Below are 57,671 nucleotides of genomic sequence, written 5' to 3'. Positions count from 1 at the left end.
TGTCGCCCGGCGTGTATCCGGAATCCTCCGGTGGCGAGACCGGCGCGAACATCGAAGTGGCCGGCTTCCCGTCGGACAGCGGCGCGCCCTTCGTGACGCTGCAGATGAACGGCTCGCCGCTGTTCCCGAAATGGGACTACTTCACCGACGCGATGTTCCGCCTCGACGACACCATCGACCGCGTGGAAGCGGTGCAGGGCGGCACCTCGGTGCTGTACGGCAACGGCCAGCCCGGCCTGATCGCCAACTTCATCCTGAAGGAAGGCTCCTCCACGCCCGGCGGCGACATCGGCATCACCTACGGCTCGGAAGGCATGGAGCGGCTGGACGGCTTCTACGGTTTCCCGCTCGGCGCGAACAGCGGCTGGTACGCCAGCGTGGGCGGCTTCTGGCGCAAGTCCGACGGCGTGCGCAATCCGCAGTTCCCCTCGGACAAGGGCGGCCAGCTCACCGCCACGCTCAGCCACGACCTGGAGCACGGCTCGCTGATGTTCTACGCGCGTGACCTCAAGGACAAGAACCAGTGGGTCACCGACACGCCGATCTACAACCCGTCGGCGGGCAAGTTCACGGCCTATCCGGGCTTCAATCCGCTTACCGGCACCTTCGGCAGCAACGTCGACCGCTACCAGTTCCTGCAGACCACGCCCTGCTTCACCAACGGCTGCACGCCCACCGGCCAGAACATCGACATGGCCAACGGCCAGGGCGGTGACATGCACGTGATCGGCGCCAACCTCGACCTGGATTTCGACAACGGCTGGTCGCTGTCCGACAAGGCCATCCTCGTCGGCGGCAACATGGACACCACGGCGTTCTACAGCACCGGCGCCAACCCGAGCTCGCTGGGCGATTTCATCACCGGCTCGGTCGCCGGCTTCGGCCTGCCTGCCGGCGGCACCGCCACGGCGGTCTACACCAACAACGGCCAGGCGGCTGACCTGAGCCAGAACGTCTCGGTGCAGAACCCGGAATACATCCACAAGCGCATCCACTCGCTCAGCAACGAGTTCCAGCTGAGCAAGGAGATCTTCGACGGCAACACGCTGACCTTCGGCAACTACACCGCGGTGTACGGCATGGATCACTCCGAGGCCGACGGCCTCAACATGCTGCTGCAGGCGAAGAACAACCCGACCCCGATCGCGGTGAACTACACCGTCGGCGGCAACGTCTACCAGCTCACCGACAATCAGGGCCTGTTCTGGGCGCCCGGCCCGGCGTCGTGGATGGCGTTCAACGAGCACTGGCACGCCACCACCACGGCGTTCTACCTCGCCGACGAATGGACGGTGGGCAAGTGGCGCTTCGACGGCGGCGTGCGCTGGCAGCACGACAACATCGGCGGCAATTTCCAGAACACCGCATCGGGCGACCTCGACGCCAATCCCAACACGGTCTACAACAACAACGCCGAGTACCTGATCGACAGCTGGACCCACTACGGCCAGAACCGCGGCGCAGCCTCGTGGACGTTGGGCGCCAACTACGAGCTGGCCGACAACATGAGCCTGTACGGCCGCGTCAACAACGGTGCGTTCCTGCCCAGCTTCGACGACATCGTGAACCTCGGCAACCCGCCGACCGAGCACATCCACAACTACGAGATGGGCTTCAAGTACCAGGCGCCGTGGATCTACGCGGACGTCGGCGTGTACCACCGCCAGTTCATCGGCGTGCCGTACTCCATCCAGCTGAGCACGGGGCTGGTCAGCCTCGTCTACGGCTCGATGACCAACGGCGTCAACGCGCAGGTGATGCTCAAGCCGTTCGAGCACTTCTCCCTGGCGCTCAGCGGCAACTACATGCACGGCCACTACAACCGCTACGCGGGCTGCGTGACGTACCAGACGCAGGACGGCAGCTACCAGTGCAGCAGCATCTCCGGCATGACGGTGGACCGCCAGCCCGAGATCCAGTACCGCGTGACGCCGGCCTACGAGTTCCCCACCAGCTGGGGCAGCATGAAGTTCTGGGCCACCTACGAACACATCGGCAACCGCTTCAGCGACCAGCTGCAGCAGCAGCCGATGGGCAGCTACTACGACCTGAGCTTTGGCGCCAATGCCAACATCGGCGAGCAGTGGGTGCTGAGCCTGCGCGGCACCAACCTGACCAACCAGATCGGCATCACCGAAGGCAACGCGCGCCTGTTCGGCTTCGCCAGCGAAGGCGGCGTGATCCTGGCCCGCTCCATCGAGGGCCGCGAGGTGAACTTCCAGGTCAAGTACAAGTTCTGACGTCCGCCTGCTGAAGCTCGTCGGCCCGCATCGCCCGTCACGTCCGTGATCGGTGGGTGCGGGCCGACGGATTTTCCGGCCAGCTGTGGGGCAGACTGTCCGCACGCGCAGGCTCAATCGGAGACACGGTTCCATGCGTTCACTCATTAAGCCACTGATCCTCGCGGCCGCCATGGCCATGGCGATCGGCCTGCACGCGGCGCCAACGGAGCAACCCGTCGCGCAGTACCAGGATCTGCTCGATTTCCACGGCACGCCGAGCACGGCGACGGACCGCGGCTTCAACATTTTCTTCGACATGGGTGCGTGGCAGGGCTATAGCCTGCCGCGGACCGGCGATACGGGCACGGGCTTCTCCGGTCCCTTCGTGCATAGCCTCGGCACGGGGCAGTGGGCGGGTGTGCGTTTTGCCGCGCTGACTCTGCGCGATGCGGGCGGGAAGAACGGCATCGATCTCAAGGAAACGGCGAGTCATGCCGTGCCGGGTGCGCTGGAGCGGACGTTCTCGGCGGACGGCCTGAAGGTGCGGCAGACGCTGTTCTTCGCCGACTCCTGGCATGCGCTGGTACGCATCGAGTTGAGCGCAGACAGGGCGCGCGATGTGGAGCTGGCGATCGGCGGTCGTGCGATGCCGCTGCCGGGCAGCCATCTCGCCGGCGATGGCGATGCGGTGACGCAAAGGTTCGCCGACTCGCCTTCCACGCTCATCACGCAGGTGCATGCGGATGGATTGGTTGCCGATCACGTCAGTGTGTCGGGCAACGACTATCGCATCGCGCTGGACAGGCCGCTGCATCTCGAAGCCGGCAAGCCCGCCACGCTTTACGCGGTGCAGACGCTGCGTTACGACGCGAACGCGAAGCCGCCTTCGATCGATTACACCCAGGCGTGGGACGCCAATCGTGCGCGCTGGAATGGCTATTTGAAATCCGTCGCCACCAGCCATATCGACGGCCTATCCGACGACGTGGCGCGACGCGTAGCCGTGAAAGCCGTTGTTACTTTGATCGGCAACTGGCGCGCGGCGCGCGGCGACGTGCACTACGACGGCGTGGTTCCCTCGTATTCCAATCCCGACTTCAACGGTTTCTGGGCCTGGGATTCGTGGAAGCACGCAGCAGCGCTGGCTTGGTTCGCGCCGGATCTCGCGCGCGAGCAGATCCGCGCCATGTTCGACTATCAGGGCGCCGACGGCATGCTGCCAGACTGCGTCTTCATCCGTCGCGCGGACGACAACTGGCGCGACAGCAAGCCGCCGCTGGCGACCTGGGCGGTGATGGAGGTGTATCGGGCCACCGGCGACCGCGCCTTCCTGGCCGAGATGTACGACAAGCTGGTGCGCTATCACCGCTGGTGGTTCGCGGACCGCGACCACGACCGCAATGGCCTCGCCGAATTCGGTTCCACCGACGGCACGCGCATTGCGGCGGCATGGGAAAGCGGCATGGACAACGCCGTGCGTTTCGACGGCGCGAAGATGGTCAAGAACAGCGAGCACGCGTGGTCGCTGGACCAGGAGTCGGTCGATCTCAACGCCTATCTCTACCGCGAGGCCGTGGAGCTGGCGCAGATCGCCGAGCTGCTGGGCAAGCCGCAGGACAGGCAGCAGTGGCAGGCGCAAGCCGATGCGATGAAGGGCGCGATCCAGTCGCGCATGTACGACGCGAAGCTGGGCTGGTTCTTCGATGCCAGGCTCGGCAAGCCCGACCTCGTGCGTGTGTACGGCTCGGAGGGATGGGCGCCGCTGTGGGCCGGCGTGGCGACGGCGGCACAGGCCGCCGCCGTCGAGAAGACGATGCTGGATCCGCGCAAGTTCGCCACGACGATGCCGTTCCCCACGCTGGCCGCGGACGATCCGCACTTCTCGCCGATCAAGGGCTACTGGCGTGGGCCGGTGTGGATGGACCAGTCGCTGTTCGGCGTCGAGGCGCTGCAGCGATACGGCTACACGAAGGAGGCCGGTGCGATGGCGCGCCGGCTGGTGCTCAACGCGAAAGGGCTGGCGACCGGGCAGGCGACGTTCCGCGAGAACTATGATCCGCTGACGGGGAACGGCTACCAGTCGCAGAACTTCAGCTGGTCGGCCGCGAGCTATCTGCTCCTGCTCGGAAACCGCGCAGGCGGCGAGCGGTAACGGGCTCGACATGCAACACAAAGCCAAGGGCGGTCATCGAACATGGGCGTGAGCAAACGGCAGATCGGATTGGTCACCGCCACGGCGCTGGTCCTGGGCAACATGATCGGGTCGGGCGTGTTCATGCTGCCCGCGACGCTGGCACCTTACGGCGGCTACAGCCTGGCTGGATGGCTGTTGAGTGCCGTGGGAGCGATGCTGCTGGCAGGCGTGTTCTATCGCCTCGCCAGGCGTGCGCCGCGCGCCGGCGGCCCCTATGCGTACAGCCGCGAAGCCTTCGGCGACTGCATCGGTTTCCTGGTGGCGTGGGTTTACTGGTTCTCGTCGATCGGCGGCAACGCGGCGATCGCGGTGGCCTTCGCCAGTTACCTCTCGACCTTCGTGCCGGCCGTGGGCGCCAGTCCGCTGTTCGGTGCGCTGACCGCGCTGGCGGCGATCTGGGTGGCCACTTTCGTGAACATGGCCGGCGTGCGCAGCGCGGGCGTGGTGCAGGTGGTGACCACGGTGCTGAAGATCGCGCCGCTGCTCGCGCTGGTGCTGTTCGGCCTGTCGCACTTCGATCCGCATCTGCTGGCGCCGGGCAAGCAAGCGGGCTCGCCATGGAGCGCCGTCAACATCAGCATGACCGCGACGCTGTTCGCGTTCGTGGGCGTGGAATGCGCCACCATCCCGGCGGGGCACGTGCGTGATCCGGAGAAAACCATCCCGCGCGCGACCCTGCTGGGAACCTTGATCGCGGCGCTGGTCTATGTAGCCTGCACCACGGCGGTGATGGGCATGCTGCCCGCGCCGGTGCTGGCGAAATCGCAGGCGCCGTTCGCCGATGCGGGACAGATCCTGTGGGGCGGCTGGGCGAGCTATCTCATCGCGGGAGCCGCCGCCATCTCGTGTTTCGGCGCGCTCAACGGCTGGACGCTGATCGCCGGGCAGTTCCCGCAGGCGGTGGCGCAGGATGGCTTGTTCCCGAAGTTCTTCGCGCGCGAATCCAAGCGCGGCGTACCCGTGCCGGCCCTGCTGGTCGCGGCGGTGGTCAACAGCCTGCTGGTGCTGGCGAACTACAGCCGCGGCATGGTCGGCATGTTCACCTTCGTGGTGCTGCTGACCACCCTGAGCAACGTGGTCGCCTACCTGTTCTGCGCCATGGCGGACGTGGCGCTGGCGTATCGGGAAGGCCGGCCCGTGCCGTTGCGCGATCCGCTGCTCGCCTGCGCCGCGTTCGGCTTTTCGATCTGGGCCGTGATCGGTGCGGGCGCGGATGCGGCTTACTGGAACCTCATCCTGCTGGCGCTGGGGCTGCCGGTCTACGTGTGGCAGACGCGGCGCGCTTCATCAGCCATCGCCTGACGATCGCCGCCGCGGCACCCGTCTGAGTGAACATGGTTGCCGGCCGATGCGACGCAGTGACAGGCAGCTCGCGACGAGCCGACGCATCTCCGCCCGAAATATCGGAGTGGGGTAGGGATGCCTGCCAAATGTCCTATTATTTGTGGATGTTCGGGCTTGCCCGATGTCATTCCATGAAGCGGGGACCGCACGATGAACAGGCACCTGGCCGTTTGCGTTTTCTTCCTGCCGGGATTGGCTGCGCCCTGGCTGTGCAGCGCGGCTGATGTCAGCCAGACCACCTTTGGCAACATGCCCGATGGGCGCAAGGTGGAGGTGGTGACGCTGGACGACGGCCATGGGTTCACCGCCCGCGTGATCAGCCTGGGCGCGAGCCTGCAGTCGCTCACGCTGCCCGACCGCCATGGCAAGCTCGCCGACGTGGTGCTGGCCTATCCCGACCTGCACGATTACCTGGCCAAGCCGCAGTACTTCGGCGCCACGGTGGGACGCTTCGCCAACCGCATTGCCAAGGGCCGCTTCACGCTGGACGGCAAGAACTACCAGCTCACCATCAACGACGGGCCGAACTCGCTGCATGGCGGCACGAAGGGTTTCGACAAGGTGGTGTGGCAGGTGGTGAAGGTGGCGAAGTCGCCCGAACCCAGCGTGACTCTGCAGTACGTCAGCCCCGACGGCGACCAGGGCTACCCCGGCACGCTCACCGCCACCGCCACCTACACGCTCAAGGCCGGCCACGAGCTGGACATCGACTACAGCGCCACCACCGACAAGCCCACCATCGTCAACCTCAGCAACCACACCTACTGGAATCTGGGCGGCGAAGGCTCGGGCAGCGTGTACGACGACATCCTCACCATCCCGGGCGACAGCATCACGCCGGTGGACGACACGCTGATTCCCACCGGCGAGTTCCGCGCCGTGGCCGGTACCGACTACGACTTCCGCCAGGGCAAGCCGATCGGCCGCGACATCCGCGACGGCAAGGAGCCGCAGCTCCTGCTCGGACATGGCTACGACATGAACTGGGTGATCAGCCGCACGGAAGCGTCCGCGCCGCGGCTGGTGGCGAAGGTGGAGGATCCACACAGCGGTCGCGTGCTGGAGCTCTACTCCGCACAGCCGGGCCTGCAGTTCTATTCGGGCAATTTCCTCGACGGCACCAGCCTGGGCAAGTCGGGCCGCATCTACCGTCAGGGCGATGCCTTCGTGCTGGAGCCGCAGCGGTTCCCGGACACACCCAACCATCCCGGCTTCGGCCCGGCCCGGCTGGCGCCGGGGCAGACCTATCGCAGCCACATCATCTACCGCTTCTCGGTGGATGGTGGTGCGGCTCGCTAGGCACCACGCTGTCGCGCATTCAATAGGGGCGGACTTGGTCGATTCCGCCAGCCGCGGCGCTCACGAGGGCCGCGGCTGGATGTCATCGGTTCCGTCTCAGCGCCCGATCTGCCGCAGCGCCTTGCCGGCCATCAGGTTGCGCTCGATCTGCTCCAGCGTGACGCCCTTGGTTTCCGGCACCAGCCAATAGGTGAGCGCGATGAACACGACGTTGAAGGCACCGTAGAGCCAGAACGTCTCGGCCTGGCCGATGCCGTTGAGCAGCGGCAGGAACGAGAGGCCGACCAGCCAGTTGGCCGCCCAATTGGTGAAGGTGGAACAGCCGATGCCGAAGTCGCGGCCCTTGAGCGGCTGGATTTCCGAGCACAGCGTCCAGATCAGCGGGCCCGCCGACATCGCGAAGCCCACGATGAACACCAGCAGCATGCCCACGGTGAAATATTGCTGACCGTGCGAATGGATGCCCAGCTTCATCATGCTGCCGACCACGCCGAGACCGATCGCCATCACCACGAAGCCGACGTAGAGGATGGGCTTGCGACCCAGCTTGTCCACCAGGCCGATGGCGATGAAGGTGGCCAGCACGTTCACCAGGCCGACGATGGCGGTAAACCACATCTGCGATTCGGTGTCGTAGCCCATGCCCTGGAAGATGCGCGGCGCGTAGTACATCACCACGTTCATGCCGGTGAGCTGCTGCATCACCTGCAGCAGCACGCCCAGCCCCACCGAGCGGCGGAAGTTGGTGTTCTGCAGGAACATCTGCAAGCCGCGCTGCGGCGTCTTCAGCTGCTCCTTGATTTCGCCGACTTCCTTGGCAATGGCATCGCGGTTGCCTAGCAGTTTCTCCAGCACTTGTTCGGCTTCGTCCTGGCGGCCCTTCATCAGCAACCAGCGCGGGCTTTCCGGCAGGAAGGCCACACCGAACAGGAACAGCGCGCCGGGGATGGCGATGATGCCCAGCATCCAGCGCCAATTGCCCGAATAGCTGAGCGCGGTGTCGGAAAGGAAGGCGACCAGGATGCCGATCGTGATCATCAGCTGATACATCGAGATCATCGCGCCGCGGATCGATTCGGGCGCGACTTCGGCGAGGTAGAGCGGTGCGGTGAAGCTGGCCAGGCCGATGGCGACACCCAGCACGAGGCGGCCAACGATCAGCACCTCCGGCGTCGGCGCCAGGCCGCACAGCACGGAGCCGCCGACGAACAGCACGGCGCCGAGGATCATCGTGCGCTTGCGGCCCAGCTGGCTGGACAGCCAGCCGGCGACCAGCGCGCCAAGTGCAGCGCCGAGCATCATCACGCTGACGATCCAGCCCAGGGTGTCGTCGCCGATGCCGAAGTCCTTCTGCAGGAACTGCTGCGCGCCGGAAATCACGCCGATGTCCAGGCCGAACATCAGCCCCGCCAGCGCGGCGAGGATGCAGACGAAGATGGCGGTGGCCTTGCTGTGCCTGGCGGCGGGTGCTGCGCTGGTGATGCTCATCAATGTCTCCCCGTGGAATGGCGCACGTACGGCTTTATCGGATGGCTGCGGTACTCATGGAGTGTCGCCCACTGGCGGCGTGCCTGCAAAGCGTGGCTCGGGCAGGCCGCGCACGTCGATCTGCGCGGCGAACAGCGCGCCGGCCAGCGGCTCGCCCGCCAGCGTATCGGCACCGAGGCCGTCGCGGGCGCTGGTGACGTAGAGCGTGTCCAGCGCCGATCCGCCGAAGGCGGGGCGCGTGGGCTGGCGCGCGGGCAGCGGCAGGATGCGGTCGAGGCTGCCGTCGGCGCGGTAGCGCACCACGCGGCCCAGACCCCATTGCGCGTTCCACAGGCCACCGTCGGCATCGACGCAGGAGCCGTCCGGCTCGCCTGCGGTGTCGCGCAGGTCGGCGAACAGGCGCGTGTCGCCCAGCGTGTCGCCGTAGTCGCAGCAGCGGATCGTGCGTGCCAGCGAATCGCAGTAGTACAGCGTGCGGCCGTCGGGACTGAAGGCGAGGCTGTTGCTGATCGCCACGCCTTCCAGCGGCAGCTTTTCCAGCGTGAGGTCGGCGCGCAGGCGCCAGAACCCGCCGATGGGCTGCTTCGCGCCGCCGTCGGCGGGTTCGTGCAGGGTGCCGAACACGAAGCGGCCCTGCCGGTCGCAGGCGCCGTCGTTGCAGCGCGTGGGCAGCTGCGGTTCCACTTCGTGCAGCGTGTGCAGCGCACCGTCGGCGAGGCGGAAGAACGCCAGTCGCGAAGCCAGTGCCAGCAGCAGCCAGCCGTCCGCTTCGCACAGCACGAAGGAGGCGAGGCGTTCGGGCAGCCGCCATTGCTTCGCCTCGCCGCCGGATGGCGTGTAGCGCCACAGCGTGGAGGCGTGGATGTCGGTCCAGTACAGCGCCTGCGCGCGGTCGCACCAGGTGATGCCTTCGCCCAGCGTGTTGCGCGCCTCGAGCACGGCCTGCATCGGCGCGCTCATACCCAGCCGCCGTCCACGATGAAATCCTGGCCGGTGCACATGCGGCTGTCGTCCGCGGCGAGGAACAGCGCCATGCGCGCCAGATCCTCGGCCATCAGATAGCCGGGCATGCATTGCACGCGCGCGATCTCGGCCTCGCCTTCGGCGTCCAGCCACAGCGCGCGCTGCTTCTCGGTGATCGCCCAGCCGGGCACCAGCGCGTTGATGCGGATGTTCTGCTGGCCGAGCTCGCGCGCCATGCCGTTGACGAAGCCGTGCACGGCGGCCTTGGCCATCGCGTACAGCGGGTAGCCGGCGTTCTTCTTCATCCAGCCGGTGGAGCCGAGGCAGACGATGGAGCCGCCGCCGAGCTCTTGCATGTCGGGGATCACCGCTTGCGTGGCGAACACCTGGTGGCGCAGGTTCACTGCCACGTTGCGCTCGAACGCGGCGGCATCCACGTCGGCCAACGCGTGGCGCACGTCGTTGGCGGCGTTGTTGACCAGCACCGCGATGGGGCCGACGTGCGCGCGCGCGGCGGCGATGGCGGCATGCAGCGCGTCGAGATCGGTGAGGTCGCAACGCAGGAACAGCGGCGCGTGCGGCGCGTCCTGCAGGCCGTCGAGCACGGACCGCGCGCCGGCTTCGTCCACGTCGAGGAAAGCCACCTTCGCGCCCTGCCGCGCGAAGTGTTCGACGAAGGACGCGCCGATGCCGCTGGCACCGCCGGTGATCAGTACGCTGCGCTCGCGCAGGCTGGGGTAGCTGGCGTAGCGGTCGGCCATCGCGCTCACCACTCCGCCACGCTGCCGTCGGCATGGCGCCACACCGGGTTGTGCCACTGGTGGCCCACCTTGGCGCGCTCGGCCACGTAGGCCTCGTTCACCTCGATGCCCAGACCCGGCCCCTTCGGCATGCCCACGTAACCGTCGGCGTAGGCGAACACGCTGCGGTCGGTGACGTAGTCGAGCAGGTCGTTGCTGGCGTTGTAGTGGATGCCCAGGCTCTGTTCCTGGATGAAGGCGTTGTGGCACACCGCGTCCAGCTGCAGGTTGGCGGCCAGCGCGATCGGACCCAGCGGGCAGTGCAGCGCCAGCCCCACGTCGTAGGCCTCGGCCATCGCGGCGATCTTGCGCGTTTCGGTGATGCCGCCCGCATGCGAGGGGTCCGGCTGGATGATGTCCACGCCGCCGGTCTGCAGCACGCGCTTGAAGTCGTAGCGCGAGTACAGGCGTTCGCCCAGCGCGATCGGCGCGGGCGAGATCGCGGCCAGCTCGGGGATGCATTCCAGGTATTCGGAGAGCACCGGTTCCTCGATGAACATCAGCTTGAACGGCGCCAGTTCGCGCATCAGCACCTTGGCCATCGGCTTGTGCACGCGGCCGTGGAAATCCACGCCGATGCCGATGTGCGGCCCCACCGCGTCGCGGATGGCCTGCACGTTTTCCAGTACGCGCTCGACCTTGTCGTAGGTGTCGATGTACTGCAGTTCCTCGGTGGCGTTCATCTTCACCGCGGTGAAGCCGCGCGCCACGGCATCCTGCGCTGCCTTGGCCGTATCGGCCGGCCGGTCGCCGCCGATCCACGAGTACACGCGGATGCGGTCGCGCACCGGGCCGCCGAGCAGTTCGTGCACCGGCTTGCCGAGGTCCTTGCCCTTGATGTCCCACAGTGCCTGATCGATGCCGGCGATCGCGCTCATCAGCACCGGGCCGCCGCGGTAGAAGCCGCCGCGGTAGAGCACGCTCCAGTGATCCTCGATGTGGCGCGGGTCCTTGCCGATCAGATAGTCCGACAGCTCCTCCACGGCGGCGGCCACGGTGTGTGCGCGGCCTTCCACCACCGGTTCGCCCCAGCCGCTGATGCCGGCATCGGTGTCGATGCGCAGGAACAGCCAGCGCGGCGGCACCTTGTAGACGGTGAGCTTGGTGATCTTCATGCGTGCTTATCCAGAATGCGCCAGGCCTGTGCAAAGGCGCGGGCGCGTTGCGCGGTGTCATCGAGAGAGCGGCCGGGTGCGAACAGCGCCGAGCCGATACCGAAGCCGGCGGCGCCCGCGATCACCCAGGGCGCCATGTTGTCGGGTGCGACGCCGCCCACCGGCAGCACTGCCACGTCGCGCGGCAGCACCGCGCGCCAGGCCTTGAGCACGGCGGGCGAAAACTGCTCGGCGGGGAACAGTTTCAGGCCATCGGCCCCGGCGGCGAGCGCGGCGAAGGCTTCGGTGGGCGTGGCCACGCCGGGCACGCAGAGCAGGCCGGCCGACTTGGCGGCGCGGATCACCGCGGTGTCGGCATGCGGCATCACGATCAGCCGGCCGCCTGCGTTCGCCACGGCTTCGACCTGGGCCGGTGTCATCACCGTGCCCGCGCCCACCAGCACGTCCTTGCCCAGCGCCTCGGCGAGCAGGGCGATGCTGTCGAACGGCTGCGGCGAGTTCAGCGGCACTTCCAGCACGCGGAAACCGGCATCGACGATGGCGCGGCCGGTGGCCACGGCTTCGCCGGGCACGAGGCCGCGCAGTATCGCCACCAGCGGCAAGGGTTTGAGCCACGGCGTCAGCATGCGCTGGGTTCCCTGGAATGGATGAGGTCGGCCTGCGCCGCCAGTTGCCACAGGCCATGCGCGGCGGCATCGGGGATCGGCGATGGCAGCTCGATGTCGAACAGCGCGGCCGCATGGCGATAGCGTTCGCACAAGGCGGCTTCGCCAATCAGCTGCAGCGGCGCGTCGCGGCGGGCGAGGCCGTCGGCCAGCGCGGCGCGGAATTCCTCGCCGATCAGCAGGCCGGAGAGGTAGTCGGGCACGGACGCGGGCGCCAAGGCGCCATCGAGCATCAAGGCGCGTGCGGAGAACAGCCGGCTCAGCGCGCCGGCCGCGCCGCTGTCGCGGGCGGCGCCGACGCCACGGGCGAAGGCTTCCGCATCGTTCGCGGCCTCGGCTCCGCTGGCGCCGAGGATGGAATGCTGCCGCAGCACGGCGAACAGTTCGCCGGTCATCAGGGTGCGGAAGCCGGTTACCGCGCCGTCGCGCACCACCGCCCACTTGCTGTGCGTGCCGGGCAGGATGAAGGTGGAGGCCGTGCTCAGCTCGGGTCGCAACACCAGCGCGCCGATCAGCTGCGTTTCCTCGCCGCGCATCACGTCGGGGCCGTGCGCGTCGCGCAGGCCGGGAATCAGGTGGACGTCCATGCCGTCGGCAGCGCGCACGGATCCGAGCGCATTGCCGAGCTGCGCAGCATTCGCGGGAAGATCGAGGTAGGGCATCTCGCGCCAGCCGTTGCGGCTGCCGACCATGCCGCAGGCCACGCGCGGCAGTGCGGGCCAGCCGGCGGTGATGCCGGCCAGCGCGGCGTCGTAGCCGCCTTCCGGCAGGTGGCGGATGCCCCACGGGCGTGCACGTGTCTCTTCAAGCCGGCCCGTGGCGTCGAAACGGAACGCACGCAGGCTGCTGGTACCCCAGTCGAGTGCGATCAGTCCGCTCATGCCTTCTTCGCGTGGCGACGGATGTTGCTGCGCGAGTCGGCCACCATCTTCTGCATCGCCTCGCGCGCCACTTCGGGCTGGCGGCGGCGGACGGCGTCCAGCACCTTCTTGTGGTGCGGCAGCGAATACTTGAAATCGCTGGCCTTGAGCGCCGACAGGGCCAGGTAGCTGCCCAGCGCGGTCTCGATTACCGCAAACAGCGAGATCATCAGTTCGTTGTGCGTGGCGTGCAGCACGGCCTCGTGGAAGGCCAGATCCGCCACGGACCATTCCTCGCGGTCGTTCGACGCGGCCATGGCCTCGTAGGCAGCCTCGATGCGGTCGAGCTGGTCGGGGTTGCGGCGGCGTGCGGCGGCCGCAGCGGCCGCGGGTTCGATGATCTCGCGCATTTCCACCAGCTTGTCGACGAAATCGTCGGTGGGCATGGAGGCGCAGCGCCAGGCCAGCACGTCGGCATCGAGCTGGTTCCAGTGCAGGGTGTCGCGCACGCGGGTGCCGGTTTTCTGGCGCGATTCGATCAGGCCCTTGGCGGACAGCACCTTCATCGCCTCGCGCAAGGCAGTGCGGCTCACTTTCATGCGCTCGGCCAGCAGCTCCTCGCGCGGCAGGTTCTGCCCGGGCGCGATCTCGCCCCCGACGATCAGCCGGCCCAGTTCCTGCACTACCTGACCGTGCAGGTTGCGCACCACGACGGGTTTCACCATGCCTGTTCTCCCTGCCGCGGCCGCGTTTTGCGGCCATGGGTATGATTTGTACTACATAATGTACAGCAAGTCGTGGAAGCCGCGTTAATTTCGTCGGCTCTTTTAAGGTGAAAATGCATAAGGCCGGTCCGACGGCCACGAGCCGGCCGCACCGGCAAACCGGCGCCAGGGTCCGGGGATGCCGTTGCAGCTTACCTGCCTGGCGCGCCGTGCGTCTGCACCGCGTAGCCATCGTCCAGCGTGTGCAGGAAGGCGATGACGTCGCAGATGTCCTGCGCGCTGAGTGGGGCGGGGTCGCCCGCGTGGCGGTCGAAGGGGGCGTCGGCGGTGTCCACGTTGGCCCGATACGCCGCGGGCAGGTCGTCGTAGACCTGCGGCTGGCCATGCGTGTCGTGCGGATAGATCCGCTCCGGCGCGACGCTGCGCAGATTGTAGAAATCGAGCACCTGCGTCAGCGAATGGTAGACGCCGTTGTGGAAGAACACGGCGCGCCGGTCCACGTTGCGCAGGGTGGGCGTAAGGAACATGCCGCAGTACTGCGTCTGCGCCGCGAGGTCCTTGCGGAAAGGTCCGCAGATGCCGAGGTCGTGGAAGCGCGGGTCGCGGTTGACCGCCAGCGCGGTGTTGCGCGGCACGCCCAGCGCTTCGTACTGGGTGTCGGTGAACAGCGGCGGCAGGCCGTCGCGCGTGGGCTGGCTGAGGTGGCAGGCGGCGCAATTGCCTTTCGCGGGGTCGTCGAACAGGCGCAGGCCGCGCATTTCGGCGGGCGTCAGGCGGGCCTGTCCCTGCAGCCAGGCGTCGTACTTGCTGGTGAAGGGGTGGAAGGACGGGTCTTCGATCTCGAAGCGGCCGATGGCGAACATGGCTTCGTCGATGAGCTGCCGCGGATCGTTGACGATGCCCGGTCCGAACAATTGCGCGAAGGTCTGGCGATAGCGGCTGCGCACCAGCCGCGCGGCCACGTCGTCCATGCTGCGGTTGGCCATTTCCACCGGGTTGAGCAGGGGCAGGTAGGCCTGTCGCTGCAGCGAATCGGCGCGACCGTCCCAGAACAGGCCGCCCTGCGGCACCATCGCCGGCGCGGCGGGAGCGACGTCGGCCTGCTTGGTGGCGCGCGGGTCGCTGCGCGCGGCGGTGGCCAGCGCAGCGAGGTTGGGCGCCACGTCGTCGCCGGAACTGTCCGGGCCGATGCTGAAGGGACGTTGCCGGTACAGATAAGCCAGCGAAGGCGGCGGCCGGTAGCCGACCTTGCGCAGATCCACGCCGCCAGGCTGCACGGCGAGGGCGTTGGGCGGGTTGTAGCTGTACGCGGGGCTGTGGCACGACGCGCAGGACTGCCTGCCCGAACCCGACAGCATGGGATCGAAGAACAGCGCCTTGCCGAGTTGCGCCACGGCGCTCAGCGGCTGCGCTTTCGGCAGGCGCAGGCGGACGGGATGCGGATTGCTGCCGTCGCCGCCCTGCGGCGCGGCTGCCTGGTCGAGGAAGGCGTAGCTGGCGAGGCAGCTGAAGGTGCACACCGTGCCCAGCAGCAACCTGGCCAGGCGATGCGGCTTGCGCATGGCACGGAGGAGAGTGGTCTGATTGGCCCGCATCGTGGTGTGCGTTCTCTTTTCCCGGAATAGCCAAAGATAAGCCCCTCTCCCGCAGGCGGGAGAGGGGCCGGGATGGCTTCCGTCAGGAATGCCAGTGCCAGCGCTTGTCCACCGGCAAGCCGGTGTCGGGATCCAGGATCAGTCGCGGCGTCAGGTCGAACGCGCGGCGGCGGAAGTCGAACATGCGCATGATGCTGCCGGTGCTGGCATCGTTCGAGCCGTCGCCCAGGCGCTGGCCGCGCAGCCAGTTGTCCTCGATGAAGCGCACCACCGAGGCCTGCGTGATCTGCGTGTCGTCCACGTAGTTGCTGCGCGCCCACGGCGAGATCACCAGGAACGGCACGCGCGTGCCGGGGCCGCAGCGGCCGTTGACCGCGCCGCCCTTCACGCCCACGCCCTGCTTGGCGCCTTTGGCATTGCATACGCCCGGGGCATTGAGCTGGTCGGCGCCGATGACCGAGCCTTCCTTGGTGTTGGCGTCGAAGGACGACGTGGAGGGCGCGGTGTAGCGGTGGTCGTACCAGCCGTCGGAGTCGTCGTAGGTGATGATGACGGCCGTGCTGTCCCAGTCGGGTTGGTGCTGCAGGAAGTTGAGCACCTTCACCACGAAGGCCTGCTCGTCCAGCGGGTCGGAGTTGCCCGGGTGCGCATCGCCCACGGCGGGCGGCTTGATGTAGCTCACCGACGGGAAGTTGCCGGCCGACACGGCCTTGAAGAAATCGTTGACGTCGTACTCGTGATGCACCGGCGTGGCGGTGCCGTCCTTGTCGTCGGTGCGGCCGATCTGTTCCAGCGAGGTCGGGCGCGTGTGCGCCGGGTTGGACGTGCTGGCGTAGTACTGGAACCAGTTGTGGTGCGGCACGTAGTCGGAGACGGAGGCATCCAGCACGCCGGAGTAAGTGCTGCGCGTGCAGCCGGTGCTGCCGTTCTCGTTGGTGGCGGCCAGGTCGAAGCCGCCCATGAAGCCGCCCCAGGTGATGTGGCCGGCGTTGAGCAGGTCGCCGATGTTCTTCGAGGTCATCTGCACGGTGTTGCTGGTGGACGAGCAGGTGTCGTAGGCCGGGTCGGTGTCGCCGATCAGGCTGAGGCCGCCCTGCGTGTCGGGCACGGTGGCGGCCGAGCCCAGCACCACCTTGGCGCCGTTGTTGGTGCCCGAGACCACGGCGATCGCGCCCGGCGTCGAGGGGCCGTAGGTGTCGGTGTAGGCGTTGTCGTCCATCGCGAAGTTCTGCGCGTAGTTCCACATTGCGGTGACGGTGTTGCCGTCGTAGTAGCCCATCACCAGGCCGTGCGTGCCGAACGCGCCCGTGGTGGTCACGGTGTTGTTGCCGGTGTAGGCGGGGAAGCGGTCGGCGGCGCCGTTGTCGTAGGCGAGCTGCTCGGGCGTGTAGCTGTGGTTCTGGCCTTCGGTGTTGGCCTGCGTGCGGTCGAGGCGGAACGGGTTCACCGCGTTGGCGCCGTTGGCCAGGTTGGACTTGTTCGGGTTGTCGTTGAGCAGCGCCGGCGTGAGGCCTTCCACCTGCGGCGTGAAGGGCCGGGCCCTGAAGGCGGGTTCGCCGGCCGGGTTCGCGGCCACCGGATAGGTGCCGAAGTAGTGATCGAACGAGCGGTTCTCGTCGAAGATCACCACCAGATGCTTGATCGGCGTGGCGGTGGGGATTTCATCCTGCGGCGAACGCCCCTGGCCGTGCCAGGGGGCATGCGCAAAGCCGTCCGCCTGGTTCGGGGTCGGGTTGGCCTGGGCCTGGGCGGCGATCGCGAACCCCATGATGGCGATCGACGCGGGCAGCAGCGCCTTGCGGAGCAAGTGGAGACTGGACATGTGGAAACTCCCGGAGTGGATGCAACGACACGGGGCGGGCAAGGCCCCTCGTGTGGACTCCCCCTGCAGCAAGCCTCGCGACACGTCATCCGCGTCGCCGGGCATGTGCGGAATTGCATCACTCTTGTGTGAAGGTTCCGGGACAGCAAAAGCTTGCGGCGCATTGGCTTTTCCGCGCCCTGCCATGGGTTACGCTTGCACCGACGCCGCGGCATAGGGGCTGCGGCGCTTCATCTAAAAAAGGGGAGTGGCAGCCATGCTGGGGATTTCAGTGTTTGGTGCGTTGGCGGGCGTGGGCCTGTTCTTTGGCCTGCTGATGATCGTGGTCGGCGTGCTGGTCTCGGCGCTGGTGCTGAGCCTGGCGTACCGGCTGGTGGTCGGACACATGCCGGACTTCGCGCGGGCATTGGCTGTGGTTGTGGTGTCCTGGCTGGCGAAGTGGGTGGTGATGCTGATCCTGCACGGGGGTGCGGGTAGCGTGCTGTCCTGGGTGGCGCAGTTCCTGGTAGGTGCGCTGATCATCAACATGCTGCTGCTGGCGAAGGACGGCAGCCAGATCGGCTACGGCAAGTCCTGTCTGGTGCAACTGCTGACCACAGTGATCTTCGTGGTGATTGCTGTCGTGATGATGCTGGTGTTCGGCGGCATGATGCTGGGCATGCTGCACCACTGAGCGCCTTGCGCCGGGATCGGGGAGGGCGGGCGCGGTCTGCCCTCCCTTTTTGTTTGGCGTACCGCGTGCTTTCGACCTTGGCCGTCCGGGCGTGCCGATGTCGCAAGAACGCGCGGCTTCGGTTTGTGCGGGCGAAGGCGTAACATTTCCGGCTTTGCGTCGCGATGGATCCCTCCATGACCTCACCTACTGACGATTCGCGCAACCACGCCGACGTCCGCGTCCAAGGCAGCACGGACGCCTTGCCGTTGTCGCCCGCGCTGGGCGTGACGCTGGATGCGGCGAAGATGCCGCGCCGCTCCACCCTGGTCGATCGCCGCGTGCTGCACATCACGGCGGTGTCCGTGGTGCTGGGCATCGGCGCGGCGGTGATCGCGAAAATCCTCACCATGCTGATCGGCCTCATCACGAACCTCGCGTTCTACGGCCAGGCCTCCACCGCGTTTTCCTCGCCGGCCGACGCGGTGCCGCACCTGGGCTGGTGGGTGGTGCCGATTCCCGTGGTGGGCGGCGTGATCGTAGGGTTCATGGCGCGCTGGGGTTCGCGCGCGATCCGCGGCCACGGCATCCCCGAGGCGATGGAGCAGGTGCTGCTCAACGAATCGAAGATTCCGCCGCGCATCACCTTCCTGAAACCGATTTCCTCGGCCATCGCGATCGGCACCGGCGGCCCCTTCGGTGCGGAAGGTCCGATCATCGCCACCGGCGGCGCGCTGGGTTCCTTCGTCGGGCAGGTGATGAAGGTCACCGGCAGCGAGCGCAAGGTGCTGTTGGCGGCGGGCGCGGCGGCGGGCATGTCGGCGATCTTCTCAGCGCCCATCGCGGCGGTGGTGCTGGCAGTGGAACTGCTGTTGTTCGAACTGCGCCCGCGTTCGCTGATCCCGGTGGCGCTGGCCTGCGTGGCCGCCACCGGCACGCGCTACGTGCTGATGGGCACCGAACCGGTGTTCGCGATGCCGGTGCTGGCCTCGCCCGGCGGCTGGGCGCTGGCCACCTATGTGCTGATCGGCGCGGTGGTCGGCCTCATCAGCGTGTGGACCACGAAGATCGTCTACGCCATCGAGGACTGGTTTGAGGAGCTGCCGATCCACTGGATGTGGTGGCCGGCGATCGGCGGCCTGGTGGTGGGCGTGGTGGGCTACTTCGCGCCGCTGACGCTGGGCGTGGGCTACAGCAATATCGAGAACATCCTCAACGGCCGGCTGACGCTGACGGGGCTGGCCTTCCTGTGCGTGATGAAGTTCGTGTCGTGGTCGGTTTCGCTGGGTAGCGGCACCTCGGGCGGCACGCTGGCGCCGCTGTTCACCATCGGCGGCGCGCTGGGCGCGGTGGCCGGCATCGGTGTGGCCGCGGTGGCCCCGCACTTCGGCATGGACCCGCGCATCGCCGCGCTGGTGGGCATGGCGGCGATCTTCGCTGGCGCCTCGCGCGCGCTGCTCACGGCGGTGGTGTTCGCGTTCGAGACCACGGCGCAGCCGGCCGGGCTGCTGCCGCTGCTGGGCGGTTGCACCGCCGCCTATCTGATCTCCGCACTGATGATGCGCAACACCATCATGACCGAGAAGATCGCCCGCCGCGGCGTGCGCGTGCCCGCCGAGTACGCAGCCGACTATCTCGACCAGGTGGTGGTGGGCGATGCCTGCGCGCGCGACGTGGTGACGCTGCAGATCGCGCAGACGCTGGCCGAGGTGCGCCGCTGGCTGGGCGAAGGTTCGCCGGATGCGCAGCACCAGGGCTTCCCGGTGGTGGACGAACAGGGCCGCGTGCACGGCGTGCTGACGCGCCGCAGCCTGCTCGATCCGCAGTGGCACTACACGCTGACCCTGGGCGAACTGGTGACGCGCCCGCCGATCGCGGTGAACGAAGGCCATTCGCTGCGCGAAGCCGCCGACCACATGGTGGCCGAGGGCGTGGGTCGGCTGGTCGTTGTGAGCAAGGACGACCCGCGCAAGCTGGTCGGCATCCTCACCCGTGGCGACATCCTCGCCGCGCACGGACGCCGCCTGCGCGAGGCGCGCCACTCCGCGCGCCACCTGCGTTTCCGCGACGGCCTCAGGCCGCGGCCCGAGGAAGCGGTCGCTTCACGCCACTGACCGGCGAAGCACGACAGACAAACGGCCCGCGAGGGCCGTTTTTCGTTGCAGCCCCGTTGCGTTGCGACGCAAAAAGATAGCGCCGTTTTACAAAAGTTTACGCAATTGTTTGCGTGTCCGAAGGGGATCGGGGATGCTCACCGGTGACGCCTTGGCGATCGCGGTCCCGATGGGGGATCGGCCGCTGTTTCGCATGGCGTCGCCACGACGCAGAGCGTGGCTGAACGTCCACAACGGGGTTACACGGGAGGAGACTGATGAATACTCGTAGGAAACGCGTTTCGGGTAGGGGGAGTGCCGTACTTGAGCGGCGGATGCTGGTCGTGGCGTGCGCGACGGCATGGCTTTTCGCAGTGCCGGCCCAGGCTGCCTTCGCGCAGGAGGCGCCGAGCCAGAACCAGGGCACGCAAGATCAGACGCCGAAGGATCAGGCGACGCAGAACAATCAAACGACCCAAAACAAGAACCAGGCGAAGCCGAACAAGAACGCGCAGTCGTCCAAGACCAACCAGCAGCCGCAGACCAGCCAGTTCAGCGCCGTGGTGGTGAACGGCATCAGCACCAGCATCCAGAGCGCGCTGGACACGAAGAAGAACTCCAACGACATCGTCGAGGCCATCTCCGCCGAAGACATCGGCAAGCTGCCCGACGTGAGCATCGCCGACAGTCTGGCGCGTCTGCCGGGCTTGACCACGCAGCGCGTGGACGGCCAGGCCAGCGCGATCTCGATACGCGGCCTGGATCCGGGTTTCGCGGGCACCACGCTCAACGGCCGCGAGCAGGCGACGATAGGCGAGAACCGCGGCGTGGAGTACGACCAGTACCCGTCGGAGCTCATCAACGGCGCCATCGTCTACAAGACGCCGGACGCCAGCGTGATCGGCCAGGGTCTGGCCGGCACGGTGGACCTGCAGACCATCAATCCGTTGGATCTCTCCAAGCGCACCCTGGTGTTCAATGTGCGCGGCGAGCACAACACCAACGGCGACCTCAACCCCGGCACGGGGACGGGCACCACGGGGCATCGCGCCAGCTTCTCCTACATCGACCAGTTCCTCGACCACACCCTGGGTGTCGCCATCGGCTTCGCGCAGCTCGACCAGCCGATCCAGGAGAAGCAGTACCAGGCCTGGTGGTGGGGCGCGGACAACGGCAGCGCCGGCATGGACCAGAACTGGGGTGCGCGCACCATGCCGGGCATGCCGGACAACGTGAACTCGCAACAGGGCATGCAGTTGCGCGCGCAGTCGCAGGACGAGAAGCGCAACGGCCTGATGGCGGTACTGGAGTGGGCGCCCAACGACACCTACTACTCGAAGCTGGACATGTACTACTCCACCTTCAACAAGCGCGAGTTCACCAACGGACTGCAGTGGTCCAGCAGCCCCTACGGCCAGCCCTACGACAATCTTTCCTACGCCAACGTGGGCACGTCGCCGGGTTCGCCGCTGCCCATCGTGACCTCGGGCACCATGCTCGGCCTGGCGCCGATCATGCAGAACGACTACACCAAGGAACACGACAAGCTGTATTCGATCGGCTGGAACAACAAGCTCTACCTCGGCGACTGGACGACCTCGCTCGACCTGTCTTCGTCCTCGGCGCGGGTGAAGCTGCACGACGCCTACCTGTTCACCGGGCTCGCCAACGGCGGCCTCGCCAACGTGGGCTTCAACACGCCGACGGGGCCGGGCTATCCGGATTTCAGCCCGAACGTGAACTTCGCCGATCCATCCAACGTGGTCTTCACCGACCCGGACAACTACGGCTACGACGGCCGCCAGGAGTTCGATCGCCAGGACGACCGCATCACTGCGTTCCGCCTGCAGGCGAGCCGCACGCTGGACTGGTGGATCTTCAGTGGCCTGGATCTGGGCGTCGACTACTCGGACCGCACCAAGACCAAGCACGCCGACGTGGATTTCGCATGGTTGAACGGCAACGGCGCCAGCGACGGCAGCTACCTGTACAACTACAGCTCGCCGATCAGCCCGTCCTTCCTCTACGGCCCGACGTCGCTGGGCTACGGCGGCATTCCCGGCATCATCAACTACAACGTGCTGGGCGCGATGTACAACCAGTTCTACCTCACCCCGGAGAACGAGTCGGGCGACTGGAGCCGCAACTACACGATCGAGGAGAAGGTTCCGCTGGCCTATGCCAAGCTCGACATCAACACGGACGTGGCGGGACTGCCGCTGGCCGGCAACGTAGGCGTGCAGTTCGTGCACACCGACCAGTCGTCCACGGCGCTGCAGACCAACGGCAACGCGCTGGTGGGCAGCATCCACGGCGGCACCACGTACAACAACGTGCTGCCCAGCCTGAATCTGAAGCTCCAGCTGAGCGATAGCCAGTACCTGCGTTTCGGCCTTGCCAAGACCATGACCCGCGGCCGCATCGACGACGAGAAGATCTCCTCCTCCGTCAGCGTGGCCAAGGTCACCGACGGTCCGCAGGCGGGGCAGGTGGTGTGGTCGGGCAGTGGCGGCAATCCGTTGCTGAAGCCTTACGTGGCGGTGGGTACCGACATCTCGTGGGAGAAGTATTTCGGCAACGCCAGCTACGTGTCGGTGGCGGTGTTCAAGAAGAACCTGCTCAACTACATCTACAACAAGACCGTCCTCAACTACGACTTCTCCAACTACATCAACGACACGCCGACGCTGAAGCCGACCAGCAACTACGGCGCGTTCACCACGCCGGAAAACGGCACGGGCGGCTCGATGAACGGCCTGGAGCTGGCCGGCTCGTTCGAGGGCGGCCTGCTGGCCCACGCGCTGGAAGGCTTCGGCATGCAGGTCAACTATTCGCTGGTCAACAGCGATATCCCGACCAGTTCCATCTCGTCGATTCCGGGCGGGCCCAAGACGCTGCCCGGCCTGTCGCACAAGAGCGGCGACATCACGCTGTACTACGAGCGCAACGGGTTCTCGGCGCGCATCTCGCAGCGTTACCGTTCCTCGTTCACCGGCGAGACGGTGGCGCTGTTCGACCAGCTCGGCTACACCAAGATCCTGGCGAACCGGCAAACCGACCTGCAGCTGGAATACGACTTCAGCCAGGGACCGATGACGGGCCTGTCGATCCTGCTGCAGGTGAACAACCTGTCCAACTCGCCGGACGCGACGGTGCAGTACGCCACGCTCGCCAACAGCGTGCCGATGACCATGCCGCTGGAATACGACACCTGGGGACGTACCGTGTTGCTCGGCCTAAGTTACAAGCTATGAGCCGTACGGCCATGGACGGCCGCCGGTTCGACCCGCGCGATCAGGGAGGATCGCGGGCTGCCCGGGTGGCGTCTTGCCGCCCGGTGCCGTATCGGGGCAAGCTTCGGCAACGCGCCGCACGATGCCGTGCGGCCGTAGCTAGAGAGATTTCAGTGATCCACAAGGCCACCTCCAACGTCGAGTGCCGCGCATGAGGGAACCGCAGGGCATCTCCGGCCGCATGGCGGTTGCGCTGTTTGCCCTTCTTACCCTGTGCGCGCTGGCCGCACTGCACGTCCCCTTGCGCCTGCCGCCCGCGCCGCAGCTGCTGGTGCCGGCGATGCCCGACGGTTCGGATGTCCAGCTGTGGGTGAGCACGCAGGACCGCAAGCTGCGACTGGCGCAGCAGCCGAACATTCCGGTCGTGGTGTCGGACGCCGAGGCCCAGCCGCCGCAGGCCGACATCGTGATCGACACCAGCCGCACCTTCCAGACCATCACGGGCTTCGGTGCGGCGATGACGGATTCCTCGGTGTGGCTGCTGGACCACGCGCTCGACGACGACCAGCGCTTCGACTTCCTGCAGGAGATGTTCGGTCCGCCGCCGGGGCTCAACCTCGACATGGCGCGCGTCACCATCGGCGCTTCGGACTTCTCGCTCAAGCCCTATACGCTGGACGACATGCCCGGGGGCCAGACCGATCCGTCGCTGGCGCACTTCAACATCACCGCCGAGCTGCATGATCTGGTGCCCGTGCTGCGCGAGACGATGGAGATCAACCCGCAGCTGCACATCATCGCCACGCCATGGAGCGCGCCGACGTGGATGAAGAGCATCGACGCGCTCAACGGCGGCACCCTGCAGCCGCAGTACGAAGCCGCGTATGCGCAGTACCTGGTGAAGTACATCGATGCGATGCAGGGGCAGGGCATTCCGATCTGGGCGCTGACCGTGCAGAACGAACCGGGATTCGAGCCGCTGACCTATCCGGGCATGTTGCTGCCCGCCGATGCGCGTGCGCGCATCATCGGAAAGTACCTGGGACCGGCTCTGGCGGACCGGGACCCGCAACCGCTGATTTTCGACTGGGACCACAACTGGGATGAGCCGCAGCAGCCATTGGCCGTGCTGGCCAACCCCGAGGCGCGGCGCTACGTCGATGGCGTCGCGTGGCATTGCTACGCGGGCGACGTGAATGTGCAGAACCGCGTGCATCGGGCGTACCCCGACAAAGACGCCTACCTGACCGAATGTTCGGGCGGCGACTGGGCCTCCGCGAAGAACGGCGAGCTGCTGCTCTTCGCGCGCGACATCCTGCTGATGAGCCTGCGCGACTGGGCGCGCGGCGCGATGTACTGGAACATCGCGCTGAACGAGAAACATGGTCCGCATTCCGGCGGCTGCATCGACTGCAAGGGCATGGTGACGATCGACTCCAAGACCGGCGCGATCCACCGCAACGACGAGTACTACGCCTTCGCCCACTACAGCCGTTTCGTGCTGCCCGGCGCCGTACGCGTATGGTCGACCGCCACCGGCCCGGACATCCACAACGTGGCGTTCCGCAATGCCGGCGACGGTTCCATCGTACTGGTGGTGACCAACGGCACGAAGGAGGCGCGTCATGTCAGCGTGGTGCAGGATCAGCTCTATTTCGAGTACACGATGCCGCCCGAGAGCGTGGCGACCTTCACCTGGAATCCCGACCTGGCCACGCATTCGTGGGAGCGTCGCGTGCATCGCCTCTTCGACAAGGCGGTGCATGCCATTACGCCGGGCGGGGCGGGCGTGATGCGCGCGGGCGTAAAGTGAGCCGCGGGCCCATGGCTGGATGCGGCGCGAGTTTTCCGAGGAGGACGATGTGATGAGTTCAAGCAGGTTCGGCTGGCGCGCGGTGGCCGCGGCAACATTGGCCGTTGGCATCGCGACGACCGCAGCGGGCGCGAGGGCGGCCGATGCGCCCAGGCCCAAGGTGGTCGTCATCAGTCTGGACGCGTTCGGCGCGCGAAGCCTGGCGGAGCCCGAGCTGCCCGCGCCCACCCTGCACGCGTTGATGCAGCAGGGCGTGCACGCCGTCTCCATGCAACCGATCAATCCCACCATCACCTGGCCCAACCACACCGCGATGGTCACCGGCGACGACGCCAGCCTGCATCACGTGCTGGTCAACGGCCTGATCGTGGGGCAGCGCGAAGCCACTCCGCCGCACATCGACATGAATGCGCCCAAGTCGAAACTGGTCGCCGTGCCCACCGTGTACGACGCCGCGCATGCGGCCGGCCTGGTCACGGCCGAGGTGGACTGGGTGGCCATCATGGATGCGCCCACCATCGACTGGCGCTTTCCGGAAAAACCGAATCCCGACGGCGCGATCGAGCAAGACCTGGTGAAGCAGGGAATCGTCACGCGCGACGAACTGGCGAAGTTCGGCGAACCCTCACAGGCCTGGCGCGACCGCATGTACACGAACGCGGCGGTGGACATCATCCGCAAGCACCATCCCGACCTGTTGCTGCTGCACCTGCTCGCGCTGGACAGCATCGAGCACGAAACCGGCTACGGCAACGACTCAGGGCGCAACACCATCGCCTTCCTCGACGATCGCGTGAAGGAGGTGATCGATGCCGTGCGCGCCGCAGGCGAGCTCGACAACACCACCTTCGTCATCGTCTCCGACCACGGTCAGGAGAGCGTGCACCACCTGCTGAATCCCAACGTGCCCCTGATCGATGCAGGCTTGCAGACGGCCAGCGCTAGCCAGTCCGCGTTCGCCATTCCCGAGGGCGGCTTCGCGCTGGTGTTCCAGAAGAACGCCACCGACGCTTCACGCCAGGCACTGAAGAAACTGTTTGCGGGCAAGGCCGGCATCCGCGCGGCGCTGACGCCCGACGAGGCGGCGAAGATGGGCTGGCCGGTGCCGGCGACCTCTGATCAGGCGCCCGACCTGCTGCTCTATCCGGCCAACGACTACGAATTCGACGACAAGTACGCCACGCAATACGACGCGCCCACGCTGCAGCGTGGCGCGCACGGCTACCCCAATTCGGAGCCGCTGATGCAGGCCATCTTCATCGCCGCGGGGGCGGGCATCCAGGGCAAGGGCGTGCAGATTCCCGCATTTCCCAATGTCGATGTGGCGCCGACCATCGCGCACCTGCTGCACATCCGGTTCGACGATGCCAAGGGCAAGCCGCTCACTGGGATTCTGGCGCCGGGATACTGAGTGCCTGTCTGAAATTTTCAATCAGACTTTCGCGAAAGATATTTTGCGTTGGCGCAAGCGACAGAGCGGTTTCGGTCGCCTGCCGGCGCCCGAGTTACTTCTCTTTGCTGGCCCACGCCACCGCTAGGAGCGGTGGCGAACAGCGAAGCTGGCCCGAAGGGCGGAGGGCAGGATGCCCGGAGTCAAGAGAAGTAACCCAGAGAAATGGCCTGGTGTGATCCGCCGAAACTACAAGCAGGCTGTATCGAGGACGTCGGAATCCTTCCCGCCTACGCGATTGACCGCGCGGCCACCCCGCGCCGTATCTGGAGACTGAGGGAAGTATCTGAGAACTGAGGGCGGGACCCTGCAGCATTTCGCGCTGCATCTCTTAGCTCGTCATTCCGGCGTAGGTCTGAATCCAGGGACGGTATGGCCTGGACAGGCGTGATCGCTACTGGATTCAGGCCTGCGTCGGTGTGATGAGCGAACAGAAACTTCCCGGGCAGCCACCGGATGCCCGGCTCAGAGCTCCTTGTCGCCCACCAGCACCACGTCCGCCGGGCGCTGCGCGAACAGGCCCACGGTGACTACGCCGGCGAGCTGGTTGAGCTGCTGCTCCAGCGCCACCGGGTCGGTGATGCGCCAGCCGTGCACGTCGATGATCCAGTTGCCGTTGTCGGTGGTCACGCCGTCGCGCCACACCGGCTGGCCGCCCAGCTTGACGATCTCGCGGCTCACCAGGCTACGCGCCATCGGGATCACCTCGATCGGCAGCGGGAACTTGCCCAGCACGTCCACGCGCTTGCTGGAGTCGATGATGCAGACGAACTTCTGCGCCGCCGCCGCCACGATCTTCTCGCGAGTGAGCGCCGCGCCGCCGCCCTTGATCAGGCGCCTGTGCGGATCGCACTCGTCGGCGCCGTCGATGTAGATGCCGATCGGTCCGGTGGCGTTGAGGTCGAGCACCTCGATGCCGTGCTGCCTCATGCGCGCGGTGGATTGTTCGGAGCTGGACACCGCGCCCTTGATGCGGTCCTTCATGCCGGCCAATGCGTCGATGAAGAACGCCACGGTGCTGCCGGTGCCCACGCCCACGATGGCGCCGTCCTCGACGTAGCGCAGCGCGGCTTCGCCGGCCAATTGTTTTTCGTTCGGGTTGCTCATGCGTGTGTTCCGGCAAGGATGGAAAGGTCGGCGATCATTCGAGCGCGAGGATGTGCTGCCAATGCGCGGCCTCCACCGGCTGCACCGACAGGCGGCTGCCCTTGCGCACCAGCACCATGCCGTCCAGCGCAGGGTCGGCCTGCAGCTCCTTCAGCGTGATGGTGCGCTTGAGCTTCTTCACGAACTTCACGTCCACCAGCATCCAGCGCGGGTTGTCGCGCGAGCTGCCGGCATCGAAGTACTTGCTCTTGGGATCGAACTGACTGGGATCGGGGTAGGCGTCGGTGGCGACTTCGGCGATGCCCACGATGCCGGGCTCGGCGCAGTTGGAGTGGTAGAAGAACACCTTGTCGCCCACGCGCATGCCGTCGCGCATGTAGTTGCGCGCCTGGTAGTTGCGCACGCCGTCCCAGGACTCCTGCTTCTTGCGCTTGAGATCGTCGATGGAGAAGGCGTCCGGTTCGGACTTCATCAGCCAATGGTTCTTCATGCGGCGCTCCCGGCGGCGTGGCAGTCGATCAGTTCGCGGTCGGTGGCCACGTAGTCCAGCGACACGTCCCACGGCTCCGCATCCAGGTGCTCGACTTCCTGGAAATCGTAGGCCACACCCACCAGCAGCGGCTCGGTGGGGCGCGCCTGGTCCTTGAGGAAGGCGAAGCTGCGGTCGTAGTAGCCGCCGCCGTGGCCGAGGCGATGGCCGCGGCGGTCGAAGGCCAGCAGCGGCACCAGCACCAGGTCGAGCTGGAACGGTGCGAACCATTCGCGCGGGGTCACCGGCTCGGGGATGCCGTAGCGGTTCGGCGCCACCGCGTCGCCGTCGCGCCAGGGCGCGAAGTGCAGTTCCTTGCCCTTCGCGAGCAGCGGCAGCAGGAAACGCTGGCCGCGAGTGGCCAGCGGCGGGATGACCAGGTTCAGCGGCAGCTCGCCGCCGGTGGCCCAGTAACCGGCCACGCGCACGTCGGTGAGGTATTCGGGCAGCTGCTCCAGCGAGCGGCGTAGTCCCTGCGCGGCGGCCATGCGTGCCGGCGGCGGCAGTGCGCGGCGGCGTTCGGCCATCTGCTGGCGCAGTTCGTGGCGATGGGCGGCGGCGTCCACGAGGCTTGTCTCCATCGAAAAAACGCCCCGTCAGTCGTGCGACGGACGGGGCGCGGAAGAGGTGGCGTCAACCGCGATGCCGCTGCCCACCAAACGACCTTGATCCACAATGGATCAGGTGGGAGGGCGACATGGTCTCAAGGCTTTCCGCACGCGGCGGACATGCACAACGACCGATGAAAAGCCGACCCGGGGCCGTATTTAGGAACAAGGCAAATGTAAGAGTGTGCCGGCGCACACCGCAGAAAACGCCGGGAACGATTTTAGGCTTTTGGGAACAAATCCGCCACCGTCTCGCGGTGCAGCGTGTCGGCGTTTTCCAATGCGAATTCCAGCCGCTGGCGCATCGTGGCAAGGCGTTGCGCGGTTTGCTGGCCGTCGCCGCCCTGCTGCTTGCGCAGCGCCAGCAGCTCGTGGGTCATGCTCACCGCGGCGAGCACGGCGAGGCGCTCGAAGCTGGGCGCGCGCGCGTTGGCGCGCAGCTCGCGCATCTTGCGGTCGAGCAGGGCGGCGGCTTCGACCAGGCCCTCGCGCTCTTCGGGCGCGCAGGCGATCAGGAATTCGCGGTCGATCAGCCGCAGCGCGACCGGATCGTTGTTGCCGGGAGTACTCATCGGTTCAGCCATTGCTTTCGAGCGACTTCAGTCGCTGGATCATCGCTTCGACCCGGCTGCGCGCCTGTTCGTTCCGTGCGAGCAGGCTGGCACGTTCGCCCGACAACTGCTCCTGGCTGTGTCGCAGGCTGCGGTTTTCGTCGCTGAGCCGGCGCACGGTGTCGAGCAGGCGATCGACCTGGCGGCCAAGCGCCTCCAGTTCAATCTGGACGGGATCGGGCGGAATGGAATCGGCCGGGTTCATGCGTCGAACTATAGCAGTACGGCATGCCGGCACAGCGGTCCGGGGATGGCCGTGGCGTAGAATGAACGGCCATCCCCGAGGAACCCCGCCATGCCGGCCAACGAACCGCTCAGCCACGACGATCTGGACGCGTTGATCGTGCGCCTCCGCCTGGGCGTGGACGCCAGCGAGCTGCATGGCTCGCTGTGCGGCTACCTTGCCGGTGGCGCCACGCCAAACGGCAGCAGGCTGCTCGCCGCGCTGGAACTGGAAGGTGCAGAAGGCGTCACGCCCTCACCCTCCGACCAGGCCGCGCTGGATACCCTGTTGCGCCAGTGCCGCGACGCCCTGGCCGATCCCGACCTCGGCTTCGAACCGCTGCTGCCCGCGGACGACCGCACGCTGGACGAGCGCGCCGACGCGGTGGCCGAATGGTGCCGCGGCTTCCTCGGCGGCTTCGGCCTCGCGGGCACCGACGCCCATGCGAGTCTGTCGGACGACGCGCAGGAAGTGCTGCGCGACTTCGGCACCATCGCCGCCTCGTCCTTCGATTTCGACGACGCTGCCGAAGACGAGGACGCGCTGATCGAAGTGCAGGAATTCCTCCGCGTGGGGACTCTGCTGCTGTACACCGAATCCGCCGGCCGCGGCCAGTCCGGCAGCGACCGCCTGCATTGAGCACGCCGGCCGACCGTTTCGCCGCGCCCGCCATCGCGGGCGAGGAATTCGCCCGCCGTCGCCGCCAGCTCATGCAGATGGCCGGCGAGGATGCGGTACTGCTGGTCGCCGCCGCGCCTGAGCGCCTGCGCAACGCCGATGCCGCGTGGCCGTACCGCCAGGATTCGGATTTCCACTATCTCGCCGGCTTCCCCGAGCCCGATGCCGTGCTGGCGCTGCTGCCAGGCCGGATGCATGGCGAGGTCGTGCTGTTCTGCCGTGAGCGCGATGCCGAACAGGCGCGCTGGCACGGGCCGTCCATCGGCTCCGAGCGCGCGGTGGCCGACTACGGCATGGACGATGCCTTCCCGATCGACGACATCGACGACATCCTGCCCGGCATGATCGAGGGCAGGGCGCGCGTCTACTGCCACTTCGGCCGCGAGCCGGCGTTCGACGCGCAGCTGATGGGCTGGATGCGGCGCCTGCGCCAGCTGCGCGGCGGCGGCGTGGCGCCCAAGGAATTCGTGGCGCTGGGCCACCTGCTGCACGACCTTCGGCTGTACAAGTCGCGCGCCGAACTCCGGCTGATGCGCACCGCCGCAGGCATTGCCGGCGAAGCGCATCTCGCCGCGTGGCGCGGCGCGGTGCCGGGGCGCTACGAATACGAGGTGGAGGCCGAACTGCTGCACGCGCTGCGCAGCCGCGGTGCGGTGCCTGCGTTCACACCCATCGTCGCCGCGGGCAGCAATGCCTGCGTGATGCATTACCAGCACAACCGTGCGCGTCTGGCCGACGGCGACCTGCTGCTGATCGACGCCGGCGCCGAGCTGGACTGCTACGCCAGCGACATCAGCCGCACCATTCCGGTCAACGGCCGCTACAGCCGCGAACAGCGCGCGCTGTACGAAGTGGTGCTGGCCGCCCAGCTTGCCGCCATCGACGAGGTACGGCCGGGCCAGCCGTTCGACGCCGCGCATCACGCCGCGGTGCGCGTGATCGCCGAAGGCCTGTGCGCGCTGGGCCTGCTGAGGTGCGATGCCGATACGGCCATTGCCGAAGGCGATTACAAACGTTTCTTCCCCGGCAAGACCGGACACTGGCTGGGTCTGGACGTGCACGACGCGGGCGACTACCGCATCGACGGCGTCTCGCGCGTGCTCGAGCCCGGCATGGTGGTGACGGTGGAGCCCGGCATCTACGTGCCGCCCGACGACACCGGCGTGGATGAGCGCTGGCGCGGCATCGGCATCCGCATCGAGGACGATGTGACGGTGACGCGCGACGGCAGCGAGGTGCTCAGCGCCGCCGTGCCGAAAGAGCCGGTGGAGATCGAGGCACTGCTTGCCCAGCGTTGAGTCGGGGGCGCCACCCGCGCATCGACTCTCGGCATAGAGGGGCAGCCACGAGGCTGAGCACTCACGCAACGTGAAATACCCCTGATTTCGGGGATGACGCCCTGCATTTGCACAGACCACCATGTGCAGCACAGATATCTTGGGGGGCAGGGGCGTGAACACGAAGCGCAGTGGCGCAAAACCGCGGCCGTGGTTCGGGTTGGCATGCCTGGCGCTTGCCAGCGCGTTCGGGTTGCCTGGGTTGGCGAAGGCGTCGCCCGGCTGCGTGGCCCTGAATGGGTTGTCCGGCACCATCCAGGCATACGGATATGTACAGCTTCTCAGTAACAGCCAACTGGTCAACCAGGGCGACCGGGTGACCCTCACGACCTCGGGATACGCTTATTACGACGGTTCCTTTCTGAACATGCAGGACAGCGGTGGAACGGTCACCGGCACCGAGTCTGCCTCGGGAGCCGGGGCTGACAACCTCAGTAACGGCACCAATAGTCCGATCACCTACAGCATTTCATGCCAATCGGTCGGCGCCTCGGGGCTGAGTCTCAGTCCGTCCAGCGGCGGGTTCGGCAGCACGATCACCGTGACGGGCTCGGGCTTGTGGGGCACCAGCGCGGTGAGGTTCGGCGGTATCGCTGCAACCGGTTTCAGCATGCCAGCCTATGGCAACACAGCGACCGTGACGGCCACGGTGCCCGATGGCACGGGTACCGTGGCCGTCACCGTGACCACGGATGCCGGAACCTATACGGCCGGCAACTACACCTTCACTCCGCCGACGGTCAATGCGGTCAGTGCCACGGTGGGCTATGACAGCAGCAACAACGCCATCGGCCTCAGCGTCAACGGCACCCCCGATTCGGTGGGCGTGATACAGGCCGCTGCCCATGGCGTGGCCAGGTCCAGCGGCACGTCGATAACCTATACGCCCACGGCTGGCTACGTCGGCAGCGACAGCTTCACGTATGCGGCCAAGAACCGTGCCGGTACGTCGTCCGCGGCGTTGGTATCCATCACGGTGGGCCAGGCGACGCAGACGATCACGTTTGCCAATCCCGGTGCGCAGAATTTCGGCACCACGCCCACGCTGACGGCCACGGCCACTTCCAACCTTCCGGTGACCTTCACGTCGAGCACGACGGCGGTGTGCACGGCCGCCAGCAACGGAACGCTCACTTTCATCACGGCCGGCACTTGCACCGTCAATGCCAACCAGGCCGGCAATACCAACTACACAGCTGCACCGCAGGTGAGCCAATCGTTCACCGTCAACGGCGTCGTACCGGGCGAGCCCGCCATAGGAACAGCGTCCGCAGGGCCCGCCCAGGCAACGGTGACTTTCACTGTGCCGCTCTCTTCGGGCGGTTCGCCGATCACCAGCTACACCGCCACCAGCAGCCCTGGCGGAAATGTCGGAACATGCGCATCGTCGCCATGCACCGTGACCGGACTGGTCAACGGCACCTCGTACACTTTCACGGTGACGGCGACCAACGGCGTCGGCACTGGCTCCGCATCCGCTGCATCGAATGCCGTGACGCCGGAAGCGGCGCAGACCATCACCTATGCCAATCCGGGTACGCAGAATTTCGGCACCACGCCCACACTGACGGCCTCGGCGACATCCGGGTTGCCGGTGACGTTCACATCCAGCACGACTGCGGTCTGCACCGTCACCAGCGGCGGCGTGCTGACCGTCGTGACGCCGGGATCCTGCACCATCAACGCCAACCAGGCCGGCAACGGCGCTTACCTTGCCGCCGCGCAAGTGAGCCAGACGTTTGCAATCGCGGCGGTGGTGCCCGGCGAGCCCACCATCGGCACGGCGACCGCAGGGGCTGCCCAGGCAACGGTGACCTTCACTGCGCCGACCTCCAACGGCGGTGCGGCGATCACTCAATATGTCGCCACCAGCAGTCCGGGCGGCCTCACCAGTGTTTGCGCTGGCTCGCCCTGTGCGGTGACGGGGCTCACCAATGGCACCGCCTATACCTTTACGGTGACAGCAACCAATTCGGCCGGTTCCGGCATGGCGTCTGTTGCATCCAACAGCGTCATCCCCAAGGCCGCGGGCACGATCACGAATTTTGTCGCTACCCCGGCGGCGCCGGTGTACAGGCCGAACGGCACTTTTACCGTATCCGCCACCGGCACCGGTTCGAGCAGCCCGCTGGTGTTCGCCCTCGGCGGGTCTTCGGGGGCGGTGTGTTCGATACAGGGCGGCACGGTGACGACGCTCTCGGCCGGCACCTGCACGGTGACGGCCAATCAGGCCGGCGACGGCAGCCACCTGGCCGCACCACAGGTGACGTTGGCCGTGACGATCAGCAATCCGCCGGCACCCACCGCCAGCAATGTCAGTGCGAGTGCCAGCTACAACACGGCGGCGAGCATCAACCTCGCCAGTGCGATCGCCGGCGTCGACATCACGGCGGTGACGGTCGGCACGGCACCGACACACGGCACGGTGAGCGTGTCGGGCGAGACGGTGACATATACGCCGTCGTCGACGTTCTACGGCGGCACCGACAGTTTCACGTATACCGCGACGAATCCAGGCGGCACCTCGGCTCCGGCCACGGTGACTCTGACCGTGGGTACGCCGGCGGCGCCGACGGCAGCGGCCAAGGCGGTGACGACGCCGTACAACACGGCGGCGAGCATCAACCTCGCCAGTGCGATCGCCGGCGTCGACATCACGGCGGTGACGGTCGGCACGTCGCCCACGCACGGCACGGTGAATGTGTCGGGCGAGACCGTGACGTACACGCCGTCGTCGACGTTCTATGGTGGCACCGACAGCTTCAGCTACACGGCGACGAACCCGGGCGGCACCTCGGTTTCAGCCACGGTGACGATCACGGTAGGCGCACCGGCAGCGCCGACGGTGGCGGCCAAGACGGTGACGACGACATACAACATGGCGGCGAGCATCAACCTTGCCAGTGCGATCACCGGCATCGACATCACGACGGTGACGATCGGCACGTCGCCCGCACACGGCACGGTGAACGTGTCGGGCGAGACGGTAACTTACACGCCATCGTCGACGTTCTATGGCGGCACCGACAGCTTCACTTATACGGCGACAAATCCGGGCGGCACGTCCGCGCCGGCCACGGTGACGATCACGGTGGGTGCACCGGCGGCACCGACGGTAGCGAGCAAAGCGGTGACGACGCCGTACAACACAGTGGCAAGCATCAACCTCACCAGCGCGATCACTGGCATCGACATCACGGCGGTCACGATCGGCACGCCGCCCGCGCACGGCACGGTGAGCGTGTCGGGCGAGACGGTGACGTACACGCCGTCGTCGATGTTCTACGGTGGTACCGACAGTTTCACCTACACGGCGACAAATCCAGGCGGCACCTCGGCTCCGGCCACGGTGACAGTGACCGTGGGTACGCCGGCAGCGCCGACGGTAGTGGCCAAGGCGGTCACGACGTCGTACAACACAATGGCGAGCATCAATCTCGCCAGCGCGATCACTGGCATCGACATCACGGCGGTGACGATCGGCACGGCGCCCGCGCACGGTACGGTGAGCGTTTCGGGTGAGACGGTGACGTACATGCCGTCGTCGACGTTCTACGGTGGTACCGACAGCTTCACGTATACCGCGACGAATCCGGGCGGCACCTCGGCTCCAGCCACGGTGACTGTGACCGTGGGTACGCCGGCAGCACCGACGGTAGCGGCCAAGACGGTGACGACGCCGTACAACACGGCGGCGAGCATCAATCTCTCCGGTGCGATCACTGGCATCGACATCACGGCGGTGACGATCGGCACGGCACCCGCACATGGCACGGTGAGTGTGTCGGGCGAGATGGTGACGTACACGCCGTCGTCGACGTTCTACGGCGGCACCGACAGCTTCACCTACACGGCGACAAATCCGGGCGGTACGTCCGCGCCGGCCACGGTGACGATGACGGTGACGCCGCTGAGCGTACCGGCGGCCCAGGCCATCAGCGTGTCCACCACCACGGGCACGCCAGTGCTGATCGATGCCACCGTTGGCGCGACCGGCGTGCAACCGTTCACCGGCGTGAACGTGGCCAGCGCTCCGTCACACGGCAGCGCCAGCGCAAGCGGCGGCCAGATCACCTATACGCCGGCGGCCGGTTTCATTGGCAGCGACACTTTCACTTATCGCGTCGCCAACCACTTCGGCAGTTCGGCGCCAGCCACCATCACGGTGACGGTCACGGCTGCCGGTCGCGCTGGTGCGGCCACGGGCACCAAGACGGCGACCACCGCGCCGGGAGTCGCCGTGACGTTGAACCTGGCCCAGATCGTGCCGGATACCTATGTGTCCTCGGCCCTGATCGGCCTTTCTCCGGGCGATGCGGGCCAGGTTGCGCTGAGCCAGCCGGCCACGCTGACCTTCACGCCGGCCCAGGCGTTCCGTGGTCTGGCCCAGATCAGCGTGGTACTGACCACGGCCTCGGGGCATCAGGTGACGATCGATGTGCTGGTGCTGGTGAGCAGTCAGCCCGATCCCTCGAAGAACCCGGATGTACTCGGCCTGGTCAACGCGCAGGCCGAGCAGGCGCAGCGTTTTGCGCAAAGCCAGCTGGACAACATCGATGGGCGCCTCGAGAACCTGCACGATGGCGGTGGCACGGCACTATTCAGCAATACGCTGTCGATCAGCGTGGATGGTCAGGCGCTGCAGGCCCCACGGCAGGGCGATCCGGCGATGGCTAACAGCCAGCCGGGAAGCGGCGGACCGATCGGCCCGGACCGCAACCTGTCCGGGAACGGGTTCGGTACGCTGCTCCAGCCAGGCCTGAGTGCGGCGGGCGGTGGGCCTTCCGCCGCGATGGGGCCGGAGGTCACGACAGGCAATGCGGCACAGTCGGCGGCCGCTCCGCTCAAGGGGCCGGCAGGGCTGGGCTTCTGGATCGCCGGTACCGCCAACTTCGGTACCTTCGAGGCCTATCGGCAGGCAGCGGGTTTCGACTCGAACGACATCGCGGTGAACCTTGGCGTGGATCAGCGGATCAGCCAGCACGCCCTGTTCGGCTTCAGCCTGGGCTACAACCACGACAATGCCGACATCGCCAATGACGGCACGCGCAGCATCGCGCAGGGGTACAGCGCGGCGATGTATGGCAGCTACCAGCCGGCGCCGCAGGTCTACATCGATGCCGTGCTGGGTGGTGGCGGCCTGAGTTTCGACAGCCGTCGTTACGACGCTGACAGCGGTAGTTTCCTCACCGGCCGGCGTACCGGCAGCGAGTGGTTCGGCTCGCTCACCGCAGGTTACGAGTACCACAACCAGGGCGGGTTGCTGTGGTCGCCTTACCTGCGGCTGGAGCAGTCGTTGTCCGAACTCAACGGATTCTCCGAACAGGGGGCGGCCACGGCGGCATTGAGCTACGGCCGCCAGACAGTGCGCACTTCACTGGCGGTGCTGGGCCTGCGTGTCGGCGAGCAGTTCTCCATGGACTGGGGCGTGTTGGCGCCGCGTGCGCGACTGGAGGTCGGCCACGATTTCCAGGGCACCAGCGACACCAATCTGAGTTACGCCTTCATTCCGTCGGCCGGATCGTGGAACGTGCTGACCAATCCTTACGCGGCCAACGGCACCAGCGTGCAGCTTGGCCTGGGGCTCGATCTGCAGCTGCCGCGCGACCTGCGGTTGACCACCGACTACGAATACCTGACGCAGCCGCATGCGCACGACCAGATGATACGGCTGGGTTTGAGCAAGCAGTTCTAGGGGGAAGGCCGGGCCGCCATGCCGGCAGTCGCCGGCATGGCGGGATTCACGGCAGCAGCATGTCCAGGCCGACGCTGGCGCCGCTTCCTGGAATGGCGAGGAGTTCGAGTCGTCCACCCAGCCGCGCCGCGCGGCTCTGCATGCTGGCGAGGCCCGCGCCGCGCGAGCCGTGGTTGGCGGGGTCGAAACCGCGGCCATCGTCGCGGACTCCGGCGCGCAGATGATCGCCGCTGCGTTGCACGTCCACGTGAACCTTGCTGGCACCGCTGTGCTTGAGCACGTTGGTCAGCGCTTCCTGCAGGAAACGCAACAGGTCCAGACTGCGCATGGCACCCAGGCGGCAGTCGTCCAGATCGTCGAGCTGCCAGCGGCTGTCGATGCCTGCGGCTTCCAGCCGCTGGCTCCAGCGGTGGCGCAACGGCGCCAGCAGGCCGGCGAGGTCGGTGTCCTGCTCGTGGGTGGTGGTGTCGATCACCAGGCGCAGATCGTCGCGCAGTTCCTTCAGCGTGGCGACGGTGCGTGTCGTTTCCGGCGAGGGCGGCGACTGCTCCAGCGTGGTGATGGCGCCGAGCAGGCTGCCGCCGAAGCCGTCGTGCAGGTCGCGCACCAGGTTCAGGCGTTCGCCGATGCGGGTATTGGCGAGCGCCAGGGTGTGTTCGCGCGAGAGAGTGTCGGAAAGTTGCGCAGTGGCCACCTCCACCTCGTGGCGCAGCTCGATGTTGAATCCTTCGACGCGGCGCATCGCGGCGGAGAAGCGCCAGGCGACGGCGAAACCCATGCCGACCAGGGTGAGCGGCGAGGTGACCGCGCCCAGGTTGTTGTTGCCGGCGGGGAGTATTTCGAAAAAGACCAGCAGGTCGATCAGCGAGACCAGCACGGGCACCGCCAGGCAGGCGGCCATCACCCGCAGGTCGGCACGCGGCGTGCGCACTGCATGCCACTGGAAGGCCAGGATGGCCACATAGTCGAGCGCGATCGTGGGGACGATCCAGACGTTGCGCCACACTCCCATGGCATGCGGCGCGAACAGCGCCATCAGCAGCGCCGCCACCGTGGCCGCCAGCAGCGCGGCTTCCGTCCGCCGCCAGCGCAGTTCGCAGAACCGCAGCAGGAACACGCAGAACGTAGTCGCCGAGGCCAGGAACATGGCGGCGTTCATGCCTTCCCACGCATCCGTGCTCGCCAACGGCCACGTGCTCGAGGCCACGAAGTTCCAGTCGTAGGCGGCGCCGAACAGGGTGGTGAGGGCGTACCAGCCGAACACCGTCTCCCGCCGACGCAGCAGCCAGAACATCAGGAACAGCACGCCAAGCACCGTGCTCAGCGCGAAGTTGAACAGGTGAATGTTGAAGCGCCAGAACATCGCCTGCTCGTAGCTGGCGCGTATCGTCGCGGGGGCGCCGATGCTGACCGTGCCGAGGCCGGGCTGGTAGGCGGCCAGGCCCGAGGCGCGCACCAGCAGCGTGTTCTCGCCCGCGCGCAACAGCGGCCGGTCGAGCATGAAGTGCTGCGGCACGATCCAGCTCCGCGACAGCGGTTCGACCAGATGCGTATCGCGGTAGAGCAGGCTGCCGTTGACCCAGACCTCGTCGGCCATGCAGACGTAGTCCAGCAATATACCGACGGGTGCATTCGCGTCGGTCTGGTTCCAGTGCAGCCGGTACCACACGACGCCGTCATGCCGGGGCCAGCGCTTGTCCCAGTAATCCATCAGCTTCACCGGCACCCAGCCCGTGGCCGGGGGCGCGGCGGCGTTCCAGTCGGAGCGCACGGCTTCGGCCTGCGTCAGCGTGAGGACGGGATGCGTCGCTTCCGTCCGCTCATGCGCATGCCGCGCGCAGGCGGTCAACGCCGCCAGCAAGCCGAGCAGCACGACGACGCGCAGGCGTGCCATCAGCGCAGCAATCCCCGGGACTTCGCCTCGAATACGGCAGCCGTGCGCGAGCGCACCGCCAGCTTGCGGTAGATCGCCTTGGTGTAGCCCTCGATGGTGAAGCGCGAAAGCGACAGCTGTTCCGCGATCTCGCGGTTGCTGTGGCCGCGCGAAACCAGTTCGAGGATTTCGGTCTCGCGCTCGGTCAGCGCATCGTCGGCGTGCACGGCCTGGACCGATGCGGAGGGCAGCAAAGTAAGGATGCGCCGCGCCACGAAGGGGTCGATGGGCGAGCCGCCGCGGCGGATGCTTTGCAGCGCGAACTCCAGCTCGGCATCCTCGCGTTCCTTCAGCAGGTAGCCGATGGCGCCGGCACGCAGCGCCGCCAGCACGGTGTCCTCGGCGCCCCAGGCCGAGATCACCACCGTCGCCGTCTGCGGATGATGGGCGTGCAGCCAGCCGATCAGCTCGATGCCGCTGCCGTCCGGCAGGCCGATGTCGATCAGGGCCAGCGCCGGCGCCTGCTGCACGATGTGCGCCCGCGCCGCGGCGATGCTGCCGGCGGCGGCGATGCGCAGCCCGTCGCCGAGGACCCGCTCCAGCAGGCGCGCGAGACGCTGCTGCGTGGCGGCGTTGTCTTCGACGATCAGCGCCGGATCCAGTGCGATGCCCCCGTTGTCCCCCATGCCTGCATCTACCCCGAATGGACCGGAGAGATTATGCAGGGATTGCCGGACAACTTCCTGCGACGGATGGGTCAATCCGCCTGTGCGAACGCGTCGCGCGTGAGGTTCTCCGGCGCGCCTTCGGTGCACGCCACGTCGTCCTCGATGCGGATGCCGCCGTAGGGACGGAAGGCATCCACCCTGGCCCAGTCGACGTCGGCGGCAGCGGGCTTGTCGCGCAGTTCGGCCAGCAGCATGTCGATGAAGTACAGGCCCGGCTCGATGGTCACCACCATGCCCGGCTCCAGCGCGCGGGTCATGCGCAGGTAGGGATGGCCGGCGGGACGCGGGATGCTGCCGCCGCGCGCGTCCGGCTGGAAGCCGGCCACGTCGTGCACCTGCAGGCCGATGGAATGGCCGAGGCCATGCGGGAAGAACGCGCTGGTGACTCCGGATTCCACCGCGCTTTCCGCGCTCATGCGGATGAAGCCGTGCTCGCGCAGCACGCCGGCGATCACGTGGTGGGCGTACAGGTGCAGTTCGGGATAGCTCTGCCCCGCGCGGACCTTCGCCACGAAGTCTTGCTGCGCGGTGTCCATGCTGTCGATCAGCGCCTGGAATTCGCCGTGGCCGGCGGCGGCATACGTACGCGTGATGTCGCTGGCGTAGCCGGCGCAGCTGGCGCCGGCGTCGATCAGGAAGGAGCGGTGCTCGGCCGGCGGCGTGCGGTCGAAGTGCATGTAGTGCAGCACCGCGCCGTGTTCGTTGAGGCCGACGATGCTGGCGTACGGCAGTTCAGCATCGATCTGCCGCGCAGCTTCGAGATAGGCGAGATGGATGCCGAACTCGCTCTCGCCCGCGCGGAACGCGTCCTCCGCCGCGCGATGCGCACGCACGCCGATACGGCTGGCATGGCGCATCAGCTCCAGTTCGTAGGGCGTCTTGAACGAGCGATGCCAGTGCAGGAAGTCGAGCACGGCATGCGGGTTGTTGACCGTCACGCCGTCGATGGCGGGGCAGGCCGGCGCGATGACCGCACTGCGGCCCTTGGGCAACTGCGCCGCGGCCTCCTGCGCGCTGCGCACGGTGACGATGTCGAAGTGCTCCACCCAGTAGCCGTGCGGCGCCTGCGGCACCACGTGCCAGTAGTCGCGCGGCTGCACGAAGATCAGCTTCGGCTTCGCGCCCGGCGTGTAGGCGATCCAGCTGCCCGGCGCATCGGTGAGCGGCAGCCAGTGCTTGAAATGCGGGCTGGCGACAAAGGGGTAATCCTGGTCATCCAGGAACTTGCCCGGCGGCGTCCCGGCGGCGATCAGCAAGTGGTCGAAGCCTCCCAGCGCCAGCGCCTGGTCGGCGTGCGTACGCAAGGTGGCGAGGTGCGCGGAATAGAGCGGGGCGAGCGGCGCGTTCATGCGGGTTCCGGAGCGGGGATGGCAGCCTGCGAGTGTAATGCCGCGACTTCATCGCGACGCGCCTGCAGTCCTCGGGCGGATTTTTACAGCGCCGCCAGCACCCCGGCCGCGATGATCGCGAGGACAAGCCCGGCGATCAGCGCATAGACGACATCCTTCTCGCGCAAGAAGGTGAACAGCATCAGCGCCACGCGCCCCACGGGCAGCGCGATGAAAAGCGCCACGCCTGCCTTCATCACGGCAAGGCCGTCCGGTCCGTGAGGAAAAGCGTGACCAACGTGCTGCATGGCGCGGAGCGCCAGGCCGACGGCGATGATCGCCGATGCGATCCAAGTGCCCAGCCAGAGCAGTCGCGCGACAAGCCGTTCGCGCCGCTGGTCGTCGCTTGCCCGCGGGTTCATCCGCCACCTCCGAGGATGTGGAAGCCGAAGGCGCTCATCAGCATCAGCACCGCCAGCAGAGCGAGCACGGTCACGAAGAAGACGCGCAGCTTGTCGGCGGGTAGCCACATCAGCAGGCGCGCGCCCGCCAACGCACCGACCACCGAGCCCAGCGCGACGGGCGCGGCGATATCGATGTCGATGTCGCCGCGCATGAAATACGCGCCCGCGCTGGCCGACGCCGTCACGCCAATCATGAAGTTGGAGGTGGCGGACGACACCTTGATGGGCAGGCGCAGCGCGGTGTCCATCGCCGGGATCTTCAGCACGCCGGAGCCGATGCCGAGCAGGGCCGAGATCAGGCCCGCGCCGTACATCAGCGACAGGCCCAGCGGCACGTTGCCGACGCGATAAGCCACCTCGCGGCCCAGCGTGCGGTCGAGGAAACTCGAATGCAGCCGAAGCCTCGTCGCCAAGCTCGTCGCGTCGGGTTCCTGCGCATGGGCCGCGTCGCCGCGCCGCGCGAGCATCTGCCGCGCCGAAACCGCGAGGATCAGCGCGAACAGCCCGTAGAGGAAGGCCGTCGAGACGACGCCCATCAGGAACACGCCGCACAGCGCGCCCAGCGTGGTGGCCGTTTCCAGCACCACGGCGAGACGGATATTGGTCAGGCGCCCTTTCAGGAACTGCGCGGCGCTGCCGCAGGAGCAGGCGATCACCGAGACGATGCTCGCGCCGATGGCCACGTGGATGTCCACGCGGAAAAGCTGGGTGAGCAACGGCACGATGAAAATGCCGCTGGCCATGCCGAGCACGCCGCCCAGGGCGCTGGCGCCGAAGGCTGCGACGAACAGCCAGGCAAGGGTGGAGATTTCCAAGTCGCAGGTTCCGATGGCGTCCCGGTGTCCGGGCGCCCGGACAATCGTGTGGAAACCGGCCCGATGGACCGATCCGCAATGATAGGTCTACCCCCTGGGCCCACGGCTGAATCGCGGTGCGTACGCCGGTGCTTTCGGCTTGCTTTTCAGCGCCGTATCAATGCCGTCGCAACCAGCGCTCCAGCAGTTCGCCGTGAGCGTGGCTGATCGCGATGATGCGATAGCCGGCCCAGTACTGTCCGCGGCTGGCGGCGGGTTCGTGCCACTGTTCCTGCAGGCCGACCTCGATGTTTCCGCTGGCATCCGGCAACGGCAGCCGCACCTGGTAGATGCCCTCGCTGCGCGGCGCGCGTCCGCCGATCAGCAGCAGGCCGCTGCTGGAAAGGTTGCAGAGGTTGCCGAACGGCTGTTCGGCGACGGTGTCGAAGGCCGTGATGCCGCCATCGACGGCCTTGCGCGGCGCGCGGCGCTGGTCGGCGGTGTTCATGGGAAACCTCGGGGCAGGGGCTGTCGATCCGAAGGCGCCTTGGCGCCGTGCTGCAGGGTGCCGGTAAGCGCTTGCCACGCGCGGTCGAGCAGGCCGTCGCGCTGCGGCGACAGTTCGCGCACCCGGCCGCTGGACATGGCACGGGCCAGCTCGCGCAGGTTCATTTCTTCTCCGCGCTGGCCGCGGCGGGTGACGAACAGGCTGTTGCCGGTGACGGGCGAGAACCAGGCCAGTTTGCGCTGGCTGATTTCACCCGTGGCGGGGTCGGCGAATTCGAACCAGCTGCCGTAGGGCAACTGGCGCAGGCGGTTGTGGATGCGCGCTTCCTGCGGTCCGAGCGGCGCTTCGCTGTGGGGCGTCGGCGCCGCTTTCGCGTGCTGCGATTCGCCCAGCCGCTGACGCTGTTTCAGGCGCAACGCGAGATCGGTCGCGCTGGGCAGGTCGGATGTCGTCGCGGCCGGCGCAACCGACGCCGGCGGAGCGGATGCCGGCGCGGCTGCGGCTGGCGCAGGCGCAGGTGGCGCAACCGGTGCCATCACGGTGGCTGCGAGCGCAGCGGGTGTGGCACCGGGTTCGCGTACCGGAGGCGCAGCGACCGGTTCGGTCACTGCCGGCGGCGGGGCGGCCTGCGGCGCTCTGGCGGCGGGGGGCGGTTCGACGAACTCGTCGTCGACCAGGCGCAGCGCAACCTGGCCGGCCTCTTCGGCGTGCATGCCGATTTGCTGCAGCCCGGCCTGTACTTCGCGGCGCAGCAGGTCGGCATCGTCCACCGGCAGGCGACCCAGCAACTGGTCGGTGACGCGCACGCGCTGCGCGAAGACCGGGCTGTCCTCGCCGTGCTGCAAGACGGCGAGTGCCAGCACGTCGGCCCAGGCGCGGTCGAGCAGGGCACGCAGCAGGCCGCGCGGCGGGTTGGTGGCGTAGCGGCTGGCCAGCAGTTCGTTGGCGCGCTGGCGCGCCAGCTCCAGGCGTTCGCGGCCCTGCATGGCCTCGACGTGGCGCCGTTCGGCGGCCTGTGCGCGGCGGTTGAGCTGTTCGAGATGGTGCTCGATGTCCGCCAGCAGGCTGGTATAGAGGCCGGCGCTGGGCGGCTCGCGCCGGGCGCGATCCACCAATTGGTTGAGGCGTGCGGTGAGCTGCCGGTCGGCGTCGCCATCCGGACCGTCCAGCCAGTCGTTGGCGGCATCGGCCACCACACCCAGCAGGCGGCGTGCGGGATGTTCGTGCTGGTCGAAGAAGTCCTGGTCGGCGACGGCGAGGCGCAGCATCGGCAGCTGCAGCTCGTCGAGCACGGAGCGTGCGTGCGGGCCTTCGTGCATCTGCTTGCCGATCTGCTCGAACAGCATCGCCACCAGTTCCACCGTGTCGTCCTGCTCGGCGCTGAGCCGGGTGGGCGCGGCGCCGGCCGGCTTGCCGGCATTGAGCTGCAGCAGCAGTTCCTCGCGCAGGCGCTGGGCGCTGCGCAACTCGCGGCTGGCCTGGTCGGTGACCTGGGCCAGGTGCTGCTGCAGGGCGTCCAACGCGGTCTGCAGTTCTTCCGGAGTGGCGGGTTGCCCGGCGACGACGCCACCCGCACCGGTGCGGCGCTGGGCGAGCAGGTCGCGCAGGGTTTCCAGCACGGTGATCGGCGCCTGCGCCGTGCCGGCGGCTTCATGCGCCTGCGGCTGGGCGGCGGGAGGGGCATCGTTCGCCGGCACGATGCGCGCGGCGGAAACCGTGCGCGGCGGCGCGTAGGGGCGCAGCTGCGGCAGCAGGCCATCGTCCTGCAACTGGGCGTTGACGGTCGCGTAGAGCGGACCTGCCGGCATCAGCACCGTCTGTTCGAAGCTTTGGAGCAGCAGCAGGCGATGTTCCGGTGGCAGGGTTTCCATGGTGGCGATGCCGTCCCGCAAAGCCCCGACGAGGCCGGCGGGCCCGATCGGCAGTGCAGGCCCTTCCAGCGGTGCGGCGCCGACCAGCACGGCAAAGCGGTAGGAAAGCTCGGTCAGCAGCCGGCCATGGTGCGCTTCGCCGCGCGCGGCGAGCTTGTCCAGCGACGTGGTCAGCTCGTGCTCGCCGCGCTCGAGCAGGCTCAGCGGCTGATGCGCAGGCAACTCGTCCGCGGCTTCGCTGAGCTGTCCCAGGCAGGTGAAGCCGTTGCGCAGGTGGTCCGCGAAGGCCTGCATGAATGCCGCCTGCTGCAGCTGCAGCAGGGAGCGACTGTCGAAGCAGCGTTGCTGTTCTTGGTGGTTGTGCGAACGCTCGGCCAGCTGGTACAGCGCCTTGTCGAAGCGGTCCAGGCATTGCCGCAGCGCAGGTTCCAGCCATTGCGCACACAGCGGGCCCACGACGTTGAGCAGGCGTTGCGTGCGAGCAGGCCAGCGGGCACGTGCAGCCGAGCCTGCCGCGGCGGATGTGCGTCGTTCCATATGGTCAGCGTCCATGACGCGATTCCCTCGATTCCCCGGCAGCAGTGTAGGCCGCTTCCCCGGGGAGCGCCAAGTTCACCCCAGGAAGCTGGCGATCACGTCGTTGAGGAAGCGTTGCCCCAGCGGGGTGGTGCACAGCCGGCGATCGTCCTCGACCAGCCAGCCGCGGCCGCGGGCCTCGGCCAGCGGGGCGGCGATGCTCTCGGCCGGCAGGCCCGTGCGCGCGGCGAAATCCGCCAGCGGCACGCCGTCGATCAGGCGCAGCGCATTGAGCATGTATTCGAACGGCAGCTCGTCTGCGGCCACGATGCCGTCCCCGCCGATGCGGGCGGCGCCGCCCGCGGCGTCCATGTAGGCGCGCGGATGGCGGGTTTTCCAGCGGCGATGCACCTTGCCCGCGGCTCCGTCGCTGAGTTTGCCGTGCGCGCCGGCACCGATGCCTAGGTAGTCGCCGAACTGCCAGTAGTTGAGGTTGTGCGTGCAGCGCCGGCCCGGCTGCGCGTAGGCGGAGATTTCGTACTGGCCGTAGCCGGCCTCTGCGAGGCGCGCCTCGCAGGCTTCCTGCATCGCCCAGGCGTGGTCGTCGTCGGGCAGCGGCGGCGGGTTGGCGGCGAAGGCGGTGTTCGGCTCCAGCGTGAGCTGGTAGTGCGAGATGTGCGCGGGCGACAGCGCGACCGCGCGCTCCACGTCGGCCAGCGCGCCGTCCAGCGTCTGCGTGGGCAGCGCGTACATCAGGTCTAGGTTGAAGTTCGTGTAGCCGGCGTCCTGCGCCGATTTCACCGCGGCTTCGGCCTCGGCGGCGGAGTGGATGCGGCCCAGGCGCTTCAGCTTGTCGTCGTCGAAGCTCTGGATGCCGAAGGAGAGCCGGTTGACGCCGGCCTTGAGATAGCCGTCGAAACGGCCGTGCTCGACCGTGCCGGGGTTCGTTTCCAGCGTGACTTCGCAGTCGGCCGCGAACGGCAGGCGCTCGCGCGCGCCGTCGAGGAAGCGCGCGACCAGTTCCGGCGCGAACAGGCTGGGCGTGCCGCCGCCGAAAAACACGCTGACGATTCCGCGACCCTGGACGGCCGCGCCGAAGTCGCGCAAGTCGGCGTCGAGGTCGGCCATCAGCAGGTCGACATAGGCCGCGTACGGTGGCGGTTCGCCGCGCAGGCCGTGCGAATTGAAGTCGCAGTACGGGCACTTCTTCACGCACCAGGGCATGTGTACGTACAGCGACAACGGCGGTGCGGCGAGGCTCATGGCCAGTGCTGTTCGCGCAACCGTTCGCGCAGCAGGGCCAGCGCCTGGCCGCGGTGGCTGAGCCGGTTCTTCAGCGCGTCGTCCATCTCGGCCACGCTCTGCGTGTAGCCGTCCGGCAGGAACACCGGGTTGTAGCCGAAGCCGCCGCTGCCGCGCCCTTCGGTCAGGATACGGCCGTACCAGCGCCCCTCGGCAATCAGCGGGGCGGGATCTTCGGCGTGGCGCAGCAGCACCAGCACGCCGATGAAGAAGGCGCCGCGCCGTTGGTCCGGTACGCCTTCCAGGGCGTGCAGCAGTTTGGCGTTGTTGGCCACGGCATCGCCGTGGCCGCCGCTGTAGCGCGCCGAATACAGGCCGGGCGCGCCGCCGAGATGATCCACGCACAGGCCGGAATCGTCGGCCAATGCGGGCAGGCCGGTGGCGCGTGCGGCATGGCGCGCCTTGATCAGCGCGTTTTCGACGAAGGTGAGGCCGGTTTCCTCGGCATCGTCGACGCCGAGGCTGGCCTGCGTCACCACTTCGAATCCGCTGTCGGCGAGCAGGGCGCCGAATTCCTTGAGCTTGCCGGAGTTGCTGCTGGCGAGTACGAATTTCATGGCTTCAGTTGCAACAGATCCCAACGATTGCCGTAGATATCCTCGAAGACGGCAACGGAGCCGTAGTCTTCGTGGCGCGGGGCTTCGGCGAAACGCACGCCGCGCGATGTCATCGCGGCGAAGTCGCGCTCGAAGTTGTCGGTATGCAGGAAGAACCCCACGCGGCCGCCGGTCTGGTCGCCGATGCGCGTGGCCTGAAGGTCATTCGCCGCCTTGGCCAGCAGGATGCTGGTGGTGGCGCCCGGCGGTGCCACCAGCACCCAGCGCTTGCCGTCTCCGCGCGGCGAATCCTCGCGCAGCTCGAAGCCGAGCACCTGGGTGTAGTACGCGATCGCCTCGTCGTAATCCGCCACGACGAGCGCGAAGCTGGCGATGTACTGGGCCATGCGCGCGAACGCTCAGAGCGCTAGCGCGGCGCGTTGCGCGGCGACCAGCTCGGCGATGCCTTTCTCGGCGAGGCCCAGCAGGGCGTCCATCTCGTCGCGGCGGAAGGCGTGGCCTTCGGCGGTGCCCTGCACCTCGATGAAGCCGCCGCCGTCGTTCATCACCACGTTCATGTCGGTGTCGCAGTCCGAGTCCTCGGCGTAGTCGAGGTCGAGCACCGGCACGCCCTTGTAGATGCCCACCGATACGGCGGCCACCGCGCCCACGATCGGGTTGCGCTTGAGGTTCTCGCGCTGGACCAGGTCGTTCACCGCATCGACCAGGGCCACGTAGGCGCCGGTGATCGCCGCGGTGCGCGTGCCGCCGTCGGCCTGCAGCACGTCGCAGTCCAGCGTGATCACGCGTTCGCCCAGGGCCTGGCGGTTCACGCAGGCGCGCAGGCTGCGGCCGATCAGGCGCTGGATTTCCAGCGTGCGGCCGCCCTGCTTGCCGCGGGCGGCCTCGCGGTCGCTGCGGGTGTGGGTGGCGCGCGGCAGCATGCCGTATTCGGCGGTGACCCAGCCTTCGCCCTTGCCGCGCAGGAAGCCGGGCACCTTGCTCTCCACGCTGGCGGTGCACAGCACGCGGGTGTCGCCGAAGCTCACCAGCACCGAGCCTTCGGCATGCCGGGTGTAGCGGCGCTCGATGGTGACGGCGCGCAACTGGTCGCTGGCGCGACCGCTGGGACGGCTGCCTGAAGGGAGTGACTGGTTCATGGGAGCGATTGGGCAAGGCTGGGCGGGAAAGTTTACCATTGCAGCCTTTCCCGCCGTCCGCAGGCCGCCGATGATCCGCAGCATGACCGCCTACGCTTCCGCCGAATCCGGCGGCTCCTCCGGCGCATTGAGCTGCGAGTTGCGCACGGTCAACCACCGCTACCTGGAACTCTCGCCGCGCCTGCCGGACGAGCTGCGCAGCCTGGAATCCGCGTTGCGCGAGCGCATCGCGGCGAAGCTCTCGCGGGGCAAGGTGGACGTGACGGTGCGCAGCCGCAACGACGCGCAGCGCGAATCGCTGCAGGTCAACAACGCGCTGCTGCACCAGCTTTCCGAGCTGAACCTGGATCTGGCTTCGCGCTTTCCCGGCCTGCAGGTCCAGTTCACCGAACTGCTGCGTTTCCCGGGCGTGCTGCAACAGGACGCGACCGACCCCGAAGCGCAGCAGAGCGCCCTGTTCGAGGTGCTCGACCGCGCGCTGGACGCATTGACCGCCACCCGCGAGCGCGAAGGCGCCAAGCTGGGGCAGATCCTGCGCGAGCGGCTGGACGCGATCGAACGCATCGTGGCCCAGGTGCGCGAGTGGATGCCGGAAATCCGCACCGCGCTGCGCGCCCGGCTGGAGGCACGGCTGGCCGACCTCAAGCAGCCGGCCGATCCCGGCCGCCTGGAGCAGGAGCTGGTGCTGCAGATCACCCGCAGCGACGTAGACGAGGAGCTCGACCGCCTCGCCACCCACATCGCCGAAACGCGCCGCGTACTGGGCCTGAAGGAGCCGGTGGGCCGCCGCCTCGACTTCCTGATGCAGGAGTTCAACCGCGAGGCGAATACGCTGGGTTCCAAGTCGGTGGATGCGCGCAGCACCAATGCCGCGGTGGAGCTGAAGGTGCTGATCGAGCAGATGCGCGAACAGGTGCAGAACATCGAATGAGCGAGACCGCCACCAGCACCCTGTTCGTGGTCGCCGCGCCCTCGGGCGCCGGCAAGTCCACCCTGGTCAACGCGCTGCTGGAGCGCGAGCCGGCGATCTCGCTGTCGATCTCGCACACCACGCGGCCGCCGCGGCCGGGCGAGCAGTACGGGCGCCATTACTACTTCGTCGAGCGCACGGAGTTCGAGCGCGAGATCGCCGAAGGCATCTTCCTCGAACACGCCGAGGTGCACGGCAACCTGTACGGCACCTCGCGCGAGAAGGTGGACGCCCTGCTTGCGCAGGGGCGCGACGTGCTGCTGGAGATCGACTGGCAGGGCGCGGCGCAGATCCGCCGGAGCAAGCCGGATTGCGTGAGCGTGTTCATCCTGCCGCCGTCGCGTGTGGAACTTGAGCGCCGCCTGCGCGGTCGAGGATCGGATGCGCCGGAGGTGATCGAGCGCCGCCTCGCCAATTCGCGCGGCGAGATCGCCCATGCGCACGAGTTCGACTACATCATCGTCAACGACCGCTTCGAGGATGCGCTGGACGAACTGCAATCCATCGTGCGCGCGGTGCGCCTGCGCAGCGCGCTGCAATGCCGCCGGCACGAGGCGCTGATCGCCGAGCTGCTGGCCTGACGCCGCCGCTTGGCGGCTTTCCGTCGCTCCGCTAACGTAGCCTGATTATGAATGCCGCCGCCCCTCCCGACGACACGCTGATCCGCATCCGCGGCCTCACCACGGTGCTCAACGGCAAGAAGGTCTTCGACGCGCTGGACCTGGACATCCCGCGCGGCAAGGTTACCGCGATCATGGGCCCCAGCGGTACCGGCAAGACCACCCTGCTCAAGCACATCACCGGGCAGATGCACGGCGATGCCGGGCAGATCCTGGTCGATGGACAGAACGTGCCGGAGCTGAGCCGCGAGGCGCTGTACGCGCTGCGCGAGAAGATCGGCTACCTGTTCCAGAACTCGGCCCTGCTGACCGACTTCGACGTGTTCGAGAACGTGGCCTTCCCGCTGCGTCAGCACACGAAATTGCCCGAGGTGCTGATCCGCAACCTGGTGCTGACCAAGTTGCAGGCGGTAGGCCTGCGCGGCGCGGCAGGGTTGATGCCCAGCGAGCTTTCCGGCGGCATGGCGCGGCGCGTGGCGCTGGCGCGCGCCATCGTGTTCGACCCGATGCTGATCCTCTACGACGAGCCTTTCGTGGGCCTCGATCCGATCGCGCTGAACCAGGTGCTGAAGCTGATCCGCACGCTCAACGAGACGCTGGGTATCACCAGTGTGTTGGTGGCGCACGAGCTGGATGCGATCAAGCAGGTGGCCGACCACATCTTCCTGATCGCCAACGGCAAGGTGGTGGCGCAGGGCGATCCCAGGACCATCGCCGACGACGGTTCGCCGTGGACGCGGCAGTTCTTCGGCGGCGAGGCGGACGGCCCGGTGCCGTTCCAGTACCCGGCCGGCGACTACGCCGAGGCGCTGGGCTTTCCGCGGAGAGGCGCATGAACGCACGCATCGAACGCGACAACATCGTGACGCAGGCGCTGGGCCAGATCGGCAATTGCGGGGTGTTCCTGCTGCAGATCCTCGCGGCGATCCCGCGCAGCCTGCGTTACGGGCGCGAGACGGTGCGCCAGTTGTGGTTCGTGGGCGCGATGAGCCTCATCATCATCATGACCTGCGGCCTGTTCGTGGGCATGGTGCTGGAGCTGCAGCTCTACCACGTGCTGTCGATGTTCGGCAGCACGTCGATGAGCGGTACGGTGGTGGCCATCGCCACCTATCGCGAACTGGGTCCGGTGGTCACCGCGCTGCTGTTCGCCGGACGCGCCGGCACCGCGATCACCGCCGAGATCGGCTTGATGCGCGCGACCGACCAGATCTCCGCGATGGAGCTGATGGCGGTCGATCCGCTGGCCTACGTGGCTGCACCACGCTTTCTCGCCGGACTGGTGGCGATGCCGCTGCTGTGCTGCGTGTTCTGCGCGCTGGCTGTGTTCGGCGGCCACCTGGTGGGCGTGTCGTGGCTGGGCATCGACAACGGCACGTTCTGGTCGAACATGACCGCCACCGTGGATGTGTGGCAGGACATCGTCAGTGGCGTGGTCTGGAAAAGCCTCGCCTTCGGCGCCGTGGTGGCGCTGATCGCGGTGTTCCAGGGCTATACCGCGCCGCCCACCAGCGAAGGCGTGGCCTACGCCACCACTCGTACCGTGGTCGCCTCGTCCATCGCCATCCTGGCGCTGGACTTCGTGCTGACCGCCTTCCTGATGTGACCGCCATGACGACACGTGAACGTATCGTGGTGCCCGCGGCAGATGGATGTGCCGCCCGCGATCAAGCACGTCAGTGTTTGATCGGCGGAGCCCAGCTCGGACATGCGCCGGGCTCGGCGACTCGAAAAACCGCCAGGAAGGCGGGTTTTCGAGCCCCCAACAAATTTTCGAGGATGTCGCCGTGAGCCAGAGAAAATCCTATGCCGTCGGCACCGGCTTGTTCATCGTGCTCGGCTTCGCCGCGCTGGCCTATCTCGCCACCCAGACCAGTTCGGTGGCGAACCGCCAGCAGGGCGCCAGCTACACGGTGGATGCACAGTTCGAGAACATCGGCCAGCTAAAGGAGCGCGCCCCGGTGAAGATCGCCGGCGTGCGCGTGGGCCAGGTGCAGGCGATCGCGTTGGAGCCGGGCAAGTCGGTGGCCGACGTGAAGCTGGCTATCGACAAGCGCTATGCCGATATTCCCGCCGACTCGGTCGCCACGATCTTCACCAGCGGCCTGCTCGGCGACCAGTACGTGGGCATCGAGTACGGCCATTCGAAGGACCACGTCGCCGATGGCGGCAAGCTGGCGCTGACCCGTTCCAGCGAGCCGCTGGAAGAGATGCTCGGCAAGTTCTTCGGCGCCGGCGGCGCGGCGGACAATATCGGCGGCAGCTACATGGTGACCGCGCGCTTCAGCAATGTGGGTTCGCTGTCGGCCGGTTCGCCGGTGAAGATGGCGGGCGTGCCCATCGGCCAGGTGCTGTCGGTGCAGGCCGAGCCGGCCAAGCTCGATGCGCTGGTGACGCTGGCCATCGACAACCGCTACAACCAGATCCCCGACGATTCCGCCGCCGCGGTGTTCACCAGCGGTTTGATCGGCAGCCAGTACGTTGCGATCCAGCCCGGCGGCTCGCCGGACATGCTGAAGAACGGCGACGAGATGATCCTTACGCAGTCGGCGATGCAGCTGGAAGACCTGATCGGCAAGTTCCTGGTCAACGGTTCCGGCAGCAGCGACGGCAAGCAGGGCGCCAACCCGCCGACTTCCCCCGCCGGCAAACACTGAGCCGGCAGCGCAACAGACCAAGGAGTTTCCGCATGATGCGTCATCTCGCCCTCGCCCTTGCCGTAGCTCTCGGCAGCGCATTCGTCGCGCCGGCTTTCGCCCAGCAGGCGGCCCAGCAGCCCGCCGCCCAGCAGACCCCGACCCAGGTGGTGCAGAGCATCGCCCAGCAGCTCGATAGCGCCGTGGCCGGCCACAAGGCCGAGCTGAAGCAGAACCGGGACAAGCTGATCGGGGTCATCAACAGCGTGTTTCTGCCGCACTTCGACGTCGACTACGCGGCGATCCTGGTGCTCGGCCAGCATGCGCGCGAAGCCTCGCCAGAACAGCGCTCGCAGTTCGCCAAGGCGTTCTACAACTCGATCACCCGCCGCTACGCCGAAGGCCTGCTCGACTACACCTCGGGCGCGGTGAAGGTGCTGCCGTCCGCCGCCGGCGACCTCAACGACAAGCGCAGCGTGGTACGCACCCAGGTGGCCACCGGCGACGGCAAGACGGTGTCGGTGGACTTCGCGTTCCGCAAGACCGCCAGCGGCGAGTGGAAGGCCTATGACGTGGTGATCGAAGGCATTTCCTACATCACCAACTACCGCAACCAGGTCGACGCGGAGGTCCGCAAGGTCGGCCTCGACCAGCTCATTAAGAACCTGCAGACCCAGGGCGACCAGGCGCTGAAGTCGATGGAGCAGGATGGTGGCAAGGGCAATGGCGGCTGACGGCGCATTCATGCTGGATCGCACCGCACCGGGCACGCTGGCCGTGTCCGGCGCGTTGAGCTTTGCCACCGCGACCACAGCCTTGCAGATGCTGGGTGACGCATTGCGCGCGGGTGACCGCTCGCGGCTCGATCTTGCTGGCGTGCGCAACTGCGACAGCGCGGGCTTGGCCTGTGTGTTGGCCGTGCTGGCCGAGGCGCGCCAGCGCGGCCAGGCCGTGAGCCTGCAGAATGTGCCGGCGGGTCTGCGTACGCTGGCGCAGGTCAGCGGAGTGGAAGCCCTGCTGGCCTGAGCGATGCCGATTCAGCACACGAAAACGGGGCCGATCGGCCCCGTTTTCGTGTGCGTGACGCGTTTCAGTTCTGCGCGGGCTGCTGCGTCGGCGTGGCGGCAGGCTGCTGCGACGAGCCGTGCTGCTTTTCCCATTGCTTCTGCTGCTCCAGCAACTCGTCGGGATCGAAGCCCTGCTGGTCGACGCCCTGCATCTTGTCGACCACCGCAGCGGGCGGGTTGCCGTCGTACAGCAGATACAGCCTGCGCTGGCGGTAGGCGTCGCGCATGAAAGCGTACGGGTCGTAGGCGGTCTGCAGGAAGCCTTCCGCGTCGATCAGCTGCGCACGCATCGACACCACGTACAGCACCTGCGGCAGGTAGTACTCGCCGAAGTTGAAGCCGTGGTTCTTCGCGACCAGGCTCAGCGGGTCGAAGAAATAACCGTCCACCGGGTAGCGCCACATGTCGCGCAGGGTGCTGGGCCCCAGCAGGGGCAGCATCACGAAGTCGCCATCGGGCATGCCCCAGCGTGCGAGGGTGATGCCGAAGTCGGTGGTCTGCAGCGGCAGGCCCAGCTTGGTGGCCGGATCGAACAGGCCGCCCACGCCGACGGTGAGGTTGATGAAGAAGCGTCCGGTGTTGCCCAGAGCCTGCGAGGGACGCGCCTGCAGCAGGTCGTTGGCCACCGTCACCGGCAGTTCGATATTGGTGAAGAAGTTGTCCACCGAGCGCCGCATGCCGGGCGTGGTCACCTTGCGATAGCCCACGGCGGCGGGCCGCAGCACCGCCTTGTCCAGCGTGTCGTTGAATGCGTAGACCTTGCGGTTGACCTTCTGCAGCGGGTCGTCGGTGCGCGGCGGGGCGATCGCGCAGCCTGCCAGCAACGCCATGACGAGGAGCATCAGGCTGAGGCGCGGCAAGGAATGTCGGAACATGGAAGGCATGGGCATGAAGTCGCGGCCAGATTGGGGGCGTGGCTGGTAGCGCAGTGTCGGGATGCAATAGTGTACCGATTGGTTTTATATCCTGCACGCGTTTCGTTCCGCTTTCGCGGCAGGCGGCGAGGTTGCAGTACCGGATACGGATCGCGTTGCCAGCCCAAGGCCGGCTGCTCTAAACTGTCATCCTGTATAAGTCTCTATTCCCTAAGGATTTGGCATGGCACGCATTACCGTGGAAGACTGCCTCGAGGTGGTCGACAACCGATTCGAGCTGGTATTGATGGCGACCAAGCGCGCCCGTCAGCTCGCCAAGGGCGCCGAACCGGCAGTCAACCCGAACAACGACAAGCCTTCGGTGCTTGCACTGCGCGAAATCGCCGGCCGCCGCATCGACCAGGCCACCATCGACGAGATCGACAAGGCCGAGCGCGAGCGCGCCGAGCGCGAGGCGCTGGAATGGGCTGCCGCCGAGGTCGATGACGACCTCAAGGTCGGCGACGATTGATGGAGTCTGGCTGTAGACCGCGCATGCACCGCATCGGGACAACCGATGCACTTGCACGCGCGGCCGGCCACCTTCAGCTTTTCCGCATGACCGCGCCGTCGGCGCGATACCTCCGGCGAGTCCTCCCATGACCGCCGCCAGCACGCCAGTCGTCATCGATCCCGCCTCGTTGCCGCCCTACGTGCTGGCCCTGAAAGACCAGCTTGGCTATCTGCCGGAGCCGCAGGTCCAGCGGGTGCTGCGCGCGTTCGAGGTCGGCGCGCAGGCGCATGAAGGGCAGACCCGCAAGAGCGGCGAGCCCTACATCACCCACCCGGTCGCCGTGGCCGGCATCCTGGCCGAACTGGGCATGGACGCCGAGACCATCATCGCGGCGATCCTGCACGACACCCTGGAAGACACCGCGCTCAGCCGCAGTGCGCTGGCCGCCGAGTTCGGCGAGACCGTGGCCGAGCTGGTGGACGGCGTCACCAAGCTGGACAAGATGCGCTTCGGCAGCCGCCAGGAGGCGGATGCGGAAAGCTTCCGCAAGATGCTGCTGGCAATGGCGCGCGACCTGCGCGTGATCCTCATCAAGCTGGCCGACCGCCTGCACAACATGCGCACGCTGGGCGCCAAGGACGCGCCGTCGCGCCGCCGCATCGCGCGCGAAACGCTGGAGATCTACGCGCCCATCGCCCAGCGCCTCGGCATGAACGCAATCAAGGCCGAGCTGCAGGATCTCGGTTTCCGCGCGCTGCACCCCGATCGTTACCGCGTCATCAGTGAACGCATCCGCGCCGCGCTGGGCAACCGCCGCGAGGCCATGGGCAAGATCGAGGCCGCGCTGTCGCAGCGGCTGGCTGCCGAGCATCTGCCCTCGCGCGTGGTCGGCCGCATCAAGTCGCCGTGGAGCATCTATTCGAAGATGCGCGGCGAGCACAAGAGCTTCGCCCAGCTGATGGACGTCTACGGTTTTCGCGTGGTGGTCGAGAGTGCGCTGAACTGTTACGTGGCGCTGGGCGTGGTGCACGGGCTGTACAAGCCGGTGGACCGGCGTTTCAAGGATTTCATCGCGATCCCGAAGGCGAACGGCTACCAGTCGCTGCACACCGTGCTGCTGGGGCCGTTCGGCGCGCCGATCGAGGTGCAGATCCGCACGACTGAGATGGATTCGGTGGCCGAACGCGGCGTGGCGGCGCACTGGGCCTACAAGACCGACTCCACTCCCGCGAACAGCGCGCAGGCGCGCGCACGCGAGTGGTTGTCCTCGCTGGCCGACAGTCAGGTCAACACGGCGTCGTCGGACGAGTTCATCGAGAACGTCAAGATCGATCTGTTCCCGGACGAGGTCTACCTGTTCACTCCGCGCGGCGACATCCTCGCCCTGCCGCGCAACGCCACTGCGCTGGACTTCGCCTACGCCGTGCACACCGACGTGGGCGACCACGCGGTGGCCGCGCGCGTGGACAAGAAGCTGCTGCCGCTGCGCACGCGGCTGGAGTCCGGCCAACTGGTGGAAATCATCACCGCGCCGTCGGCGGTGCCGAACCCGGCGTGGCTGGAATCGGTGGTCACCGGCAAGGCGCGCACCGCGATCCGCCAATACCTCAAGCATCTGCAGCACGAGGATGCGGTGGATTTCGGCCACCGCATGCTCGATCGCGCGCTCGACGCGCGCGGCAGCAGCCTGGATGCGATTCCCGCCGACGTGCTCGACCGCTTCCTGCACGAGGCGCGGCTCAAGCGCCTGGAAGAACTGCTGGCCGAGATTGCCCTGGGCAACCGCATGCCGGACGTGGTGGCGCGCCATCTGCTGGCGCTGCGCGACGGCCAGTTCGACGATGCGGCGCCCGGCGCCGGCATGGTGCTCGAGAAGATCCACATCACCGGCGCCGAGCGCGGCGTGCTCAGCTTCGCCAATTGCTGCCATCCGCTGCCGGGCGACGCGATCTTCGGTTACCTGTCGCCGGGCAAGGGCATCGTGGTGCACCGCGAGGAATGCCCCAACGTGGTCGAGCTGCGCAAGTCGCCCGAACGCTGCGTGGACATCGAATGGGACCGCGACGTGCAGGGCGATTACCGCGCCGAGCTGCGCATCGAAGTCATCAATCGCCCCGGCGTGCTCGCCACCATTGCCGCGGCGATCGCGGCGGCCGATTCCAACATCGAGAACGTGGAATACGTCGAGCGCGATCTCGCCGCTGCGACGTTGCTGTTCGCCATCGAGGTGAAGAACCGCAAGCACCTGGCCGAGGTGATCCGCCGCGTGCGCCGTACCGGTGTGGTGAGCGGTGTCTACCGCTATCCGCTTTGACCGGGCTGCCATGACGCATTCCGCCACTGTCGTGCTGGCGATCGACCTGCAGGTCGGCGTATTGGAAGGCTGTTTCGACGTTGCGGGCGTGGTTGCGCGTACGGATGCACTCGTGGCGCGGGCGCGGCGCGAGGGTGTGCCCGTGGTCTGGGTGCAGCATGAAGAAGCGGAAATGCCTCATGGCAGCGCGGGGTGGCAACTCATGCCAGGCCTTGCGCCGGCCTGGGGCGAAGCGATGATCCGCAAGACATGCTGCGACGCTTTCGTCGGCACGTCGTTGCGCGATGTGCTGGATGGCTTCGGTGCGAAGCGGCTGGTGCTTGCCGGCGCGCAGAGCGACTACTGCATACGCGCTACGGCGCAGCGTGGAGTGACCGAGGGCTATTCCATCGTGCTGGCCAGCGATGCGCACACCACGGCCGATGCCGCGTTCGGCGGCGTGACGATCAGCGGCGAACAGATCGTGGCGCACCTCAACCGGTCCATCGGCGGCCT

48 protein-coding genes and 1 other RNA gene (2 of these 49 cut by a window edge) are annotated in these 57,671 nt (G+C 67.4%); 22 read left to right on the top strand and 27 right to left on the bottom strand.

The features are described 5' to 3' along the window. The 4 genes from IHE46_RS01000 to IHE46_RS00985 form a co-directional block, all read left to right on the top strand. Positions 1–2,240, top strand: partial view of a TonB-dependent receptor gene (locus IHE46_RS01000; protein WP_225562706.1) — the 3' portion only. It extends 358 nt beyond the left edge of the window; the window shows 2,240 of its 2,598 coding nt (coding positions 359–2,598); the start codon falls outside the window, past its left edge; its stop codon occupies positions 2,238–2,240. A gap of 133 nt (positions 2,241–2,373) precedes the next feature. After that, complete coding sequence (locus IHE46_RS00995; protein ID WP_192162638.1) at positions 2,374–4,374, top strand: trehalase family glycosidase; 2,001 nt, start codon at positions 2,374–2,376, stop codon at positions 4,372–4,374. A gap of 48 nt (positions 4,375–4,422) precedes the next feature. Beyond that, positions 4,423–5,718 (top strand): amino acid permease, encoded by a 1,296-nt coding sequence (locus IHE46_RS00990; RefSeq protein WP_343229969.1) that lies wholly within the window; start codon positions 4,423–4,425, stop codon positions 5,716–5,718. A gap of 192 nt (positions 5,719–5,910) precedes the next feature. Further along, positions 5,911–7,059, top strand: a complete 1,149-nt coding sequence (locus IHE46_RS00985) for an aldose epimerase family protein (RefSeq protein WP_192162634.1) — start codon at positions 5,911–5,913, stop codon at positions 7,057–7,059. A 96-nt stretch (positions 7,060–7,155) separates the two neighbouring features. On the opposite strand, the gene IHE46_RS00980 is transcribed toward IHE46_RS00985, so the two are convergent. From IHE46_RS00980 to IHE46_RS00940, 9 genes are all read right to left on the bottom strand, one after another. After that, entirely contained in the window at positions 7,156–8,547 is a 1,392-nt protein-coding gene (locus IHE46_RS00980; RefSeq protein ID WP_192162632.1) for a sugar porter family MFS transporter, read from the bottom strand. Positions 8,548–8,601: 54 nt separating this feature from the next. After that, positions 8,602–9,507, bottom strand: coding sequence for an SMP-30/gluconolactonase/LRE family protein (locus IHE46_RS00975; RefSeq protein WP_192162631.1), 906 nt, complete (start codon positions 9,505–9,507; stop codon positions 8,602–8,604). Continuing rightward, entirely contained in the window at positions 9,504–10,271 is a 768-nt protein-coding gene (locus IHE46_RS00970) for an SDR family oxidoreductase (RefSeq protein ID WP_192162630.1), read from the bottom strand. The genes IHE46_RS00975 and IHE46_RS00970 overlap by 4 nt, the downstream gene beginning before the upstream one ends. Positions 10,272–10,276: 5 nt before the next feature. Beyond that, the gene (gene dgoD / locus IHE46_RS00965) at positions 10,277–11,425 is read right to left on the bottom strand and encodes a galactonate dehydratase (RefSeq protein ID WP_192162629.1); all 1,149 of its coding nucleotides are present in this window, start codon (positions 11,423–11,425) and stop codon (positions 10,277–10,279) included. Further along, entirely contained in the window at positions 11,422–12,051 is a 630-nt protein-coding gene (locus tag IHE46_RS00960) for a 2-dehydro-3-deoxy-6-phosphogalactonate aldolase (protein ID WP_192162628.1), read from the bottom strand. The genes dgoD and IHE46_RS00960 overlap by 4 nt, the downstream gene beginning before the upstream one ends. Further along, positions 12,045–12,971 (bottom strand): 2-dehydro-3-deoxygalactonokinase, encoded by a 927-nt coding sequence (locus IHE46_RS00955; protein WP_192162627.1) that lies wholly within the window; start codon positions 12,969–12,971, stop codon positions 12,045–12,047. The genes IHE46_RS00960 and IHE46_RS00955 overlap by 7 nt, the downstream gene beginning before the upstream one ends. Further along, a complete protein-coding gene (locus IHE46_RS00950) occupies positions 12,968–13,675 on the bottom strand; it encodes a FadR/GntR family transcriptional regulator (RefSeq protein ID WP_192162626.1) in 708 nt (235 codons plus the stop codon). The genes IHE46_RS00955 and IHE46_RS00950 overlap by 4 nt, the downstream gene beginning before the upstream one ends. A gap of 191 nt (positions 13,676–13,866) precedes the next feature. Then, positions 13,867–15,237 carry a cytochrome c peroxidase gene (locus tag IHE46_RS00945; RefSeq protein WP_192162625.1) on the bottom strand — a complete coding sequence of 457 codons (1,371 nt, stop codon included), beginning with the start codon at positions 15,235–15,237 and terminating at the stop codon, positions 13,867–13,869. A 115-nt stretch (positions 15,238–15,352) separates the two neighbouring features. Continuing rightward, the gene (locus IHE46_RS00940; protein ID WP_192162624.1) at positions 15,353–17,092 is read right to left on the bottom strand and encodes an alkaline phosphatase family protein; all 1,740 of its coding nucleotides are present in this window, start codon (positions 17,090–17,092) and stop codon (positions 15,353–15,355) included. A 256-nt stretch (positions 17,093–17,348) separates the two neighbouring features. On the opposite strand from IHE46_RS00940, the gene IHE46_RS00935 reads away from it, so the two are divergent. The 5 genes from IHE46_RS00935 to IHE46_RS00915 all read left to right on the top strand — a co-directional run bounded on the left by IHE46_RS00935 (position 17,349) and on the right by IHE46_RS00915 (position 26,294). Further along, entirely contained in the window at positions 17,349–17,765 is a 417-nt protein-coding gene (locus IHE46_RS00935) for a hypothetical protein (RefSeq protein ID WP_192162623.1), read from the top strand. Between the two features lie 176 nt (positions 17,766–17,941). Next, positions 17,942–19,858, top strand: coding sequence for a chloride channel protein (locus IHE46_RS00930; protein ID WP_192162622.1), 1,917 nt, complete (start codon positions 17,942–17,944; stop codon positions 19,856–19,858). A 314-nt stretch (positions 19,859–20,172) separates the two neighbouring features. Then, positions 20,173–23,091, top strand: a complete 2,919-nt coding sequence (locus IHE46_RS00925) for a TonB-dependent receptor (RefSeq protein ID WP_192163111.1) — start codon at positions 20,173–20,175, stop codon at positions 23,089–23,091. 190 nt (positions 23,092–23,281) lie between these two features. Beyond that, positions 23,282–24,883, top strand: coding sequence for a glycoside hydrolase family 30 beta sandwich domain-containing protein (locus IHE46_RS00920; protein ID WP_192162620.1), 1,602 nt, complete (start codon positions 23,282–23,284; stop codon positions 24,881–24,883). Positions 24,884–24,935: 52 nt separating this feature from the next. Then, complete coding sequence (locus IHE46_RS00915) at positions 24,936–26,294, top strand: alkaline phosphatase family protein (protein WP_192162618.1); 1,359 nt, start codon at positions 24,936–24,938, stop codon at positions 26,292–26,294. Between the two features lie 504 nt (positions 26,295–26,798). On the opposite strand, the gene rpiA is transcribed toward IHE46_RS00915, so the two are convergent. The 6 genes from rpiA to IHE46_RS00885 all read right to left on the bottom strand — a co-directional run bounded on the left by rpiA (position 26,799) and on the right by IHE46_RS00885 (position 29,393). Then, on the bottom strand, positions 26,799–27,440 hold the full coding sequence (gene rpiA / locus IHE46_RS00910; protein ID WP_192162613.1) for a ribose-5-phosphate isomerase RpiA: 642 nt from the start codon (positions 27,438–27,440) through the stop codon (positions 26,799–26,801). Positions 27,441–27,474: 34 nt separating this feature from the next. After that, positions 27,475–27,930, bottom strand: a complete 456-nt coding sequence (locus IHE46_RS00905) for an EVE domain-containing protein (RefSeq protein ID WP_192162612.1) — start codon at positions 27,928–27,930, stop codon at positions 27,475–27,477. Further along, positions 27,927–28,535, bottom strand: a complete 609-nt coding sequence (locus tag IHE46_RS00900; protein ID WP_192163110.1) for a 5-formyltetrahydrofolate cyclo-ligase — start codon at positions 28,533–28,535, stop codon at positions 27,927–27,929. Before IHE46_RS00900 ends, IHE46_RS00905 begins: the two co-directional genes overlap by 4 nt. Before the next feature lie 64 nt (positions 28,536–28,599). Then, a non-coding RNA gene (ssrS, locus tag IHE46_RS00895) (6S RNA) lies at positions 28,600–28,786 on the bottom strand. Between the two features lie 12 nt (positions 28,787–28,798). Further along, positions 28,799–29,149 (bottom strand): cell division protein ZapA, encoded by a 351-nt coding sequence (locus IHE46_RS00890; protein WP_192162609.1) that lies wholly within the window; start codon positions 29,147–29,149, stop codon positions 28,799–28,801. A gap of 4 nt (positions 29,150–29,153) precedes the next feature. Next, complete coding sequence (locus tag IHE46_RS00885) at positions 29,154–29,393, bottom strand: TIGR02449 family protein (RefSeq protein ID WP_192162607.1); 240 nt, start codon at positions 29,391–29,393, stop codon at positions 29,154–29,156. A 90-nt stretch (positions 29,394–29,483) separates the two neighbouring features. Here IHE46_RS00885 and IHE46_RS00880 point away from each other — a divergent pair, with 90 nt between their 5' ends. From IHE46_RS00880 to IHE46_RS00870, 3 genes are all read left to right on the top strand, one after another. Further along, positions 29,484–30,050 carry a UPF0149 family protein gene (locus tag IHE46_RS00880; protein ID WP_192162605.1) on the top strand — a complete coding sequence of 189 codons (567 nt, stop codon included), beginning with the start codon at positions 29,484–29,486 and terminating at the stop codon, positions 30,048–30,050. Further along, on the top strand, positions 30,047–31,387 hold the full coding sequence (locus IHE46_RS00875; protein WP_225562704.1) for an aminopeptidase P N-terminal domain-containing protein: 1,341 nt from the start codon (positions 30,047–30,049) through the stop codon (positions 31,385–31,387). Before IHE46_RS00880 ends, IHE46_RS00875 begins: the two co-directional genes overlap by 4 nt. A gap of 154 nt (positions 31,388–31,541) precedes the next feature. Further along, the gene (locus IHE46_RS00870) at positions 31,542–37,121 is read left to right on the top strand and encodes an Ig-like domain-containing protein (RefSeq protein ID WP_192162603.1); all 5,580 of its coding nucleotides are present in this window, start codon (positions 31,542–31,544) and stop codon (positions 37,119–37,121) included. Between the two features lie 46 nt (positions 37,122–37,167). Here IHE46_RS00870 and IHE46_RS00865 read toward each other — a convergent pair whose 3' ends face one another. From IHE46_RS00865 to rph, 11 genes are all read right to left on the bottom strand, one after another. Continuing rightward, on the bottom strand, positions 37,168–39,015 hold the full coding sequence (locus tag IHE46_RS00865; RefSeq protein ID WP_192162601.1) for an ATP-binding protein: 1,848 nt from the start codon (positions 39,013–39,015) through the stop codon (positions 37,168–37,170). Next, positions 39,015–39,680, bottom strand: a complete 666-nt coding sequence (locus IHE46_RS00860; RefSeq protein WP_192162600.1) for a response regulator transcription factor — start codon at positions 39,678–39,680, stop codon at positions 39,015–39,017. Before IHE46_RS00860 ends, IHE46_RS00865 begins: the two co-directional genes overlap by 1 nt. Positions 39,681–39,751: 71 nt before the next feature. Next, entirely contained in the window at positions 39,752–41,071 is a 1,320-nt protein-coding gene (gene pepQ / locus IHE46_RS00855) for a Xaa-Pro dipeptidase (protein ID WP_192162598.1), read from the bottom strand. An 83-nt stretch (positions 41,072–41,154) separates the two neighbouring features. Then, positions 41,155–41,472, bottom strand: coding sequence for a DUF1634 domain-containing protein (locus IHE46_RS00850; protein ID WP_192162597.1), 318 nt, complete (start codon positions 41,470–41,472; stop codon positions 41,155–41,157). Beyond that, a complete protein-coding gene (locus tag IHE46_RS00845; RefSeq protein WP_192162595.1) occupies positions 41,469–42,329 on the bottom strand; it encodes a sulfite exporter TauE/SafE family protein in 861 nt (286 codons plus the stop codon). Before IHE46_RS00845 ends, IHE46_RS00850 begins: the two co-directional genes overlap by 4 nt. A 157-nt stretch (positions 42,330–42,486) precedes the next feature. Further along, on the bottom strand, positions 42,487–42,816 hold the full coding sequence (locus IHE46_RS00840; protein WP_192162594.1) for a PilZ domain-containing protein: 330 nt from the start codon (positions 42,814–42,816) through the stop codon (positions 42,487–42,489). Next, positions 42,813–45,239: a DUF1631 family protein gene (locus IHE46_RS00835; protein WP_225562703.1), complete on the bottom strand. Its 2,427-nt coding sequence runs from the start codon at positions 45,237–45,239 to the stop codon at positions 42,813–42,815. Before IHE46_RS00835 ends, IHE46_RS00840 begins: the two co-directional genes overlap by 4 nt. A 60-nt stretch (positions 45,240–45,299) precedes the next feature. Continuing rightward, entirely contained in the window at positions 45,300–46,466 is a 1,167-nt protein-coding gene (hemW, locus tag IHE46_RS00830; RefSeq protein ID WP_192162593.1) for a radical SAM family heme chaperone HemW, read from the bottom strand. Next, a complete protein-coding gene (gene rdgB, locus IHE46_RS00825; RefSeq protein ID WP_192162592.1) occupies positions 46,463–47,062 on the bottom strand; it encodes an RdgB/HAM1 family non-canonical purine NTP pyrophosphatase in 600 nt (199 codons plus the stop codon). The genes hemW and rdgB overlap by 4 nt, the downstream gene beginning before the upstream one ends. Further along, on the bottom strand, positions 47,059–47,448 hold the full coding sequence (locus tag IHE46_RS00820) for a VOC family protein (RefSeq protein WP_192162591.1): 390 nt from the start codon (positions 47,446–47,448) through the stop codon (positions 47,059–47,061). Before IHE46_RS00820 ends, rdgB begins: the two co-directional genes overlap by 4 nt. A 12-nt stretch (positions 47,449–47,460) precedes the next feature. Next, positions 47,461–48,201, bottom strand: a complete 741-nt coding sequence (gene rph, locus IHE46_RS00815; RefSeq protein ID WP_192162590.1) for a ribonuclease PH — start codon at positions 48,199–48,201, stop codon at positions 47,461–47,463. Between the two features lie 70 nt (positions 48,202–48,271). Here rph and IHE46_RS00810 point away from each other — a divergent pair, with 70 nt between their 5' ends. The 7 genes from IHE46_RS00810 (at position 48,272) to IHE46_RS00780 (ending at position 53,453) form a co-directional block, all read left to right on the top strand. After that, positions 48,272–49,132: a YicC/YloC family endoribonuclease gene (locus IHE46_RS00810; RefSeq protein ID WP_192162589.1), complete on the top strand. Its 861-nt coding sequence runs from the start codon at positions 48,272–48,274 to the stop codon at positions 49,130–49,132. Then, positions 49,129–49,752: a guanylate kinase gene (gmk, locus tag IHE46_RS00805; RefSeq protein ID WP_192162588.1), complete on the top strand. Its 624-nt coding sequence runs from the start codon at positions 49,129–49,131 to the stop codon at positions 49,750–49,752. Before IHE46_RS00810 ends, gmk begins: the two co-directional genes overlap by 4 nt. Before the next feature lie 47 nt (positions 49,753–49,799). After that, positions 49,800–50,627: an ABC transporter ATP-binding protein gene (locus tag IHE46_RS00800; protein WP_192162586.1), complete on the top strand. Its 828-nt coding sequence runs from the start codon at positions 49,800–49,802 to the stop codon at positions 50,625–50,627. Continuing rightward, positions 50,624–51,397, top strand: a complete 774-nt coding sequence (gene mlaE / locus IHE46_RS00795) for a lipid asymmetry maintenance ABC transporter permease subunit MlaE (protein WP_192162584.1) — start codon at positions 50,624–50,626, stop codon at positions 51,395–51,397. Before IHE46_RS00800 ends, mlaE begins: the two co-directional genes overlap by 4 nt. Before the next feature lie 181 nt (positions 51,398–51,578). Further along, positions 51,579–52,448, top strand: a complete 870-nt coding sequence (gene mlaD, locus IHE46_RS00790; RefSeq protein WP_192162582.1) for an outer membrane lipid asymmetry maintenance protein MlaD — start codon at positions 51,579–51,581, stop codon at positions 52,446–52,448. A gap of 32 nt (positions 52,449–52,480) precedes the next feature. After that, positions 52,481–53,161, top strand: a complete 681-nt coding sequence (locus tag IHE46_RS00785; RefSeq protein ID WP_192162581.1) for an ABC transporter substrate-binding protein — start codon at positions 52,481–52,483, stop codon at positions 53,159–53,161. A gap of 10 nt (positions 53,162–53,171) precedes the next feature. Continuing rightward, entirely contained in the window at positions 53,172–53,453 is a 282-nt protein-coding gene (locus tag IHE46_RS00780; RefSeq protein ID WP_225562702.1) for an STAS domain-containing protein, read from the top strand. 64 nt (positions 53,454–53,517) lie between these two features. On the opposite strand, the gene IHE46_RS00775 is transcribed toward IHE46_RS00780, so the two are convergent. Then, entirely contained in the window at positions 53,518–54,378 is an 861-nt protein-coding gene (locus IHE46_RS00775) for a VacJ family lipoprotein (protein WP_192162577.1), read from the bottom strand. Between the two features lie 214 nt (positions 54,379–54,592). Here IHE46_RS00775 and rpoZ point away from each other — a divergent pair, with 214 nt between their 5' ends. The 3 genes from rpoZ to IHE46_RS00760 form a co-directional block, all read left to right on the top strand. Further along, entirely contained in the window at positions 54,593–54,880 is a 288-nt protein-coding gene (gene rpoZ / locus IHE46_RS00770; protein ID WP_192162576.1) for a DNA-directed RNA polymerase subunit omega, read from the top strand. Positions 54,881–55,007: 127 nt separating this feature from the next. Next, positions 55,008–57,176, top strand: coding sequence for a bifunctional (p)ppGpp synthetase/guanosine-3',5'-bis(diphosphate) 3'-pyrophosphohydrolase (locus IHE46_RS00765; RefSeq protein WP_192162575.1), 2,169 nt, complete (start codon positions 55,008–55,010; stop codon positions 57,174–57,176). Positions 57,177–57,186: 10 nt separating this feature from the next. Continuing rightward, a protein-coding gene (locus IHE46_RS00760) for an isochorismatase family protein (RefSeq protein ID WP_192162574.1) crosses the window boundary here: on the top strand, positions 57,187–57,671 show its 5' portion. The gene runs 55 nt beyond the window's last position; the window shows 485 of its 540 coding nt (coding positions 1–485); the start codon lies at positions 57,187–57,189; its stop codon lies beyond the right edge, outside the window.

The organism is Rhodanobacter sp. DHG33 (assembly GCF_014843005.1).
Lineage (GTDB): Bacteria > Pseudomonadota > Gammaproteobacteria > Xanthomonadales > Rhodanobacteraceae > Rhodanobacter_A.
Note: the sequence above shows the minus strand (reverse complement) of the source record. Positions and strands in the feature narration are given on the sequence as shown.

What these genes read in the sequence shown, in the direction of transcription:
- IHE46_RS00995 (WP_192162638.1), top strand. Translation starts at nt 2,374, where the DNA reads ATGCGTTCACTCATTAAGCCACTGATCCTCGCGGCCGCCATGGCCATG.
- IHE46_RS00985 (WP_192162634.1), top strand. Translation starts at nt 5,911, where the DNA reads ATGAACAGGCACCTGGCCGTTTGCGTTTTCTTCCTGCCGGGATTGGCT.
- IHE46_RS00980 (WP_192162632.1), bottom strand. Translation starts at nt 8,547, where the DNA reads ATGAGCATCACCAGCGCAGCACCCGCCGCCAGGCACAGCAAGGCCACC.
- IHE46_RS00975 (WP_192162631.1), bottom strand. Translation starts at nt 9,507, where the DNA reads ATGAGCGCGCCGATGCAGGCCGTGCTCGAGGCGCGCAACACGCTGGGC.
- IHE46_RS00970 (WP_192162630.1), bottom strand. Translation starts at nt 10,271, where the DNA reads ATGGCCGACCGCTACGCCAGCTACCCCAGCCTGCGCGAGCGCAGCGTA.
- dgoD (WP_192162629.1), bottom strand. Translation starts at nt 11,425, where the DNA reads ATGAAGATCACCAAGCTCACCGTCTACAAGGTGCCGCCGCGCTGGCTG.
- IHE46_RS00960 (WP_192162628.1), bottom strand. Translation starts at nt 12,051, where the DNA reads ATGCTGACGCCGTGGCTCAAACCCTTGCCGCTGGTGGCGATACTGCGC.
- IHE46_RS00955 (WP_192162627.1), bottom strand. Translation starts at nt 12,971, where the DNA reads ATGAGCGGACTGATCGCACTCGACTGGGGTACCAGCAGCCTGCGTGCG.
- IHE46_RS00950 (WP_192162626.1), bottom strand. Translation starts at nt 13,675, where the DNA reads ATGGTGAAACCCGTCGTGGTGCGCAACCTGCACGGTCAGGTAGTGCAG.
- IHE46_RS00945 (WP_192162625.1), bottom strand. Translation starts at nt 15,237, where the DNA reads ATGCGCAAGCCGCATCGCCTGGCCAGGTTGCTGCTGGGCACGGTGTGC.
- IHE46_RS00940 (WP_192162624.1), bottom strand. Translation starts at nt 17,092, where the DNA reads ATGTCCAGTCTCCACTTGCTCCGCAAGGCGCTGCTGCCCGCGTCGATC.
- IHE46_RS00935 (WP_192162623.1), top strand. Translation starts at nt 17,349, where the DNA reads ATGCTGGGGATTTCAGTGTTTGGTGCGTTGGCGGGCGTGGGCCTGTTC.
- IHE46_RS00930 (WP_192162622.1), top strand. Translation starts at nt 17,942, where the DNA reads ATGACCTCACCTACTGACGATTCGCGCAACCACGCCGACGTCCGCGTC.
- IHE46_RS00925 (WP_192163111.1), top strand. Translation starts at nt 20,173, where the DNA reads ATGCTGGTCGTGGCGTGCGCGACGGCATGGCTTTTCGCAGTGCCGGCC.
- IHE46_RS00920 (WP_192162620.1), top strand. Translation starts at nt 23,282, where the DNA reads ATGAGGGAACCGCAGGGCATCTCCGGCCGCATGGCGGTTGCGCTGTTT.
- IHE46_RS00915 (WP_192162618.1), top strand. Translation starts at nt 24,936, where the DNA reads ATGAGTTCAAGCAGGTTCGGCTGGCGCGCGGTGGCCGCGGCAACATTG.
- rpiA (WP_192162613.1), bottom strand. Translation starts at nt 27,440, where the DNA reads ATGAGCAACCCGAACGAAAAACAATTGGCCGGCGAAGCCGCGCTGCGC.
- IHE46_RS00905 (WP_192162612.1), bottom strand. Translation starts at nt 27,930, where the DNA reads ATGAAGAACCATTGGCTGATGAAGTCCGAACCGGACGCCTTCTCCATC.
- IHE46_RS00890 (WP_192162609.1), bottom strand. Translation starts at nt 29,149, where the DNA reads ATGAGTACTCCCGGCAACAACGATCCGGTCGCGCTGCGGCTGATCGAC.
- IHE46_RS00885 (WP_192162607.1), bottom strand. Translation starts at nt 29,393, where the DNA reads ATGAACCCGGCCGATTCCATTCCGCCCGATCCCGTCCAGATTGAACTG.
- IHE46_RS00880 (WP_192162605.1), top strand. Translation starts at nt 29,484, where the DNA reads ATGCCGGCCAACGAACCGCTCAGCCACGACGATCTGGACGCGTTGATC.
- IHE46_RS00865 (WP_192162601.1), bottom strand. Translation starts at nt 39,015, where the DNA reads ATGGCACGCCTGCGCGTCGTCGTGCTGCTCGGCTTGCTGGCGGCGTTG.
- IHE46_RS00860 (WP_192162600.1), bottom strand. Translation starts at nt 39,680, where the DNA reads ATGGGGGACAACGGGGGCATCGCACTGGATCCGGCGCTGATCGTCGAA.
- pepQ (WP_192162598.1), bottom strand. Translation starts at nt 41,071, where the DNA reads ATGAACGCGCCGCTCGCCCCGCTCTATTCCGCGCACCTCGCCACCTTG.
- IHE46_RS00850 (WP_192162597.1), bottom strand. Translation starts at nt 41,472, where the DNA reads ATGAACCCGCGGGCAAGCGACGACCAGCGGCGCGAACGGCTTGTCGCG.
- IHE46_RS00840 (WP_192162594.1), bottom strand. Translation starts at nt 42,816, where the DNA reads ATGAACACCGCCGACCAGCGCCGCGCGCCGCGCAAGGCCGTCGATGGC.
- IHE46_RS00835 (WP_225562703.1), bottom strand. Translation starts at nt 45,239, where the DNA reads ATGGACGCTGACCATATGGAACGACGCACATCCGCCGCGGCAGGCTCG.
- hemW (WP_192162593.1), bottom strand. Translation starts at nt 46,466, where the DNA reads ATGAGCCTCGCCGCACCGCCGTTGTCGCTGTACGTACACATGCCCTGG.
- rdgB (WP_192162592.1), bottom strand. Translation starts at nt 47,062, where the DNA reads ATGAAATTCGTACTCGCCAGCAGCAACTCCGGCAAGCTCAAGGAATTC.
- IHE46_RS00820 (WP_192162591.1), bottom strand. Translation starts at nt 47,448, where the DNA reads ATGGCCCAGTACATCGCCAGCTTCGCGCTCGTCGTGGCGGATTACGAC.
- rph (WP_192162590.1), bottom strand. Translation starts at nt 48,201, where the DNA reads ATGAACCAGTCACTCCCTTCAGGCAGCCGTCCCAGCGGTCGCGCCAGC.
- IHE46_RS00810 (WP_192162589.1), top strand. Translation starts at nt 48,272, where the DNA reads ATGATCCGCAGCATGACCGCCTACGCTTCCGCCGAATCCGGCGGCTCC.
- gmk (WP_192162588.1), top strand. Translation starts at nt 49,129, where the DNA reads ATGAGCGAGACCGCCACCAGCACCCTGTTCGTGGTCGCCGCGCCCTCG.
- IHE46_RS00800 (WP_192162586.1), top strand. Translation starts at nt 49,800, where the DNA reads ATGAATGCCGCCGCCCCTCCCGACGACACGCTGATCCGCATCCGCGGC.
- mlaE (WP_192162584.1), top strand. Translation starts at nt 50,624, where the DNA reads ATGAACGCACGCATCGAACGCGACAACATCGTGACGCAGGCGCTGGGC.
- IHE46_RS00785 (WP_192162581.1), top strand. Translation starts at nt 52,481, where the DNA reads ATGATGCGTCATCTCGCCCTCGCCCTTGCCGTAGCTCTCGGCAGCGCA.
- IHE46_RS00780 (WP_225562702.1), top strand. Translation starts at nt 53,172, where the DNA reads ATGCTGGATCGCACCGCACCGGGCACGCTGGCCGTGTCCGGCGCGTTG.
- IHE46_RS00775 (WP_192162577.1), bottom strand. Translation starts at nt 54,378, where the DNA reads ATGCCTTCCATGTTCCGACATTCCTTGCCGCGCCTCAGCCTGATGCTC.
- rpoZ (WP_192162576.1), top strand. Translation starts at nt 54,593, where the DNA reads ATGGCACGCATTACCGTGGAAGACTGCCTCGAGGTGGTCGACAACCGA.
- IHE46_RS00765 (WP_192162575.1), top strand. Translation starts at nt 55,008, where the DNA reads ATGACCGCCGCCAGCACGCCAGTCGTCATCGATCCCGCCTCGTTGCCG.